The following is a 56,928-nucleotide window of genomic DNA, read 5'->3' on the forward strand; positions in this document are numbered from 1 at the left end:
AAGGGCAACCGGCCGCGGACCAGCATCCGGCCCAAGCACGAGGACGCCTCCGAGGGCTTCGTCCTCACCGTGGACCGCGGCCGGCTGACCTGCCTGGTCGAGGACCGCACGGTCCACGCCATGAAGTCCCGGGAACTGGGGCGCAAGGCGGCGGTGGTCGGCGACCGGGTCTGGATCGTCGGTGACCTGACCGGCAAGAAGGACACCCTGGCCCGGATCGTGCGGATCGAGGAGCGCAAGTCCGTCCTGCGGCGCACCGCCGACGACGACGACCCGTACGAGCGGGTGGTCGTCGCCAACGCCGACCAGCTGGCCATCGTCACGGCCCTGGCGGACCCGGAGCCGCGGCCCCGGATGATCGACCGCTGTCTGGTGGCGGCGTACGACGCGGGGCTCGAGCCGCTGCTGGTGCTCACCAAGTCCGACCTGACCTCGGCGGACAAGATCCTGGAGATCTACTCGACCCTCGGTGTGAACTACGTGGTGACCAACCGTGAGGAGCTCGCCACGGGGGACGCGGCCGACCGGGTGCGCGAGCGCCTCGACGGCCGGATCACCGCCTTCGTCGGCCACTCGGGCGTGGGCAAGACCACCCTGGTGAACTCGCTGGTCGCCGAGGGCCGCCAGCGCGCCACCGGGCGCGTCAACGCGGTCACCGGCCGCGGCCGGCACACCACCACCTCGGCGCTGGCGCTGCCGCTGCCGAGCGGCGACGGCTGGGTCATCGACACCCCGGGCGTGCGCTCCTTCGGCCTGCACCACGTGGATCCGTCCCGGGTGATCCTGGCCTTCCCGGACCTGGTGCCGGGGACCGAGGAGTGCCCGCGCGCGTGCAGCCACGACGAGCCGGACTGCGCGCTCGACAAGTGGGTGGAGGACGGTCACGCGGACCCGGCGCGGCTGTATTCGCTGCGGCGGCTGCTGGAGACGCGCGAACGCCGCGAGGGCGACTGACCGTCCGGCGGGGTTCGGCCGCGTTTGTCGGAGGCCCTGTCTGGATAAATGCATAATCGCAGCAAGTGACGCAATGTCACGTGACGCGGGGAGGCATTCGACATGGCGTGGCTGCTGGTCGTGGTCGCGGGATTCCTGGAGACCGGTTTCGCGGTCTGCCTCAAGCTCTCCCACGGATTCACCCGGCTGTGGCCGACCATCGCCTTCGCGTGCTTCGCGCTCGGCAGCTTCGGTCTGCTGACGCTGGCCCTCAAGAAGCTGGACGTGGGGCCGGCGTACGCGGTGTGGACGGGCATCGGCGCGGCCGGGACGGCGATCTACGGCATGGTCTTCCTCGGCGACCTGGTCTCCACCCTCAAACTCGTCTCGATCTCGCTGGTCATCCTGGGCGTCATCGGGCTCCAGCTGTCCGGATCGGCACACTGAGCAGCCTGCGCAGCTCGTCCGGCCCCGGCTCCTCCCCCGGCGCGATGACGTACGAGAGGGCGAGGCGCACGGCGAGTTCGCAGCGCTGCGGCCCCTCCCCCGGCGTCAGCGCGGCGGCCGCCCGGTCCCGGACGTCCCGGGCCAGTTCGCCGGGCCCGGGAGCCCGGCGGCCCGCCGCGGGCAGGCCCGCGTCCCAGGCGCCGGTGAGCAGGGCCCGTACGAGGGGCTGGGCGCGGGCCGCCCGTACGGTCCACTCCGCGACGGCGGCGAGCCGCTCGGCGGCCTGGGCCGGGGCGGACAGGGCCCGGTCCACCCCGTCGAGGTAGCGGTCGGCCTCGCGGCGGACCAGGGCTCGGCCCAGGCCCGCCTTGCCGCCGAACTCGTTGTAGAGGGTCTGCCGGGACACCCCGGCCGCGGCGGCCACGTCGACCATGCGCACGTCCGTCCAGGGGCGCGCCGAGAGCGCCGCTCCTGCCGCCTCCAGCAAGGACTCCCGGGCTGCCGGCATCCGCGCCTCCCCGTTCGGCTCTCTCCGGCCAGAGTTGACGGGTCGCCAGATCCTGTCAAGGGCGCGTCCCGGCCGCACTGTGGACCGCATTGGTCGGCGTCCGGGAGTCTCGATACTGTTCTGGCATGCCCGAGTATGACGATGACCTGCGCCTTGCCCTCGATCTCGCCGACGCGGCGGACGCCGCCACGATGGAGCGGTTCCGCGCCCTCGACCTGCAGGTCGAGACGAAGCCGGACATGACCCCGGTGAGCGAGGCGGACAAGGCGGCCGAGGAGGTCGTCCGGGCCGGCATCGCGGCCGCCCGGCCCGGCGACGCGATCCTGGGCGAGGAGTACGGGCTCGAGGGCAGCGGTCCGCGCCGCTGGGTGGTGGACCCGATCGACGGCACGAAGAACTACGTGCGCGGGGTCCCGGTCTGGGCGACCCTGATCTCCCTGATGGCCGAGGACGCCGACGGCGAGTTCCGCCCGGTGGTCGGCGTGGTCTCCGCGCCGGCGCTGGGCCGCCGCTGGTGGGCGTCGCAGGGCGGGGGCGCGTACGCGGGCGGCGCGCTCGGCGCGGCCACCGCCATCGGCGTCTCCAAGGTGGGCGGGCTGGGCGACGCCTCGTTCGCGTACTCCTCGCTGACCGGCTGGGAGGAGCAGGGCCGGCTCGCCGGGTTCCTGGACCTGACCCGCGCGTGCTGGCGTACCCGCGGCTACGGGGACTTCTGGCCGTACATGATGGTCGCGGAGGGCTCGCTGGACCTGTGCGCGGAGCCGGAGCTCAACCTGTGGGACATGGCGGCCATCGCGGTGGTGGTCCAGGAGGCGGGCGGCCGCTTCACCAGCCTCGACGGGGTGGACGGGGTGCACGGCGGGAACGCCGCGGCCTCGAACGGACTGCTCCACGACGAGATGCTGAACCTGCTGCGTCCGAGCGCCTGAACCTGCTGCGTCCGCGCGCCCGGCCCCGCAGCGCGCTGCCCGCGCTCCGTTGCGCGCCTTCTTGTCGGGCCTCCTCGGCCATGGGAATCTGATACTCCCCACGCTTGTGCGCTTGTGAAGCGTTTCACTGGAGGCGACTTCACCGGCGCACCCACCCAAGCGGGGGGAATCACCCAGGAGGTGGCTCTCTTCATGCTCGTCCGTGACGCAATGAGCACCGTGATCCTCACCCTCGGACCCGCTCACACCCTCCGGCAGGCGGCCTGCCTGATGTCCGGCCGGCGCGTCGGCGCGGCCGTCGTCCTCGACCCCGACCACAGCGGAATCGGCATCCTGACCGAGCGCGACATCCTCAACTCGATCGGCGCGGGCCACGATCCGGACCGGGAGTCCGTGGGCGCGCACACCACCAACAACGTCGTGTTCTGCACCCCGGACGCCACCGTGCAGGAGGCCGCCGAGGCCATGGCCCACGGCGGCTTCCGGCACCTGATCGTGCTGGAGCACGGCGGACCGGTCGGCATCGTGTCCGTGCGCGACGTCATCCGCTGCTGGGTACCGGCGCGGCGCACGGTCTCCGCGTGAAACGACGCCGGGCCGCAGTCCTCCGAAGAGGGCTGCGGCCCGGCGTCCTGCTACGGCAGGCGATCCGGATCAGCCGCGGAGGGCCTGGACCGCGGCTTCGAGCCGCTTGCCGAAGTCACCGTCCGCCTGGCGGAAGTTGTTGATCGCACGCTCGACGATGTCGTCACGGGAGACCTTGGCGATGAAACCGGAGAGGTTCTCGACCAGACGGGACTTCTCGTCCTCCGAGTACAGGCGGTAGAGGTTGCCCGCCTGGACGAAGTCGTTGTCCTCGCGGTGGACGGCAGCCGGGTGGTTGCCCGTGCCGCCGGTGAGCGGGACCGGCTGCCACAGCGGGCGGTCCGTCTGGTGCGGGCCGCCGAAGCTGTTCGGCTCGTAGTTCTTCGCACCCTTGTGGCGGCCGTCGTACAGGTGGCCGTCGCGGGAGTTGGTGCGTGCCTCGGTGGCATGCGGGCGGTTCACCGGCAGGTGGTCGGCGTTGATGCCGACGCGGTAGCGGTGGGCGTCGCCGTAGCCGAAGAGACGGCCCTGGAGCATCTTGTCGGGGGACGGACCGATGCCGGGGACGAAGTGCGCCGGGCTGAAGATGCTCTGCTCGACCTCGGCGAAGACGTTCTCCGGGTTGCGGTTGAGCTCCAGCTTGCCGATCTCGATCGGCGGGTAGTCCTCGTGCGGCCACACCTTGGTGAGGTCGAACGGGTTGAAGCGGTAATCGGCCGCCTCGGCCGCGGGCATGATCTGGACCTGCACGGTCCAGCTCGGGAAGTCGCCGCGCTCGATGGACTCGCGCAGGTCGCGCTGGTGCGAGTCGGGGTCCTCACCGGCGAGCTGGTTGGCCTCGGCCTGGGTGAGGTTCTTGATGCCCTGGTCGGTCTTGAAGTGGTACTTGACCCAGAAGACCTCGCCGGCCTCGTTGTTCCACTGGAACGTGTGCGAGCCGTAGCCGTTCATGTGGCGGTAGGACGCCGGGATGCCGCGGTCACCGAACAGCCAGGTCACCTGGTGGGTGGACTCGGGCGACAGGCCCCAGAAGTCCCAGACGTTGTCCGCCTCCTGCGAGCCCGTGTACGGGTCGCGCTTCTGGGTGTGGATGAAGTCGGGGAACTTGATGGCGTCCTTGATGAAGAACACCGGCGTGTTGTTGCCGACGAGGTCGTAGTTGCCCTCTTCGGTGTAGAACTTCAGCGCCCAGCCGCGGGGGTCGCGCACCGCGTCGGCGCTGCCGAGGTTGCCCGCGACGGTGGAGAAGCGCAGGAAGGTCTCGGTCTCCTTGCCGACCTCGGACAGGAACGTGGCCCGGGTCCACTGCGAGACGTCGCGGGTCAGCGTGAAGGTGCCGTACGCACCGGCGCCACGGGCGTGGACCACGCGCTCCGGGATGCGCTCGCGGTTGAAGTGCGCGAGCTTCTCCAGCAGCAGCTGGTCCTGGACCAGAACGGGGCCACCGACGCCGGCGGTCTCGCTGTTCTGGTTGTCGGCGACCGGAGCCCCGGCTTCCGTGGTGAGCGGTCCCTGCGTCACGTGCGCCTCCTGCGTCATTCCTGCATGTCCTGTCCTTGGCGTTTGCCGTAACCGATCCTACGATGGACTTTGTCTAAGTCAAGTAAGCATCCAATTCCGCACTGATTCGGGAGTTACACCGAATCACCTCACTGTTAGGCTGATGTCTATGAGTGACCTGCTGGATCGACTTCGCGGACGCGGCTGGCGCATGACGGCGCAGCGGCGCGTCGTGGCCGAGGTGCTCGACGGTGACCACGTACACCTGACGGCGGACGAGGTGCACGCGCGCGCGGTGGCCAAACTGCCCGAGATCTCCCGCGCGACCGTCTACAACACCCTGGGCGAGCTCGTCACCCTCGGCGAGGTGCTGGAGGTCTCCACGGACCGCCGCGCCAAGCGGTACGACCCGAACGCCCACCGGCCCCACCAGCACCTGGTCTGCGCCCAGTGCGGCGCCATCCGCGACGTGCACCCGGCGGGCAACCCGCTGGCCGACCTGCCCGACACGGAGCGCTTCGGCTTCACCGTGTCGGCGGTCGAGGTGACCTACCGCGGCGTCTGCCCGAACTGCGCGGGCGCCTGAGCGCACCCACGCGAAGGGCCCGGACCCCCAGGGGGGGCCGGGCCCTTCCGCGTTCGACTTCTGTTCGCGCTCTTGGCAGGCGGAAACGACTCAGGGCCCGGATCCATAGGATCCGGGCCCTGAGTCTTCAGTAGCGGGGACAGGATTTGAACCTGCGACCTCTGGGTTATGAGCCCAGCGAGCTACCGAGCTGCTCCACCCCGCGTCGGTAAACCCAACGTTACGTGAAGGCCCCCGGCAGATGCAAATCGGTTAACCGGCCAGCCCCCGGTGCAGGAGGGCAGTCAGTGTCTCCACCACCTCGTCGTCGTCGAGTCCGGCCCCGCCGGTCATGGCGGCGTACCCCAGCATCGAGATCATCGCCCCCATCGCCGCGGCGACCAGCTCGGGGTCCCCGGGGAGCTCACGGCCCTGTTCGCGCATGTACGCGAGGTGCTCGCGCAGCGGCGCGGTGTCCCCCGTGAGCCGCTCCCAGGCCTGCCCCGCGCCGGGCGGCTCGGCCATGGACTTCTGGAAGAGGGCGACCACGACGGGCAGATGATCCCGGAAGATCCGCCACGTGGCCGCTACATGGGTACGCAGCTGCGCACGGTCGGCGAGGTCGTGTTCGCGGGGGTGATCGTGGGCGCCGACCTCCACGTCCACCTGGGCCCCCATGTCCGCGAGCAGCGCGTCCAGCAGTTCGTCCTTGCCCGCGAAGTGCTCGTAGAACGACCCGGTGGACCGGCCGGCGGCCTTGGTGATGTCGGTGATCTTCGTCTGCGCGTAGCCGCGCTCCAGGAAGAGCGCCCGCGCCGCCTCCTTGAGCGCCGCCTCCGTGCCGGCCGCCCGCTCCTTGCGCACTCCCACCGCGATCCCCGTTCCCACTTGACGCCGTCTTGTCGCTCTCATCATACTGAACCGAGTTTCACCGAATCAAAGTTCAGTGAATGCAAATTCAGCGAAGGGTCTGACATGCGTGTCTCAGTCATCGGGGGCGGAGTCGCCGGAGCGGCGAGCGCGATCGCCCTGCGCCGCGCGACCGGCGCGGAGGTCACGGTCCACGAGGCGTACGAGGACCCGGCCGGGCAGGTGGGCTCGTTCCTCAGCCTCGCCGTCAACGGGCTGCGCGGGCTGGACTCGCTGGGCTGCCTCGCCGAGGTCCAGGCCGCCGGGTTCCCGGTCGCCCTGCAGCGGATGTGGTCGTCCTCGGGCAAGCTCCTCGGGGAGGTGCCCCGCGGTCGGCGCGCCTCGGACAGCCTGCACAGCACCACGCTGCTGCGCGGGCGGCTGGTGGAGGTCCTGCGCGCCGAGGCGGTCCGGGCGGGGGCCCGGATCGAGACGGGGCAGCGGGTGGACCCGGCGGACCTGGACGCGGACCTGGTGGTGGCGGCCGACGGCATCTGGTCGGCCACCCGCTCCGCGCTGGACCCGGCGGCGCCCCGGGTCCGGTACGCGGGCCTCTACAGCGTGTCGGGAGTTTCCGAGGGCGTTCACCTCACCCCCGGCACCTACCACTTCGTCTTCGGGCGCCGCGGGGCGTTCCTGTGCGTCCCGGCGGCCGACGGCACGGTCTGGTGGTCGGCCCAGGTGCCGGCGCCGGAGCCCCCGGACCCGGCGGAGGTCACCCGGGGCCTGCTGGCGGAGCTGTACGGCAAGGAGGAACTGCCGCTGTCCCTGATCCGGGCGGCGACCCGCGTCGACCGCCCGATGCCGATGCACCGGCTGCCGGACGTTCCCGTGTGGCACGACGGACGGACCGTGCTGATCGGCGACGCGGCCCACCCGGTGGGGGCCGGGCAGGGCGCGTCGATGGCGATCGAGGACGCGGTGGCCCTGGCGAGCTGCGTGTCCTCGGTACCGGGCGTGGGCCACGCCCTGGCCGAGTACACCCGCCTGCGCCGCCCCCGCGTCGCCCGTATGACCCGGGCCGCGGCGACGAACCGCGACTCGAAGACGCCGGGCACGGTCCAGCGCCGCGTCAACGACCTGCTGATGCCGCTGGCCTTCCGCCACGTCTACGCCCGCTCCACCTCCTGGCTCTACCGCTGAGAGCCGGAAGGGACGGCCTAGGCCGAGAGTTCCTCGGCCAGCGCCTCGCGGAGCCGGGCCGCGCGTTGCGAGACCTCGGCCGGGCCCAGTTCCATGGCGCGGACGCACCACTTCTGGCCCTCCGCGAGGTCTCCGTGCCGGGCCGCCAGCAGGCCGAGGCGCAGGGCGGCGCGGCCGTGGCCCGCCACCGCCGCGCGGGTCCACCACAGGGCGGCCTCCGGCTCGTTCCCCTCCCGGGCCAGCAGCAGCCCGAGGTTGAACGCCCCGTTGCGGGAGCCCGCCTCGGCCGCCTCCCGGTACCAGCGCGCGGCGACCGCCAGGTCACCGCGGGCGGCGGCCAGCATGCCGACGCGCACCTGGGCCCGGCGGTGCCCCAGCTCGGCGGCCCGCTCGTACCACTCCTCGCTCTCGGTGCGGGGGGCGCCGCCCACCGGCTCGCCCAGGGCCACCGGCTCCGGCGGCGGGGCCAGCGACTCCAGCAGCGCGGCCAGGCGGAACGCCGCCTCCGCGCTGCCGCCGCCGGCCGCGCAGCGCAGGTGCCGCTCGGCCGCCCGGTCCTCCCCGTCCCGCACCAGCGCGATGCCGACCTGCAGCGCCGCGTCGGTGTGACCGGCCGACGCGGCCCGCTCGTACCACTTCAGCGCCGTCCGGTCCTCGTCGCGGCTGGCGAACAGGATCCCGAGGTTGAAGGCGGCGTCCACGCTTCCCGCCTCCGCCGCCTTCGAGAACCACGGCTCCGCGCCCGCCGCGTCCCCGACCTGGAGCAGCATGATGGCCAGCGCGTTGGCCGCCTCGCGGTGCCCGGCGTAGGCCGCCCGCCGGTACCACTGCTCGGCCTGCGCGGTCCGGTCCTGTGCGACGCACAGCAGAGCAAGGTTGTACGCCCCGTTTTGATCGCCCGCGTCCATGGCGGTCCGGTACCAGCGCTCCGCGGTCTGGGTCTCGCCGCGTGCGGCGTGCAGCGCGCCCAGCGCGTTGGCGGCGTTGCCGTCGCCGTCCTGCGCCGCCCGGTGCCACCACACGGCCGCGCTCTCCTCGTCGCCCGCGTCGCGCAGCAGGAAGCCGAGCGCACACGCGGCCCGCGCCTCCCCCTGCTTGGCGGAGGTCAGGTACCAGCGCCCGGCCTCCTTGAGCTCGCCGCGCGCCTCCAGCAGGGCGCCCAGGTGCAGCGCGGCGCGCCGGTGCCCGCGCGCGGCGGCCTGCCGGTACCACTGCTCGGCCTCGGCGGGGTCGCCCTTGCGCAGGTGCCTCGCCAGCCGGTACGCGGCTTCGCGGTGCCCCTGTTCGGCGGCGGCGCGGAACCAGCGCTCGACACCGTTGTCCCCGCGGTGCTCCAGCAGGTCGGCCAGCCCGTACGCGCCCAGCGCGTGGCCGGACTCGGCCGCCTGCCGCATCCAGTACTCGGCGGCGGGCTCGTCCCCGCGTTCGCGGAAGTAGCGGCCGAGGGCGTGCGCGGCGGGGGCGGATCCGGCGACGGCGGCGACCCGCCACCAGTCGGCGGCCTCTTCGGGGTAGCCCCGCTGGTGCAGCAGCACGCCGAGGTTGTTCGCGGCGGCGCGGTCCCCTTCGCCGGTGGCACCCCGCAGGTAGGGCTCGGCGCCGTCGAGGTCGCCGCGGCGCAGCAGCAGCGCACCGAGCACGCTCATGGCGCCCGGGTCGCCCTTGTCGGCGGCCACCCGGTGCCGGGCTTCCAGCTCGGCGTCACTCGCCGCGTCGGTCTCGGCGAACATCTCCTCCGCGAAATCCGCATCGGTCAGTGCGGTCTGCGCGTCGACGACCGGAGCCGCCCCCTCGGCCTCTGTGCCCGTTCCGGACTCCGCCCTCACAAACCGCCCTGTCTCCAGCAGAGTTGACCTGTCCCCCATAAATCCCATCGTCGCATCACCTGCTACCCGCGTACACCTGGTATGTCGCAGCCAGTGAGGTCACTACAGCGTTTTGTCGACATGCCCACAGTGGGGTAAGTCAAACACGCTCCACCGACAACTCACCCTCCCCGGCTACCGCGTGTCCGCCCCGGGCATGACGAAGGCCCGGATCCATGGGATCCGGGCCTTCATCTTCAGTAGCGGGGACAGGATTTGAACCTGCGACCTCTGGGTTATGAGCCCAGCGAGCTACCGAGCTGCTCCACCCCGCGTCGGTGAAACCACAGTATCACGACGCGGGGTGGAGCCATTACCCATTGATCACGGGCTCGCCGGACTGGGCGTCGCCACCTTCGCTTCCGCGTCGATCGCCCGCTTCAGCGCCGCCTTGATCTCTTCCTGCGCCTTGCCGAAGGCCGCCCAGTCGCCGGCCTGCCGGGCCTTCTCCGCGTCCTCGACGGCCTTCTGCGCGTCGCCGAGGGCCGCCTTGACCGTGGGGTCCTGGATGGTCGGTGGCGTGACGCTGCCGTCGCCCGGCGGCTGGACCGGGGGCACCGGCGTGGTCGGGGCCTCGGCCCCGAAGACCACGTTCAGCGCCTTCTCCAGCGTGTCCTCGAAGGCGGTCTGGCCGCCGTAGGTCACGAGCACCTTGCGCAGCAGCGGGTACTTCAGGCCGGAGCTGCGGACGTAGACCGGCTCCACGTAGAGCATGCCGCCGTCGAGGGGCACCGCGAGCAGGTTGCCGTACTCGATCTCCGAGTCACCACCGCGCAGCAGGCGGATCGACTCGGCGATCTTCGGTTCGGACTGGAACTTGCTCTGCACCTGACCGGGGCCGTCCGGCGGCTTGCTCGTCGGCATCTTCAGAATGCGGATCTTGCCGTAGTCCGGGGTGCCCGGATCGGCGTTGACCGCCATGAAGGCGCTCAGGTTGGGACGCTCGTTCGGCGTGAACGTCGTGGTGAGCGAGAAGACCTGGTCCTTCTCCTTCTGGCCCGGCATCTTCATCGACAGGTAGTACGGCGGAACCGCCGTACCGGCCTTGGTCGTCGGGTCGTCCGGGACCGCCCACGCCTCACTGCCGCTGAGGAAGGTCTGCGGGTCCGTGACGTGGTACCGGGTCAGCAGCTCGCGCTGGACCTTGAAGAGGTCCTGCGGGTAGCGCAGGTGGTCCATGAGCGGCTTGCCGATGTCCGCCTTGGGCTTCACCGTGCCGGGGAACGCCTTCATCCAGGTCTTCAGGACCGGGTCCTCGGTGTCCCACTGGTACAGGTCGACCGAGCCGTCGTACGCGTCGACGGTGGCCTTCACCGAGTTGCGGATGTAGTTGACCTGGTTCTCCTGGGCCACCACCGCGCGCTGGCTGTTGGTCAGCGAGTCCGCGGTGCTCTGGCCCAGCGTGGTGCGCGAGGCGTACGGGTAGCCGTTGGTGGTGGTGTACGCGTCGACGATCCACTTGATCCGGCCCTGGATCACGGCCGGGTAGGGCGCGCCGTCGATGGTCAGCCACGGTGCGACGGCCTCGACGCGCTGCTTGGGCGTGCGGTTGTAGAGGATCCGCGAACCGTCGCCGATTGCGCCCGAGTACAGGATCTGCGGCTCGTTGAAGGTGAGCGCGTACGCCGCCCGGTTGACCGGGTTGTCGAGGTTGACGCCGGAGCCGCCCTTGTAACTCGTCTCCTTCTCGCCCTTGTCGTCCGAGTAGTCGAGCTCCTTCTGCGGCCCGCCGACGATCGAGTACTGCTTCGTCTGCTCGCCGTAGTAGATGCGCTGCTCGAAGTCCGTGCCGAACATGCCCTTGGAGGGGAGGTCGGACTGGGTGAAGTCGGGGGCGCCCTGGTCACCGACGGTGGTGCCCTTGGCCGCGACCACGCCGTAGCCGTGGGTGTACTTGAAGTGGTCGTTGATCCAGTTGTTCTTCGGGATGCCGCCGATGTTCAGCTCGCGCAGCCCGATGACCGTGTCCTGGCCGCTGTACCGGTCCACGGCGAGCGTGGACGGGAAGGCGTAGTAGCCCTTGACCTGCTGGAGCTGCTGGAAGGCCGGCGAGACGATGTTCGGGTCGAGGATGCGGATGCTGGCCGTGGTGTCGGCCTGCGGCCGCAGCTTGCCCCGGTCCTCCGTCTGCGGGGAGCCCGGATAGTCCGTGACCTCGGAGCCGGCGATGCCGTAGGCGTCGCGCGTGGCCTTGATGTTCTTCTGGACGTACGGGGATTCCTTGGCCTGCTCGTTCGGCTGGACCTGGAACTTCTGCACGATCGCCGGGTAGAGCCCGCCGATCAGGATCGCCGAGAGCACCATCAGGCCGAAGCCGATGACCGGCAGCTGCCAGGTGCGGCGCCACAGCGTCGCGAAGAACAGCACGGCGCAGATCGCGGCGATGGCGACGAGGATCGTCTTCGCCGGGAGGTAGGCGTTCGCGTCGACGTAGCGCAGGCCCGTCCAGTTGTCGGCCGCCTTGAAGTCGCTGGACTTCACGGCGAGGCCGTACCGGTCGAGCCAGTAGGCGACCGCCTTGAGCGTGACGAAGAGTCCCAGCAGCACCGACAGGTGCCCGGTCGCCGCCGCGGTGGCCCGGGCGCCCGGGCTGGTCACGCGCAGTCCGCCGTAGAGGTAGTGCACGACGGCCGCGGCGATCACCGAGAGCACGACCGCGGCGAAGCCGAAGCCGAGCAGGAAGCGGTACCAGGGCAGGTCGAAGGTGTAGAAGGACACGTCCATGTGGAACTGCGGGTCCTTCGTACCGAAGGTCACCCCGTTCACGTACATGAGCCAGGTCTTCCACTGACCGGCCGCCGAGGCGCCGGCGATGAGGCCGACGAGCACGGCGATGCCCAGGAGCAGCCACCTCTTGTACGGGGCGATGCTCATCCGGTAGCGGTCGAGGCTCTGCTGCTCCATCGACATCGCGCTGAGCGGCGGCCGCAGCCGGTGGGCCAGCCAGATGTTGAAACCGACGGCACCGGCCATCAGCAGACCGAACACGGCGAAGAGGCCGATCTTGGTCCACAGCGTGGTGGTGAAGACGGTGGAGTACTTCACGGAGCGGAACCAGAGCCAGTCAGTCCAGAAGCCCGCGAACATGATGAAGAGCATGGCCAGGACGGCCAGCACGCCCAAGGTCATCAGGAGAGTTCGGGCCCGCCGGGAGGGGCGTCCGACTCTCATCCGTGGCCCGGAAGGGCCTCCGCCGCGGTCCGGCATCTGGAAAGCCAAGGTGCGCACCTCGAAAGTCGCTGAGTCTGGTAATGAACGGGCCCCCGATCGTAGAGCCCACTCATGCAACTTACTGAGGCTTTGGTCAGTTCCCGGTATCCGGTGGAAAGGAGGCAGGATGTTGCCCATGTCCAACCTTTCGCCTTCCCCCGGCACCCCCATGGCGGCCAGTCCGCTGACCCGCGCCTGCCTCGAGATCGACGAGTACGCGGCCGGTCTCGGCTGGGACAAGCCCGCGCGGCTCTTCGCGCTCGTCGACACCGCCCGGCTCAAGAAGCAGGAGCCGCGGCTGGCGGGCCAGCTCGGTCTCGACCAGGACGACGCCGGCAAGTCCTCCCTCACCCCGATCGAGCAGGACGAGGTCCCGAAGGGGACCCCGCTCGACAAGTTCCTGGGCACGATCGCCTGGCCCGACGCCGTCGTCGGCTGCGCGCTGACGGTGGAGCGGCTGATGCTGCCGCCGTCCGCGGAGGCCTCCGTGCCGGAGGGCCTGAACGACAAGCAGCTGTCGAAGTGGGTCGCCGGTCACCCGGAGCGGCAGGAGGTCCGCCTCACCGTGGCGGTGCTGCGCGACGGCTCGCGCGAGTCGGCCGTACGGCTGCGCGAGAAGGACTCCTCGACGGAGGTCCTCACCGGCTCGGGCCTGGTGCCCGGCCTGGCGGAGGCCCTGGCGGCGACCTTCTCGTAGGTCCTGTCCTCAGGGGGGCGGAGCGGTCAGGGCTTGGTGCTGCACTGCGGCAGCCCTGCCGTGTCCCCCTTGCTGATCTTCTCCAGCGCCTTCGTGGCGTCGTCGATGGTGGCGACCTTGACCAGGGTCAGCCCGTCGGGCACGTGGGAGGCGGCGGAGGAGCAGTTCTCGGCGGGCGTCAGGAAGTACTCGGCGCCGGCCTGGCGGGCGCCGATGGTCTTCATCTGAATGCCGCCGATGGGGCCGACCTTGCCCTCGTCGGTGATGGTGCCGGTGCCCGCGACGAACTTCCCGCCGGTCAGGTCCTCCGGGGTGAGCTTGTCGACGATGCCGAGGGCGAACATCAGACCGGCGCTGGGGCCGCCGACGTCGGCGAGCTTGATGTCGATCGTGAACGGGAAGGTGTGGTCGGTGCCGGCGCGGATGCCGACGATGGCGTGCCCGTCGTCCTCCGCCTTGCCCGCGGTGATCGTCACCTTCGAGGAGCCGGTGGCCTCGTGGTTCGCCTTCGCCGCCTCGGCCGCCTCCTTGGCGGGCACGATGGTGAACTCCACCGGCTCGTCCGGCTTGTGCTTGGTGACCAGCTTGGCCACGTCCCCGGGGGCGGTGACGGCGGTGCCGTCCACGGCCTTGATCACGTCACCGGCGTGCAGCCGGCCCTCGGCGGGGCTGTCCTTGACCACGGTGGAGACGATCACCCGGGCGGTGACCGGGATGCCGAGCTGCTTCAGGGCCGCCACCTTGGCGCTCTGCTGCGACTGGCTGAACTCCTCGGCGTTCTCCTGGGTCGACTGCTCCTCGGTCTTGCCGTCCGGGTAGAGGTTCTCGTGCGGGACGACGATGTTGTCGCCTGCCAGCCACCCGTACACCGCCTCCACCAGGCTCATGTCGTAGTCCGCGCCGGTGACGCGGACGGTCGTCATGTTGAGGTGACCGCTGGTCGGGTACGTCTTGCGCCCCGAGATGTTGAGGACGGGCTCGCCGTGCGAGTTCCCGAGCGTGTTCACGGTCGGGCCGGGGCTCATCTCGGAGTACGGGACCTTGATGAACAACCCTGCGCAGAGCAGCGCGAACAGCACCAGGGTGGAGGCGAGCATCGTCGCGGTGCGGCGTGGCATGGATCCGACAGTACGGGACGGCCTTGGAGGGCGGCCCTCGGGGCCGGTCCGTACGGGGTCCCGACGCGAAACTCTCAGCGGAATCTCACGGTCGGCGGGGAGGCGGCGGCGGAATCCGCGGCGGACCGGAGCGGGACGGCCGCGGAGCGTCAGACGGCGTCGGAGGCGGAATGGGCGGAGCGGGAGGCATGTGCGTCCGCCTTCACCCCGGCCTGATCGGCATTGGCCATGGCTTCACGGAAGCGCGCATAACCCGCGAGCTCGGATATGTCACCCTGTGTGCGGTCGCGTGCCGCCCAGCTGCCCCATATCGCCGCTCCGATCGCGGCGGACAGCGGAATCAGCAACCACGCCAAAGACGCCATGGGCGTGCCTCCCTACCCCGAAGTACGTTTCGTTGGTGGCTTCAACGCTCGTGCCCGTGGGGGGGTTACGCAAATCGAGGGCGTGTTGCGCGGCCGAACGGGTGCGAGGGTACCGCCTTCCGGGTGCCGCTCCTTGACCGGGGGTTCAGCAGGCGCCGACCCACTCCTCGGTGCCGTCGCCGAAGGTCTGGTGCTTCCAGATCGGGACCTCGTGCTTGAGGTCGTCGATCAGCATCCGGGCGGCCTCGAAGGCCTCGCCGCGGTGCGGGCAGGACACGGCCACGACGACCGCCAGGTCGCCCACGGCCAGGTCACCGATGCGGTGCACGGCCGCAAGGGCCCGGACCGGGAACTTGGCCACGACGCGCTCGGCCACACGGCGCATCTCGATCTCGGCGGTCGGGTGGCAGGAGTAGCCGAGGGATTCGACGTCCGCGCCGCTGTCGTGATTGCGCACCGTGCCGACGAAGAGGGTCGTACCGCCCGACGCGTCGTCGCCGACGGCCTGGAAGACCTCGTCGATCGAGAGGGCGGTCTCGCGGATCTGGAGCAGCCGGATCGGGTCCGAAGCGGCCTGCTCACCGGGGTGGTCGAAGTGCGGTGCCATGTCTTCATCGTGCCCTAGCCGCTGACAGGGCGAAATAGCAGATTCGCCCGGGGCGGGGCCGCGGTCTTGGGAGCCTCCTACAGGGCGGGCCCGCGGAAGCCCGCGGTCCGCCCGGCCGGACGGACCGCGGGTCCGGTCAGATCCCGCGCCGCTTGCGCGCCAGGCGGACCGCGGCGGCCGCACCCAGCAGGGCCACGGTGGCGCCCGCCGCACCGGCGGCCGTGGCGGCGTCCCTGCGGCCCAGCCGGCGGCCCGCGACCGTGTGGCGGCCCGAGACCTCCTGGAGGAGCTCGGCGAGCACCTCCTCGTTGGTCCAGCGCGGCCGCCAGCCCGCCGCGTGCAGCCCGCTGACGCTGACCACCCAGGGGTGCATCGTGTACGCCAGGTCCCCGGCCGGGGACGGGGTCAGGCCGATCCGGTGCAGCCGGGCCGCCGCACCCAGTGCGACCGCCGAGGGGAGCTCCATGCGGCGGATGCCGCTCAGCTCCTCGACCTCCTCCTGCTCCAGCCAGCCCTCGCAGCCCACGGCCAGCTCGCCCTCGACCTTCTCCAGGGCCGCGTACTCCAGGGCGCTGACCAGGTCGTCCACGTGGCAGAACTGCCAGGTGGGACGGGAGCCCGCCACCACGAGCAGCCGCGGGGACTCGAAGTACCGGGTCAGGGCGGTGTCCGTCCCGCCGACCAGGACGGCCGGGCGGATCACGGTGACGTTCAGTCCGGGGTGTGCGCGCGGGGCGCGGCGGCCGAGGCGTTCGATCTCCAGCAGGTCGCCGACGCCGGTCGCCTCGGCGGTGGCCCGCAGCTCGGAGTCCTCGGACAGCGGGATGTCGTTGTCCGGCAGGGCCCCGTAGACCATGGCCGAGGTGCAGAGCACGACCCGGTGCACGCCGGCCGCGGCGGCGGCCGTGAGGACGGTCTGGGTGCCGCGCACGTTGTACGCGGTCCGGGCGGCCGGGTCCGTCTCCAGGTCGAGGTCCAGCGCGAGGTGGACGACGACGTCCGCGCCGCGCAGCTTCTCGGCGATCGCGGGGTCCCGTACGTCGAGGATGTGCCACTGGGCGGCCGGGCAGTCCCCGCGCCGCTCGTCGATGGCGACGACCTGCTTGACCTCGTCGGAGGCGGCCAGGCGGCTCACCAGCGCGGCGCCGACACCGGACGCGGCGCCGGTCACGGCGACCACGGGGCTGCGCCGGCGGATGCCCGCCGGGTTTCGCGGCTGGCGAACGCCCGCGGCGCTGTCACCGTGCTCGGAGCTGTTTTCGTCGTCGGGCATCGCGCGAAACTGCGGATCTGGGGAACTCACCGGGCGTCTCCAGCGGTTGTCTTCAGTAGGGACGCGCCGTGACGCGTACCCACCAGGTGATGTCCATCCTGCCGCAGCCCAGGAGTCGGCGGAGCACCGAGCCCGGATGCGGCCGCGGTGTCTACGCTGGGTGGTGTTGTCGGACCATTGCCCGTCGGCTCCCGCCGGCGGCCCTACGAGCCGAGGAAACCCGTGAGCGACACCCCATTCGGATTCGGCCTTCCGCCGGAGGAGCCGGAAAACGGCGACGAAGGCAAGAAGAAGGGCAACCAGGGCGGTCAGGGCGGCCCGGCGAATCCCTTCGGGTTCCCCGGCATGGGCCTGCCGGGCGCCGCGGGCACCCCCGGCGCGGATAACCCGTTCGCCGCGATGTTCGGTTCGATGAACCCGAACGACCTCGGCGCCGCCTTCCAGCAGCTCGGCCAGATGCTGAGCTACGAGGGCGGTCCCGTGAACTGGGACATGGCCAAGGACATCGCGCGCCAGACCGTCGCGCAGGGCACCTCGGACGGTGTGAAGGACACGAGCGTCGGCATCGCCGAGAAGGCCGCCGTCGAGGAGGCCGTGCGCCTCGCCGACCACTGGCTGGACGGTGTGACCTCGCTGCCCTCGGGCGCCACGACGGCCGTGGCATGGAGCCGCGCCGAGTGGGTCGAGGCGACCCTCCCGGTGTGGAAGGAGCTCGTGGACCCGGTCGCGGAGCGGGTCGGCGCGGCCATGGGCGGGGTCCTGCCCGAGGAGATGCAGGCCGTGGCGGGCCCGCTGCTCGGCATGATGCGTTCCATGGGCGGTGCCATGTTCGGCCAGCAGATCGGCCAGGCCGTCGGCACCCTCGCGGGCGAGGTCGTCGGTTCGACGGACATCGGCCTGCCGCTGGGTCCGGCCGGGAAGGCCGCGCTGCTTCCGCTGAACATCGAGGCCTTCGGCAAGGACCTGGGCGTGCCTTCGGACGAGGTGCGGCTCTACCTGGCCCTGCGCGAGGCGGCCCACGCCCGGCTCTTCGCCCACGTGCCGTGGCTGCGCTCGCACCTGTTCGGCGCGGTCGAGGGCTACGCCCGCGGCATCAAGGTCGACACCTCGAAGCTGGAGGACGTCGTCGGCCAGCTGGACCCGTCCAATCCGGAGCAGCTGCAGGAAGCGCTCCAGGGCGGCATGTTCCAGCCGCAGGACACCCCCGAGCAGAAGGCCGCCCTGGCCCGCCTGGAGACGGCGCTCGCGCTGGTCGAGGGCTGGGTCGACGCGGTGGTGCACGAGGCGGCCAAGCCCCGGCTGACCTCGGCGGACGCGATGCGCGAGACCATGCGGCGGCGGCGCGCCTCGGGCGGCCCGGCCGAGCAGACCTTCGCGACGCTGATCGGCCTGGAGCTGCGCCCGCGCCGGCTGCGGGACGCTTCGCGGCTGTGGGCCTCGCTCACCGACGCCCGCGGGGTGGACGGCCGGGACGGCCTGTGGGAGCACCCGGACATGCTGCCGACGGCCTCCGACCTGGACGACCCGGACGGCTTCGTGCACCGCGAGCAGCTGGACTTCTCCGAGATCGACAAGATGCTCGGCGAGGCCGCCGAGAAGCGCGAGCAGGACGGCGACGAGAAGAAGTGAGCCTGCACGAAGACGCCGTCCTCGTACTGAAGGCGTACGAGGACCAGCCGGAGCTGCGCGAGCTCTACCTGGAGCACCTGGCGGCCCACCCGGACGGGGTCTACAAGCCCTGCGGGGCCGGGCACGTCACGGGCAGTGCGCTGGTGATCGACCCGGCGCGGGGGCGCGTACTGCTGACCCTGCACAAGAAGCTCGGCATGTGGCTGCAGATGGGCGGGCACTGCGAGCCCGGTGACCGGAGCCTCGCCGACGTGGCGCTGCGCGAGGCCCGCGAGGAATCGGGCATCGCGTCGGGGCTGACCCTGCTCGACGGCGGACCGGTGCGCCTGGACCGGCACGCGATCCCGGCTCCGTGCCACTGGCACCTGGACGTGCAGTACGCCGCGCTGGCTCCGGCCGATGCGGTGGCGGAGATCAGCGAGGAGTCCCTGGACCTGCGCTGGTTCCCGTACGGGCAGGTGGCGGCGGTGGCCGACACGTCCGTCGTACGGCTGCTGGAGGCGACCCTGGCCCGGCTCGGGGGCTGAGCGGCGCGCGGCCGCTGACGCGGACGCGGACGCGGCGAAGGGGCGGTCCCTGGTGGGGCCGCCCCTTCGCCGTCGCCTGGAACGTCAGTTCCAGGCGTTGTTCTGGTTCTGCGCGTGGGAGCCGTGCTGGCCCATCCCGAACTGCGCGGCGACGCCCTGGCCGAGCTGGGCGTTCTGCGGCGGCAGCACCTCACTGGGCTGCACCAGCGCGAAGCCGGTGCCGAGGAAGCTCAGCTCCCAGCCCTCGCCGGTGTTGCCGCGCCGCCGCCACACCCCGCTGGAGTGCGTCTGGGCCTGCATCTGCACCCGCAGCGAGGTGGACCAGGCGACGATCGCGTCCGCGTCGACGTTGACGTACTTGTCGGGCGTCACGTGCATCATCAGCGGCTGCCCGGAGGTCATCAGCGCGACCTTGCCGCGGCCGGTGATGTTGAGCTGGTACTTGCCCGAGCCGGAGATCCCGTACTGGCTGTCCACCGCGATGACCTCGGTGTGCAGGGTGGAGTCCAGGGCCAGCACGTAGCTGCTGTCGACCGTGAGGCCTTCCTGGTCCACGTCCACGTCCACGACGTGGACGTACTGGGCCAGGTTGGCCAGGTAGACCGTGCCCTGCCCGGAGCAGCGCATGAGGTCCAGGCCCTCGCCGGTGCGGCGGCGGGCATTGCGCTGGCCGGTGCTCTGGTACTCCCCGTCGAAGTCGATGAGTCCCTGGTAGGCGACCATCGCGCCCTTACGGGCGAGCACGTCGTCGGAGCCGGTCAGCGAGACCCGCAGCAACTGCGGGTTCTGGATGGCGTACCGCTCCTGCGACTGGGCCTCGGCGTGGGCGAAAAGTGTGCTCTGCATGATGTGTCCGCTCCCCCTCAGCCCCGGGCCCGGAGCCGGTCGGTGCTGTCCTCGCTGGGCTGTACGACGACGATGCCCTGGCCTGAGAAGGCCATCTGGTAGGCCTCCCCGCTGCCCCGGCCGATCATCGACGAGGCCTTGAAGCTGCGCTTGCCCTTGACCTTGAGATTCGGCGACCAGGCGACGAGCGCGTCGGGGTCGACGTACGTCTCGTCCTCGCCGCGGCCGCAGTCGACCACGATCGGGGTGCCGCGGGAGGTCAGGGCGACCCACCCGGTGCCCGCGATCTCCACGTTGAACAGGCCCTGGCCGGCGAACTTGGCGAGACCCTTGACCCGCTCGACGCCCCACTGGAGGTGGGCGTCGAAGGCGAGCAGGTTGGTGCCGTTGACCGAGAGCGAGTCGTTGTTGAGGTTGATGACGACGACGTCGGCGCCGTAGTCGGCGAGGTACAGCAGGCCGTCGCCGGTGCACTTCATCAGGGGGGCGCCTTCGCCGGTGACCCACTGCGAGGCCATCTGGCGGACGGCCGGCGGGTTGGGCTCGTACTGGACGAAGCCCTCGTAGGCGACCATCGAGCCGGTGCGGGCGAAGAGGTCCTGGCCGCTCTGCATGGCGACCCTGAGCATGGCCCGGCCGTGGTTCTCCATGCGGGCCGTGACGGGGGTGGGGGCGTAGCCCGCGAGTTGCTGGTTCGTTGCGTTCATGTCGGGCTCCCTCAGACCTCGTACGGCTGGACGACGATGAAGTTGCCGGGAGCTCCGCGGAACTGGAGGTTCACGGTCTCCCCGCTGTGGCCGGGGTAGGCGTTGCGCCGCAGCCGGACCTGGCTGGAAAGGATCACCTGCGAGGCGGAGGACCACGCGACGATGGCGTTGCTGTCCGCGAAGGTGGTCGGGGTGACGGGCAGGACCACCGGGACGCCGTGCGTCTTGACGATCACCGTGCCGGTGCCCTGGAACTGCATGGTGAACAGGGCGCCACCCGGGATGCCGTGGCCCTCGATCCGGCGGATCTCGTGCTGCAGCGACTCGTCGAAGGCGAGGACGGCCTCGGCGGAGACGCAGATCCCGTCGCCCTGGAGCTCGATGGCGTGCAGGTGGGCGCCGTCCTCGGCGAGGAAGACCTGGCCGCGGCCGGTGCAGCGCATGAGCTGCATCTCCTGGCCGGTGGCGTTGCCGACGACGCGGCCGGCGAAGCCCGCGCCCTTGTAGCTGAAGTCGACCTTGCCCTGGTACAGCACCATGCTGCCCTGGCGGGCGAGGACGGCCTGGCCGCCCATCGAGAGGTCGACGCGCATGAGCTGCTGGTTCTGCGGGGTCCAGCGGCTGCCCGTGGGGGCTTCCTTGTACGGCTGGAGCGCGGCGGCGAGTCCGCCACCGGGGGCGGCGGCCTGGGGGGCGTAGCCCTGCTGCTGGCCGGGGAACTGGCCCGGGGGCTGGCCGGGGACCTGACCGTAGCCCGGCTGCTGCCCGTAGGGGGCGGGGACCGGGCCGGGCGGCGGTACCTGTCCGGGCACCTGGCCGTACGAGGGCTGCTGCGGCTGGCCGTACGGCGCGGGGGCCTGCGGGGCGAGCGGCGCGGCCATGGTGGGCGCGGCGTGCACCGGGGCCGGGGCCGCGGGCTGCTGGTACTGCGGCTGCGGGACGGCGCCGGGGGCGGGCACGGGCGCGCCGAAGGACGGCGCGGGGGCCGGGGCCTGCGGGGCCTGCTGTGCCGGGGCCGGGGCGCCGAACGACGGGGCCGGGGCGGCGGACTGGGGCGGGGGGGCGAATCCGGGCGAGGCGGCGGCCGGGGCCTGCTGCTGCGGCGCCTCCTCGGCGACTTCGCCGCCGAAGTTGCGCAGGAGCGCGTCGAGCCCGCCGTCGAAGCCCTGGCCGACTGCGGCGAAGCGCCACACGTCCTTCAGGTAGAAGTCGCCGAGCATCACGGCCCGCTCGGTGGTGAACTCCGCACCGGTGAACGCGTACCGCACGACCTCTTCGCCGCCGGCCACGATCCGGATGTAGCCGGGGCCGATCTGCGACATCTGTCCGGCGCCGTCGATGGTGGCGGTGAAGGACAGTTTGTGGATGGACGCCGGAATGCGGTCCAGCGTCACCCGGAAGGATTCGGTGTCGCCCGACTGCGCACCGAGTTGCTGAATGGACTCTTCCGGCGACTTCGGCTGATTGAAGAAGACGAAGTAACGGTCGTCCGACAGCTGCTCATTGGCGTCGAGGCCGAAACAGCTGATGTCGAAGGCGAGTCCGGACCCGGCGATCTGGACGCCTACGTACAGATCGGTCCCCGCCGTGAGATCACTGATCTTGGCCTTGTGGCCGCGTTGGAATTCCCTGGCCATACGTACGACCGTCCCCCATCCCGACTGTGAATGCGTGCCGCTCAGGCTAACGGCAACTGCCGACATCCGGCCAAGCCGGTACCGACCCGGTACAAAACACTCTGTGTGACGTGACGGACGGCCGTCGGCCGCCCGGTCTCCTTCGTCTCTTATTCGTCGCGGGCGGCCGGAACCTTCGCCAGCCGCTCGGCGGCGACCACGCCCTCGAGGTATCCGCGGGCCCGCTCGGTGCGCGGGTACGCCTCCAGCAGTTCCCAGAAGCGGGGTCCGTGACCGGGTACGAGCAGGTGGGCGAGCTCGTGCAGGAGCACGTAGTCGACGACGTACTCGGGCATCCCCTGGAGCCGGTGCGAGAGCCGGATGCTGCCCTCGGCGGGGGTGCAGGAGCCCCAGCGGGTGTTCTGGTTGGTGACCCAGCGGACCGTACGGGGGCGGGCGCGGCCGCCGAAGTACTGCTCGGACAGCTGTGCGGCGCGCTCGGTGAGCTCCGCGTCCCCGAAGGTGCGTTTGCTCTCCTGGGCGGCCAGCTTGTCGAGCATGACGCCCACCCAGCGCTGCTCCTCCGCCTCGGACATCCGGGCAGGGATGAGGACGACCGTACGGTCACCCTCGCGATAGGCGGATACGGTCCTGCGGCGGCGCGCGCTCCGGCGGACTTCGACGGCGCGCTGGGGGTCGGCGGACACGCCACGACGGTACCCGGTGGCGGTGGCGGAAGTCCCGCCCGTCCGGGGGTCGAACACGAGGGATTCGCAGCCGATTTCCGGAACACCATTTCCCTTCATCTCATATGCCTAATACCTCGCACCTGTGGACAAATTCCTGCACGGATTCCGGTGGGCGGGCACTGTGGCGGAAGAGCGGGAAACGAGCGGCGCGAGTGCGCACGGGAAATCGAGGGGGACCGGACATGTATCCGAAGGTGAAGCCGGCGTTGGCGCGGGCGTGGCGGGATCTGCAGACGGTCCAGTTCGGGGTGACACCCGCCCACGCGGTGGTGCTCGGCCCCGTGGACACGGCGACGGGCGCGCTCATCGACCGGATCGACGGGACCCGGGGGATGGACCTGCTGCGGGCCGAGGCCTCGGGGATGGGGCTGCCGGACGGCCGGGCCGACGATGTGGTCAGGACGCTGGCGGGGGCCGGTCTGCTCGACGACGCCACCGCGGGCGGACCACGGGCCCAGGCCCTGCGGGGGCATCCGGAGACCTTGGAGCGACTGGCTCCCGATCTGGGTTCGCTGTCCCTGGTCCACCGGGAGCCGGGCGGGGACTTACGGGGGATGGCGGCGCGCCGCGCCATACGGGTCCGGGTGCGCGGGAGCGGCCGGGTGGGCGCCGTCATCGCCGCGGTCCTGGCGGGAGCCGGCGTGGGCCGGGTCGAGGTGCTCGACGGGGGCCGCGCGGAGGCGGCGGACGTGGCGCCGGGCGGGCTGGACGGCGCGAGCGTGGGCCGGCTGCGGGCCGAGTCCGCGGGCAGCCTGGTGCGCGGGTCGGCCCCGGGGCGCGTCCCGCGGGCCGGGGAGGACGAGGGGGCGGAGCCGGGGCTGGCGCTGGTGGTGGTCGCGCCCCGGGACGGGCTGCAGGCCTGGGCCCCGGATCCGGACGACGCGGCCGACTGGGTCGCCGCGGGCATCCCGCACCTGTACGCGGGGGTGCTGGAGGGGACGGGGCTGGTCGGGCCGCTGGTGCTGCCGGGTGCGACGGCCTGCGCGGGGTGCATGGAGCGCGACCGGGTGGAGGGGGACGCGGCCTGGCCGAGGATGCTGGTGCAGTGGCGTTCGGCCCACCGGCGCCGCGCGGGCGCCGCGTGCGACCTGGGCCTGTCCACGGCGGTCGCCGGGCTGGCCTCGGCCCACGCGCTGGCCTTCCTCGACGGGCAACTGCCCGCGTCCACCGGTGCCCGCTGGGAGGCGGCCCTACCCGCCCTCCACTGGGAGTCCACCCCGATCCCACCGCACCCCGACTGCCCCTGTGGTGCGGGCGGGCCGCCGGAGGCGGATCGGGGGGAACCGGCCGGGAGGGCCATGACAGGATGCGTTGAGGCTGTCGGCCGGCGGAGCCCATCCTGAATCCGCCGTTCGCGGCGCAGCTGTCTGGGACATGGAGGGGCATATGTCTGATCTTCCCCGGAAGGCGGTCACCCGTACCGTCAAGCTGGCCGCGCTGCCACTGGGCATCGCCGGCCGGGCCACGTGGGGACTGGGCAAGCGGATCGGGGGCAAGTCCGCGGAGATCGTGGCGCGCGAGCTCCAACAGCGCACCGCCGAGCAGTTGTTCCGCACGCTCGGGGAGCTGAAGGGCGGTGCCATGAAGTTCGGGCAGGCCCTGTCGGTCTTCGAGTCCGCCCTGCCCGAGGAAGTCGCGGGGCCCTACCGGGCGGCGCTGACCAAGCTCCAGGAGGCGGCCCCGCCGCTGCCCGCGGCGACGGTGCACCAGGTGCTGACGGACCGTCTCGGCGCCGACTGGCGGGACCTGTTCGAGGAGTTCGAGGACAAGCCGGCCGCGGCGGCCTCGATCGGGCAGGTACACCGGGCGGTGTGGCACGACGGCCGGCAGGTGGCCGTGAAGGTCCAGTACCCGGGGGCCGGTGAGGCGCTGCTGTCGGACCTGAAGCAGCTGGGCCGGTTCGCGGGGCTGCTGGGGCCGCTGATCCCCGGCATGGAGATCAAGCCGCTGATCAAGGAATTGCGCGACCGGGTCGCCGAGGAGCTCGACTACGAGCTGGAGGCCGAGGCCCAGCGGACGCACTCGGACGCCTTCGTGGACGACCCGGACGTGGTCGTGCCGGACGTCGTGCACCAGGGCGACCAGGTGCTGGTGACCGAGTGGATGGAGGGGACCCCGCTGTCGGAGGTGATAGCCGACGGCACCCAGGAGGAGCGGGACCGCGCCGGACAGCTGCTGGCCCGGTTCCTGTTCTCCGGTCCGGCGCGCACCGGCCTGCTCCACGCGGACCCGCACCCGGGCAACTTCCGGCTGATACCGGGGGCGGACGGCCGGATGCGGCTGGGCGTCCTGGACTTCGGCACGGTCGACCGGCTGCCCGGGGGCTGGCCCAAGCCCATCGGCAGGTCGCTGCGGATGACCCTGGACGGTGACGCCGAGGGGGTCTACGGGCACCTGTGCGCCGAGGGGTTCGTGAAGGAGTCCATCGAGCTCGACCCCGACGCGGTGCTCGACTACCTGAAGCCGATCATCGAGCCCGCCGAGGCCGAGGAGTTCACCTTCACCCGGCCGTGGCTGCGCGGCCAGGCGGCGCGGATCGCCGATCCTCGCTCCCCCGCGCACCAGTTGGGCCGGCAGATCAATCTGCCGCCCTCGTACCTGCTGATCCACCGTGTGGCGCTGAGCACCATCGGGGTGCTGTGTCAGCTGGGCGCGACGGTGCGGCTGCGGGACGAACTGGACACCTGGCTGCCGGGGTTCGCCTCCGCCGAGTAGGGGCGCGGGGCGTCCGGTATCACCACCAGGACGAGTCGAGTCTGCCCTCGATCGCCCGGAGGTTGGCGCGCGCGCAGTCGACGCAGAAGTACTGTCTGGTCCCGTTCTCCACCGAGCAGGTCCAGGTGGGCGGGGTCTCGCCCGGGGCCTTGGTGCCACAGCCCGTGCAGACGACGGGCTGGGCCTCGGATCCCGACGGGCCGGGGTGGGGAGTCGGCTGGTCCACCTCCAGACGATATCCCCGTACGGGGCGGGCAGCCCTGCGCAACGCACCGGGGGGACCGGTCCGTGCGGACCGGTCCCCCCGGGGATGCTGTTTTCAGCTCTCAGTGCATGACGGCCATGGCCAGTGCGCGGCGGGCGCGCATGGAGACGCGCTCGGCTCGCCGCTGCATGCGGCGGGCGGTGACCAGGCGCACGGCGTGACGCTCGGCGTCCACCTCACGCATGAGCTCGTCCATATGGGCACGAGCCAGGGCTTCTGGGATGAGTTGCATTTCGCGGGTCCTGTTCTGACGCGAGGTCATCGCGCCGGCGGTGATGAAGTCTGCGTGGGCGGCGCCGTGCGGCTGCTCGCTCGTGGTGTGGGCGGTCATGAGGGCCTGCTTCAAGGGGTCGTGCGTCAGGGGGCGGTCGATGGTGCCGATGGCGGTCATGCCGAGACAACCGGGTTCTTGCGCGGACGGCCTCGGGGACGCTTGCGGGCGACGACGACACCCTGGACGAAGAGCTCGCCACCCCAGACACCCCAGGGCTCGCGGCGCTCGGTCGCCCCGGCGAGGCAGGCCTCGACCAGCGGGCAGGTGCGGCAGAGGGACTTGGCGTACTCGACGTCGGCCGGGGACTCGGCGAAGAAGACCTCGGGGTCGAAGGTGCGGCACGGGACGGGCACACCGAGGTTCTCGATGGCGTCGTCGAGCGCGGTCAGCGCGGTGAGCGGGGTCAAGGCGTGGTCCTCCGGGACTGCGGGCGGGGAGATCAGCTGGGTCTGCGGTACGGACGGGGCGTGCGCTTCGAGTTGCACGGTGGTTTCTTCCTCGTCTTGTTCGGCTAGTCGTTCCGGCCGGTCGGCCGGGTCGGGCTGCGCTCTCACACCGACTGGTTCTGCCAGTCCCGAGGCCCCTTCGCTCCGTCGTCCCCGGTCGGGGACAAACAGAAGGGCCGCGGATCCCGGGTGGGGTTCCGCGGCCCTGAAGGCGCCGGCCTGATCATGCGATCAGACTGGATCACTCCAGGGTTCGAGCCCGCGGAAGGCCCACATCAGGTGGTGCTGCTGCTTCGTCTGCTTCTTCTGGGATCCGGCACCGGCTGCGGCAGCGAATCCATAGGCGCCATGCGTCTGCGCTTCTGCTGCCAGTACTGCCACCGGTGCCTGGATCGGTCGCTCATTGCGCTCACTGACCGGAAGGGTCGCCAGCAGGGTGGGGCGGTCGGCGGAAATCGCGGACACACCGGTACCCAGGAGGGAGACGGAACCGAGCAGGCAGGAAGCGTCGACCGAGCGATCGGTCATTTTGGTGAAGGTCATGAAGCTGGTCACTGGTCTCGCCTCCTCTCGGCGTCTCGGGGACCGGCCCGGGGGCCTGTCCCATACGTATTCGGATAAGTACAGCACGGATCCAGGGCTTCGGAGAAGCCACCGTTTCCGTTGCTAAGAACCTATGGGTCTTCGCTGGGCATGTGCAAACTATTTTTCCGACGAGTTTCTACGCGTCGTCAGGATGCCCGGCCTCAAGCTCTTGACCTGCGCAGATGGCAAGGACATCGGCGCCGTACCGGTCAAGCTTACGGCCGCCCACTCCGGAGATCATCGAGAGCTCCCCCTCCTCGGAGGGCGCGGCCTCCGCGATCGCCATCAGCGTCTTGTCCGTGAAGACGCAGTAGGGGGGCAGACCCTGCTCCTTCGACTGGGCCGAGCGCCACTCCCGCAGCCGCTCGTAGAGACCTTCGTCCATGTCGGACGGGCAGTCCTCACAGCGCATCAGCTTCAGCTCGCCGGCCTCGGTCAGGGTCTTGCCGCAGACCCGGCACAGCACCGGTCCGCGGCGGCCGCGCTTGCGTGCGCCTCGCTCGGCCGCGGAGCCCGGTCCGGCCCCCGGGGCCGCGGAGCCCGGCCGCAGGCCGTTCAGGAAGCGGCTGGGGCGCCTGGAGGCCCGGCCGCCGGGGGCGCGGGAGAGCGCCCAGGAGAGGGTCAGGTGCAGCCGCGCCCGGGTGACGCCGACGTAGAGCAGCCGCCGTTCCTCCTCGACCTGCTCGTCGGTCTTCGCATAGGTGATCGGCATCATGCCGTCGGTGAGGCCGGCGAGGAACACGGCGTCCCACTCCAGGCCCTTCGCCGCGTGCAGCGAGGCGAGGGTGACGCCCTGGACGGTCGGGGCGTGCTGGGCGGCCTTGCGCTCCTCCAGCTCGATCGTGAGGTCCGCCAGGGTGGCCCCGGGCCGGCTCCGGGCGAAGTCCTCGGCGAGGCGGACCAGCGCGGCCAGCGATTCCCACTGGTCGCGCACGGCGCCCGAGCCGGCGGGCGGCTCGTTGCTCCAGCCGGTGGAGCTCAGCACCGCCCGGACCTGGGAGCCCAGTTCGACGACGTCCTCCAGGAGCGGGTCGTTCCCACCGGATCGGGCGGCTCCGCGCAGGGCGAGGATCGCCTTCTGGACCTCCTGCCGCTCGAAGAACCGCTCGGCTCCGCGCAGCTGGTAGGGGACTCCGGCGTCGGCGAGGGCCTGCTCGTAGACCTCGGACTGGGCATTGATGCGGTAGAGCACGGCGATCTCGCCGGCCGGGACGCCCGCGGCGATCAGGTCCCGGATCCGGTGGGCGACGCCCTCGGCCTCGGCCGGCTCGTCCGCGTACTCCGCGTAGACGGGGTCGGGGCCGGTCTCGCGCTGCGAGATCAGCTCCAGCCGGTGCTCGGCGGCCCGGCCCTTGGCCTGGTTCAGCAGCCCGTTGGCGAGGTGGACCACCTGGGGGGTGGAGCGGTAGTCGCGGACCAGCTTGACCACGGTGGCCTGCGGGTAGCGGGTGCGGAAGTTCAGCAGGTGGTCGGGGGTGGCGCCGGTGAAGGAGTAGATGGTCTGGCTGGCGTCACCGACGACGCAGAGGCTGTCGCGCTCGCCGAGCCACAGGTCCAGCAGCCGCTGCTGGAGCGGGCTGACGTCCTGGTACTCGTCGACGACGAAGTGCTGGTACTGGGCGCGGATCTGCTCGGCGATGTCGTGGCGGTCCTGGAGGATGCCGACGGTCAGCAGCAGCACGTCCTCGAAGTCGATCATGCCTCGGTCGCGCTTGAGCTGTTCGTACGTGCCGTAGATCTGGGCGATCTCGGCCAGGTCCCGGGGGGCCTCGCGGCCCGACTTGAGGGCGGCCACCGGATAGTCGGCGGGCACGGTCTGGGTGACCTTCGCCCACTCGATCTCGCCCGTGACGTCGCGCAGCTCGTTGCGGTCGAGGCGGATGCGGCAGCGCGCGCCGGCCTCGGCGACGAACTGGATCTTGCGCTCCAGCAGCCGGGGCACGTCCCCGCCGACCGCCTTGGGCCAGAAGTACTGGAGCTGGCGCAGGGCGGCGGAGTGGAAGGTGCGGGCCTGGACCCCGCCCGCGCCCAGGGTGCGCAGGCGTCCGCGCATCTCGCCCGCGGCGCGGTTGGTGAAGGTGACGGCCAGCACGCTGGCCGGCATGAGCTGCCCAGACCGGACGCCGTAGGCGATGCGGTGGGTGATCGCGCGGGTCTTGCCGGTACCGGCGCCCGCCAGCACGCACACCGGCCCGCGCAGGGTCGTCGCGACCTCGCGCTGCTCCGGGTCGAGGCCCAGGAGCACCGCGTCGGCCGAGTCGGCGGCGGCGGGGAAGGATGAGGAGTGCGTTGCTGCTGTCACCCCGCCATGCTGCCAGGTCTCGTGAGTCGGACGGGAAAGTTGTCCACAGGCAGCACGTATCAGTCGTATCGGTCACACCGGGTGTGCGCGGGCGACCGTACGGGAATGGCCGCCGGGTCCCGTACGTTCGAGTACTCGGACCACCGAGCCCTCACGAAGGAGAGCGCAGCATGCAGGACACGGGCACCGTCACGATGTACAGCACGACCTGGTGCGGCTACTGCCGTCGGCTGAAGACCCAGCTGGACCGGGAAGGCATCGCGTTCAACGAGATCAACATCGAGCTCGACCCGGAGTCCGCCGCGTTCGTGGAGAAGGCCAACGGAGGCAACCAGACGGTTCCCACCGTGCTGGTGAAGTCCGCCGGGGGCAGCGAGTCCGTCATGACGAACCCGAGCCTGGCCCAGGTCAAGCAGGCCCTCGCCGTCTGACCGGCCGCCAGGACGGAACACAGCGGGAACAGGGACACAGCGGAGGGGCCCCCCCCCGGGGGGGGGCCCCCCCCCGGGGGGGGGGCGCCCGCCCCCCCCCCCCGCCGCCCGCCCCCCCCCCCCCGCCCCCCCCCCCCCGCGCCCCCCCCCCCCCGGGGGGGCCCCCCCCCGCGGGGGGGGGCCCCCTCCGCTGTGTGACGAAGGTTACGCGGCAGCCTTCGGCAGCGGCTCGCCGTACCAGAGCTCGACCAGCCGGGCGGCGATGGAGATGCCCGACGGGGGCAGCACCTCGCCCGACGCGAACGCCGCACGCAGCTCCTCGCGGGAGAACCAGCGGGCCTCCTGGATCTCCTCGCCGTCCACCGTGATCTCCGAGGTGGTGGCGCGGGCCGTGAAGCCCAGCATCAGGCTGTACGGGAAGGGCCACGGCTGGCTGGCCACGTACTCGACCTCGCCGACCTTGACGCCCGCCTCCTCCCACACCTCGCGGATGACGGACTGCTCTATGGACTCGCCCGGCTCCACGAAGCCGGCCAGGGTGGAGAAGCGGCCCTCCGGCCAGTGCACCTGGCGGCCCAGCAGCGCGCGGTCCTGGTCGTCCGTGACCAGCATGATCACGGCCGGGTCGGTGCGCGGGTAGTGCTCGGCGCCGCAGCCCGGGCAGCGCCGGATGTGCCCGGCGGCCGCGACCACCGTGCGCTCGCCGCAGCGCGAGCAGAAGCGGTGCATCCGCTGCCAGTTCTCCAGCGCCACCGCGTGCACCATCAGGCCGGCGTCACGGGGCGGCAGCAGCAGTCCGGCCTCGCGCAGACCGGCCGGGCGGGCCGACTGGTCCATGCGGCCGGGCAGCGCGTCCTTCTGCAGCGCGAAGTACCGTACGCCGTCCTCGTCGGTGCCCAGGAAGTAGCGGTGGGTCTCGGTGACCGGGGCCTCGAAGGCCGGGGTCATCACGATGCCGGTACCGCCGTCGGGGGTGTCGTCGATCAGGACCTGGCCCCCGGAGACGACGAACACGCGGGTCGTCGGGTGGCTCCAGGCCGCGGCGAGCCACGCCTCGTCGAGGCGGTGGTGCGCGGCGCGGTCGATCCCGCTGGGCGCGGCGAGCGAGAGGGGCCGCTCGGCGAGAGGGCGCTCGGTTTGGGTGCTCACAGGTACTTCCAACTCCCCCGGTGGTGGGACAGGCAGGCTTGGTACGGCGGGTGTGTGCGTCGGTGTCAGGCGGTGGTGCGGTGGTGGGCGGCCAGATCTCCCCACAGGTAGGCGGTCGTCTCGACGCCCTTGAGCAGGAGGTCCAGCTCGACCTTCTCGTTCGGCGCGTGCCAGCCGTCGGACGGTACGGAGATGCCGAGGAAGAGGACGGGGGCGTCCAGGACGTCCTGGAGGTCGGCGGCGGGGCCGGAGCCGCCCTCCCGCGTGAAGCGGATCTTCTCGCCGAAGGCGCGGCCCATGGACCGCACGACGGACTGCAGGGCCGGGTGGTCCAGCGGGGTCAGGCACGGGCGGGTCGGGGCGCCGAAGGTGATGGAGTGACGGATCCCGTCCGGGACCGCGGCCGCGACCCAGTCCCTGACGGCCGCCTCGACCTCGTACGGGTCCTGCCCGGAGACCAGGCGGAACGACAGCTTCAGGTGGGCGGAGGCGGGCACGATGGTCTTGCCGCCGGGGCCCTGGTAGCCGCCGCCGATGCCGTTGACCTCGGCCGTGGGGCGGGCCCAGACGCGCTCCAGGGTGGAGTAACCGGCCTCGCCGGCGGCCGCGTGGGACTTGGCCGTGCGCAGCCACTCGGACTCGTCGAAGGGCAGCTCGGCGATGAGCGCCCGCTCCGCGTCGGTGAGCTCGGCGATGTTGTCGTAGAAGCCGGGGATCGTGACCCGCCCGTCGGCGTCGTGCAGGGCCGCGACGAGGCGGGCGGCGGCGGTGGCCGGATTGGGCACGGCCCCGCCGAAGGCGCCGGAGTGGATGTCCTGGTCCGGACCGTGCAGGTCGATCTCGCAGTCGGCGAGACCGCGCATGCCGGTGCAGACGGTGGGCGTGGTCTCGGACCACATGCCGGTGTCGGAGACGATCACGACGTCGGCGGCGAGCTCGGCGGCGCGGGTCTCGACGAGGTCGCGGAAGTGGACGGAGCCGGACTCCTCCTCGCCCTCGACGATCAGCTTGAGGTGCACGGCGGGGGCGGCGGCGCCGGTGGCCGCCAGGTGCGCGCGTACCCCGAGGGTGTGGAAGAAGACCTGCCCCTTGTCGTCGGCGGCCCCGCGCCCGTACATGCGGCCGTCGCGGACGACCGGCTCGAACGGGTCGGTGTGCCAGCCGTCGGCGAGGGCGGCGGGCTGCACGTCGTGGTGGCCGTAGACGAGGACGGTCGGGGCGTCCGGGTCCTCGCTCGGCCAGTGCGCGAAGACGGCGGGTGCGCCGGGGGTCTCCCACACTTCGGAGACCGGGAAACCGGTCTCCTTGAGCTTGGCCGCGAGCCATTCGGCGCTGCGGCGTACGTCGCCCGCGTGCTCGGGCTGGGCCGAGACGGAGGGAATGCGGAGCCACTCGGCGAGGTCGTCGAGGAAGGCGCCGCGGTGGGCGTCGATGTACGTGCGGACGACGTTGTCCGGCGGGGTGTCGCTCATGCCCACGAGCCTAGCTGTCCGCCTGATGGGCACCGTCCGGGTCCGATTTGCCTTGGAGGATCCGCTCAAGGCGGGCGCGGTCGGGGAGGTTGCGGGGGCGGATCACGCGGCCGCTGCGGACGTGCAGGAAGGCGGCGGAGACCCGGTCGAGCGAGGTGTTCGTGGCTTCGGCCCAGGCGACGCGGTAGACGGCGAGCTGGAGGGGGTCGGCCTCGGTGGTCCGGCCGGTCTTCCAGTCGACGATCTCGTACGAGCCGTCCGGGTTCCGGTAGACGGCGTCGATCCGGCCGCGGACGACCCGGCCGGCGAGGGTGATCTGGACCGGGGCCTCCATGCGGTGGGGCGGCCGGTCCGCGTACGGGCTGCGCTCGAAGGCCGCCTTGAGGGAGTCGAGGTCGGCCTCGTCGGCGATCTCCTGGTCGGAGCCGGCGCCGGGGAGGTCGGTGACGGGGTCGAGTACGTCGAGGAACGGCAGCGGCAGTTCGTCGAAGCGGGACTCCACCCAGGCGTGGAACCGGGTGCCCTGGCGGGCGGCGGGCTGCGGGGGGCGGGGCATGGGGCGGGCGAGGTCGCGTACGAAGCCCTGCTCGTCGGCGGCGAGCCGGAGCAGCTGGCTGGCGGAGAGGGCGGCCGGGAGCTCCACGTCGCGGACGGCTGCGCGCGCGCGGCGGAGCTCGCCCTCGAGGGCGTCGAGATCGCGGTCCCAGGAGGCGACGGCGCGGGCCTCCTCGGGCGGCAGGTCCGGTCCGGCTGCGCCGCCGCCGTTGCGGGCCGCACTGGTGCCCGGCCGCGGGGCTGCGCCGCCGCCGCGAGCGGGCGGCCGGGCGCCGGCCTCCGGCCAGAGGTCGTCGTCCGGCGGGGCGGGGGCCCAGAGGGCTGCCTCCGGCCAGAGGTCGTCGTCGAGCGGCGCGGCGGGGTCGGCCGGGCCGGATTCTTCTCCCACCCCGCGCCTTCCCGAAACCGGGGCGCTGCCCCGGACCCCCAGGGGGGCCGGGAGGCCATCGCCCTGCGGGGCGGGGGCTTCGCCCCACGGACCGTCGGTCCAGGGGGCGTCGGCCGCCCAGGGTTCCTCCTCGTACGAGGGGTCCTCGCAGTCCGGGGGCCAGAGGTAGGAGTCGTCCTCCTCCGGGGGCGGGGCCGCGAGGTAGGACTCCACCAGGGCCGCCGCCGCGCGGCGCAGGGTGAGGGAGTGCGGGTCGAGCGGGAGGGGCCAGGAGTGGTCCGGGGTGGATTCGCCGGACAGCGCCGGGTTCTCGGCGGTGGGGTCGGGCTCCTGCGCCCAGGCCTCGATCTCGCCGAAACCGGCCGCGCAGTGCTCGTACAGGGCCTCGAGGAACGGCGAGGGGCCGCGGCGCTTCTTCTGGCTCGGCCCCCACCAGTGGCCCGAGGCCAGCAGGAGCGAGCGCGGCCGGGTGAAGGTCACGTAGCCGAGGCGGAGCTCCTCCACCGACTTGTGGTGCTTGAGCGCGGCCTTGAACGACTTCAGGCCCGCGGAGGTCCAGGCCGGATCCCCGGGCAGGGTGGGCGCGTCGCCGCGCAGCGCGTACGGGAGCACCTTCGCGTACGAGGTCCAGGCCTCCGGCGGCTTCTCCTTCGGGAAGGCCCCCGCGCACAGGTCCGGGACCACCACCACGTCCCACTCCAGGCCCTTGGACTTGTGGGCGGTGAGCACCTTGACCGTGTTCTCCCCGCCGGGCAGCGCGTGGTCCAGGCCCTTCTCGTACTGGGCGGCCGTGCGCAGGAAGGCCAGGAAGGCCAGCAGCGTGGCCTCGCCGTCCAGGGCGGCGAAACCGGCCGCCACGTCCATGAAGTTCGACAGCGTCTCGCGGCGGCGGGCGGCCAGCGCGTGCGGGGACGCGGACAGCTCCACCTCCAGGCCGGTGGCGGTCAGCACCCGGTGCAGGACGTCCATCAGCGGGTCCGCGAGGGAGCGCCGCAGGTCGCGCAGTTCCTGGGCGAGGTGCGCGAAGCGGATGCGGGCCTCCGCCGAGAAGGGGAGGTCGTCCGGGGCCTGTCCGGCGCCGTCGAGGAAGGTCTCCAGGGCGTCGGCCAGCGACACGATCTCGGCCGGGTCCACGCCCTCCACGGCCGCCGCGAGCCGCTCGTCCGGGTCGGCCCCGGCCGGCGCCCGGCCCACCAGGAGCCGTGCCCGGCGGCCCAGCAGGGCCAGGTCGCGCGCGCCGATCCGCCAGCGCGGGCCGATGAGGAGCCGGACCAGGGAGGCGTTGGCGCCCGGGTCCTGGAGAACCTCGCAGACGGCGACGAGGTCGGCCACCTCGGGCAGGTGCAGCAGCCCGGAGAGGCCGACGACCTCCACCGGGACGTCCCGGTCCACCAGCACGGCCTGGATCTGCGCGAAGTCCCCGGCGGAGCGGCACAGTACGGCGATCTCGCGCGGCTCCGTACCGGTGCGGACCAGGTGGGCCACGGAGTCGGCGAGCCAGTCGAGCTCCTGCGCGTGGGTCTCCAGCAGGGCGCAGCGGACCTGCCCGGCGCCCTCCGCCCCCGGCGCCGCCCGCAGCGCCTCGACGCCCTCGTGCATGGCGCGCAGCGGGGCGGCGAGGCCGTTGGCCAGGTCCAGCAGGCGTCCGCCGCTGCGCCGGTTCTCGCTGAGGGAGAGCCGGGTGGCGGGGCTCCCGTCGGCGTGCGGGAAGTGCTCCGGGAAGTCGTCGAGGTTGGCGACGGAGGCCCCGCGCCAGCCGTAGATCGCCTGGCAGGGGTCGCCGACGGCGGTCACGGCGTGGCCGGAGCCCGCGCCGAAGAGGCCGGAGAGCAGCAGCCGCTGCGCGACGGAGGTGTCCTGGTACTCGTCGAGCAGGACCACCCGGAACTCCTCGCGCAGCAGCGCCCCCACCTCGGGCCGGGTGGTGGCGAGCTGCGCGGAGAGGGCTATCTGGTCGCTGAAGTCGAAGAGGTCTCGGGAGCGTTTGGCGGCGCGGTAGCGGGCGACCAGTTCCAGGAGCTCCAGGCGGCCGCGCACGGCCTCCGGGACCTTGCGGAGGTCTTCGTTGGTGAGCTTGGTGTCGGCGAGCACGCCCAGCAGCCCGGTGTCGTGGAGGCGCAGCCGCTCGGGCTCGACCAGGTGCTCGGAGAGCTCCCCGTCGAGCGCGAGGAGGTCGCCGACCAGGTCGGGGAGCGACTTGGTGAGCGAGGGGTACGGGCCGGGGGCCTCGCGCAGCACCTTCGCGGCGAGCTGGAAGCGGGTCGCGTCGGCGAGCAGCCGGGAACTGGGCTCCAGGCCGATGCGCAGGCCGTGGTCCTTCAGGAGCTGTCCGGCGAAGGCGTGGTAGGTGGAGATGCGGGGCTCTCCGCCGACCGCGTCGGCATCGGCCGGGGAGGGGTCCGGGTCGGTGATCCCGGCCCGCGCCAGGGCTGTGCGTACGCGCTCGGACAGTTCACCGGCGGCCTTGTTGGTGAAGGTCAGGCCGAGCACCTGCTCGGGGGCGACGGCGCCGGTGCCGACGAGCCAGACCACGCGGGCGGCCATGACGGTGGTCTTGCCGGAGCCGGCGCCCGCGACGACGACCTGCGGGGCGGGCGGGGCGGTGACGCAGGCCATCTGCTCGGGCGTGAAAGGGATCCCGAGGAGCTCCTTGAGCTGCTCGGGGTCGGTGAGGACGGGCGGACGCGCGGGCACGTAAAAAGGCTAGCCGCCCCCACCGACAGCCCCGACCGCCGCGGACGCCGCGACCCTCGCGAACCCGCGAAGCCCGCGCGCTCACTCGACCGTCTGGCGGCCTTCCGGGCGGGCACTGCACGAGCTGCGGAAGGAGCAGTGGTCGCAGTGGCGGCCCGCGGCGGGCGCGAACCGTTCGTCCAGGACCCGGCCCGCGGCGGTGGCCAGCAGGTCGCCGACCCACTCCCCGTCGAGCGGCTGCTGGGCCTGGACCTTGGGCACCGTGTCGCCGCCCTCGCGGATCGCGGCGCCCTGGCGGAGCTGGACGAGCTCGGCGCCGCCGGATGCGGGGCGCGTGCCGTCGAAGACGTCGTCGACGGCGCCCTCGCGCACGGCGAGCTGGTAGACGGCGAGCTGGGGGTGGCGGGCGACCTCGTCCTTGGTGGGCGCGGACTTGCCGGTCTTGAAGTCGACGACGTACGCACGCCCCTGCGGGTCCGTTTCGACCCGGTCCATGGAGCCCCGGATGCGAACGGCGACGTCACCTGCTTCGAGTGTGACGTCGAACTCGTGCTCCGTGGCCACGGCCGCCCGGCCCCCGCGGTCGGTGTTGTGCCAGCGCAGGAAGCGCTCCAGGGCGGCGCGGGCGTTGTCCTTCTCCTGGCGGGACTTCCAGGGGGCGTCGAAGGCGAGGGCGTCCCAGACGGAGTCGAGGCGTTCCATGAGGACGGCCAGGTCGGCGGGGGTACGGCCGGAGGCGACCTCGTCGGCGAGGACGTGGACGACGTTGCCGAAGCCCTGGGCGGCGGTGGAGGGGGTGTCGGCCTTGACCTCGCGGCCCAGGAACCACTGCAGGGAGCAGGTGTTCGCGAGCTGCTCCAGGGCGCTGCCGGACAGGGCGACGGGCCGGTCCCGGTCGCGCAGCGGGACGCTGCTGCGGGTGGGCTCGTACAGGCCCCACCAGCGCTGCGGGTGCGCGGCGGGGACCAGGGGGCGGTCCTCGTCGTCGGTGAGCGCGGCGAGCCGGGCGAGGCGGCGGGCGGCCGCGTCGCGCAGGGCGGGCGAGGCCCCGGGGTCGACGGTGGTGGCGCGCAGCTCGGCGACGAGCGCGGCGACGGCGAGGGGGCGGCGGGGGCGGCCGGTGACGTCGCGCGGGGGGACGCCGAGCTCGGCGAGGAAGCGGGAGGGCTGGTCGCCGTCGTCGGCGGGGGCCTTGACGGCGGTGACGACGAGGCGGTCGCGGGCGCGGGTGGCGGCGACGTAGAAGAGCCGGCGCTCCTCGGCGAGCAGGGCGCCGGGAGTGAGGGGCTCGGCGAGGCCGTCACGGCCGATGCGGTCGGCCTCCAGGAGGGAGCCGCGGCGGCGGAGGTCGGGCCACAGGCCCTCCTGGACGCCGGCGACGACGACGAGGGACCACTCCAGTCCCTTGGAGCGGTGGGCGGTCATCAGCCGGACGGCGTCGGAGCGGACGGCGCGGCCCGTGAGGGTGTCGGCGGCGATGTCCTCGGCTTCGAGCTGTTCGAGGAAGTTGAGGGCGCCGCGGCCGCCGGTGCGTTCCTCGGCGCGGGCGGCGGTGTCGAAGAGGGCGCAGACGGCGTCGAGGTCGCGGTCGGCGTTACGGCCGGCCGCGCCGCCGCGGCGGGCGCTGCGCTCCAGGCGCTGCGGCCAGGGGGTGCCGTCCCAGAGGACCCACAGGGCCTCCTCGGCGGTGCCGCCGCCCTGGAGCAGCTCGCGGGCCTTGCGCAGGAGCAGGCCGAGGCGCTGCGCTCCGCGGGCGTAGGCGGGGTCGTGCGCGGTGAGCCGCTCGGGCTCGGCGAGGGCGCGGGCGAGCAGCACGTCGGAGGGCGCGGGCACCTTGACGCCCGCGGCGCGCTCCTCGTCCCGCAGCGCCCGGCCGAGCCGCCGCAGATCGGCGGCGTCCATCCCGCCGAGGGGCGAGGCGAGCAGGGTGAGAGCGGCCTCTACGGTGACCCCTGCGACAGGATCGGCCGCCTCCCCGGCGGCCGCTCCGACCGCGTCGGGGGCCGCGTCGCCCTCCGGCCCCGGCTCGCCTGCGGCGGGCTCGTCAGGGCCGGCGGCCGCGCCGGGCGGCACCGGCCCTGCGGCCCGGGCCCCTTCGGCGGACCCGGCGGGCACCTCGGCCGCGTCGGCGGCGGGCAGCACCAGGACCGTGGCCTCGGCCGCGTCGGCGGCGGGCGGCGCCTGGTCCGTGGCCTCAGCCGCGGCGGCGGGCGGCGCCTGGTCCGTCGCCTCGGCCGCGTCGGCGGGCGGCGCCTGGTCCGTCGCCTCGGCCGCATCGGCGGGCGGCGCCTGGCCCGTCGCCTCGGCCGCATCGGCGGCGGGGGGCGCGGGGCTGTGCCCCGGGCTCGGCTCGGGCTCGGTGGCCGGTGGCTGGGCCGGGGCCGCTTCGGCGGAGTCGGCAGGGGTTTCCGGTCCCGGGGTGGTGGCGGAGGTCGCCGAGACGCGGAGGGCCGTCAGGAGGGGGGAGACCGCCGGTTCGTGGCGCAGGGGGGTGTCCGAGGCGTCCGTTTCGGTCGGGACTCCGGCCGAGATCAGGGCGCGGCGCATCGCCGGGAGGGTGCGTCCGCCCGCGCGGACCAGGACCGCCATGTCCTGCCACGGCACGCCGTCCTCCAGGTGGGCCCGGCGCAGAATGTCCGCGATGTTGTCCAGCTCGGCGCCCGCCGTCGGGTACGTGAAGACCTCCACCCGGCCCCCCTCGCGCACCGGCGCGAGGTTCCGGTGGGCGCGGACCGCCTCGGCCGGCAGGCGCGGGAGCGGCATCCGGGTGGTGAGGAGCCGGGTCGCCGCCAGGAGGGCCGCGCCGGAGCGGCGGCCGACCGCCAGGGCCTCGATCCGTGCGCCCGGGAAGGCCGACTCGAAGTCCAGGGTGTTGTTGATGTCGGCGCCGCGGAAGGCGTAGATCGACTGGTCGGGGTCGCCGAAGGCGACCAGGGTGCCGCCCGGGCCGGTCAGCGCCCGCAGCAGCCGCAGCTGCGAGGCGTCCGTGTCCTGGTACTCGTCCACGAAGATCGCGTCGTAGGCCGAGGCGAGGGACGGCGTGCGTTCCGCGAGGAGCACCGCGCGGTGCAGAAGTTCCGCGTAGTCCAGCGTGCCCTGCATGTCGAGGACGTCGAGGTACTCGGAGAGGAAGGCCGCGGCCGCCTTCCAGTCCGGTCGGCCGATGCGCTCGGCGAACGAGGAGAGGGCCTGCGGGCCGAGGCCCAGTTCGCGCGCGCGGGCCAGCACCGCACGGACCTCGTCGGCGAAGCCGCGCGTGGTCAGCGCCGCCCGCAGGTCGTCCGGCCAGCGGATGGAGCGGATCCGGCGCTGGCCCTCCAGCAGGGTGCGGACCATCACGTCCTGCTCGGGCCCGGACAGCAGCCGCAGCGGGTCGGCGAAGAGGTCGGTGTCCTGGTGGGCGCGGACCAGTCCGTAGCAGAAGGAGTGGAAGGTGGTGGCCTGCGGTGCCCGCGCACCGCCGAGGCGCAGGGCGGCCCGGTCGCGCAGTTCCACCGCCGCCTTGCGGCTGAAGGTGAGGATGAGGATCCGGGCCGGGTCGGTGCCCGCTTCCACCCGGGCGGTCACGGCCTCGACCAGCGTCGTCGTCTTCCCGGTGCCCGGTCCGGCGAGGACCAGGAGTGGTCCGCCGGTGTGGTCAACCACGGCCCGCTGCGCTGCGTCCAGGACAGGGGGATCCACCCGTTCCGGCCCGGTGCGCACCAGGCGGTACGCGTCAGGGGTCCGCGTACGCCGCCGTTCGGTGCGGTCGGAGGAAGAGGTGATCACGTGAGGTGCCGGTCCTGGTGGGTCTGCGGGGTGTGGCGGTGCTGCCGAGACGGCTCGTGCGGAGGCCGAAGAGGCAACGCTACGGCAACCGGCACGCGCCGCGCAGTCCCCCCGGGTACCCCGGACGGGCGTTCGGGCCGTCGCCCGATCGCCCGTGCGGGCCGCGCATGGCGGAAGCTGTCAGGTGTGAGCCTCGTCGCGTCCGCCGTCCCCTCCCGGGTCTCCGTCCCAGCGTGCCCGGCGCATGTCCAGCCGCGGCTCGCCGCCCGCCGTCAGGCGCAGCGGGGTGGCCTCGGTCCGGTAGTGCTCCAGGGCGCGCGGCTCGTGGCCGGGCAGCGGCAGGCCGTCCGCCCGCACCACGCGCCACCAGGGCACGGCTCCCCCGTACAGGGCCATGACACGCCCGACTTGACGCGGTCCGCCCTCGCCGAGCCACTCGGCGACGTCCCCGTACGTCATCACCCGGCCGGGCGGAATACGCTCGGCCACCTCCAGCACGCGCTCCGCGTAGGCGGGCAGCTCCTCACTCATTCGGCACATGGTGCAGCACGCCGGCCGCGCTCCGGCGGAAGTCTCGCTTCCGTACCGGCGCGCACCCTGATGCCCCGGTGGCACGTCGGTCCGTGCCACCATCTTCCGGGCGGTGACTGGTGATACGTGATCAAGAAGAGACGGATGTGACGACGAAGGAGCAGGGTGTGAGCCCTCCGGACGGCGCGGCGACGGACGACGGCGCACGCCCTGACGACGGCCCCGCCTCCCGTCCCGAACCCGTCCCGGAGCCCCGTCCGGAGCCCCCGGGCCAGGACGAAGAGCGCGGCGGCCGGGCCGGTCCGGCCGACGACGGGGACCGGGACGCCGAGGGCGCCGCGGACTCCGCGCACGCCGCGGACGCCGCAGACGTCGAGGGGCGGCACGGCCACGCCTCCACGGCCGCCGACCGGGTCGAGGTCGACGAACCGCTGCTCGCCGCCCGCGTGCACCGGCCCTCCGACCTCGTCCGGCTGCTCGTCGGCATCCTCGGCATCGCCGTCCTCCTCGCCATCGCCGCCTTCGCCCACGGCACCACCGTCGGGCTGGAGGAGGACATCAGCAAGGGCACCGGCCAGGCGCCCGCCCTGTTGATCAAGGTCGCCGCGCTGGTGTCGAGCATCGCGGTACTGCTGCTGCCCGTCGCCTTCGCCATCGAGCGCCTGATCAAACGCGACGGGCTGCGCATCGCCGACGGCGTGCTCGCCGCCGTCCTCGCGCACGGCGTCACCCTCGCCACCGACCTGTGGGTCTCGCAGGCCGCCCCCGGCACCATCCAGGACGCCCTCACCCGCCCCGCGGGCGGCGGGACCCTCACCGACCCGGTCCACGGCTACCTCGCGCCCGTCATCGCGTACATGACCGCGGTCGGGATGACCCGCAGGCCCCACTGGCGCGTCGCGCTGTGGATGGTCCTGCTGCTCAACGCCCTGGCCATGCTGGTCAACGGGTACACCACCCCCTTCTCGATCATCCTCACCGTGCTGATCGGCTGGAGCGTCGCCTACGGCACCCTGTACGCCGTCGGCTCGCCCAACGTCCGCCCCACCGGGCAGCACCTCCTCGCCGGACTGCGCCGCGTCGGCTTCCAGCCGGTCAGCGCGATGCGCGCCGAGGCGCCCGACGGCCCCGAGGCGACCGAGGTCAGCGACCGGGGGCGGCGCTACCACGTGACCCTGGAGGACGGGCCACCGCTCGACGTCACGATCGTCGACCGCGAGCAGCAGGCCCACGGCTTCTTCTACCGGGTCTGGCGCCGGCTCACCCTGCGCGGCATCACCACCGGGCGCAGCCTCCAGTCGCTGCGCCAGGCGCTGGAGCAGGAGGCGCTCCTCGCCTACGCGGCCATCGCCGCCGGGGCCAACGCGCCGAAGCTGATCGCCACCTCCGAGCTCGGTCCGGACGCGGTGATGCTCGTCTACGAGCACCTGGACGGCCGGACCCTCGACGCGCTCTCCGACGAGGAGATCACCGACGACCTGACCCGCAACACGTGGAAGCAGGTACGGGCCCTGCAGTCGCGGCGCATCGCCCATCGGCGGCTGACCGGGGACGCCCTGGTGGTGGATCGTTCCGGCAACGTCGTCCTGACCGACCTTCGCGGCGGCGAGATCGCCACGGGCGACCTGGTCCTGCGGATGGACATCGCCCAGCTGCTGACCACGCTCGGCCTGCGGGTCGGCGCGGAGCGGGCGGTGGCCTCGGCGGTGTCGGTGCTCGGCCCGGACGCGGTGGCGAACTGCCTGCCGCTGCTCCAGCCGATCGCGCTCAGCCGCTCCACCCGGGCGACGCTGCGCAAGCTGGCCCGGGAGCGGGCCGAGCGGCAGCGGGAGGCCGTACTGGAGTCCTCGCGGGCGGCGAAGGCGGCGCGCGAGGCGGAGTCCGCCCAGTCCGCCACCCCGGTCTCCGCCTCGGCCGCGGCCGACCGGAAGGCCGAGAAGAAGGCCCTGGACGACGCGCTGGACGGAGCCCGCGAGGAGGATCTGCTGAGCCAGATCCGCCAGCAGGTGCTGCTGATCCGCCCGCAGGCGCCGGTGGAGCCGGCCCGGCTGGAGCGGATCCGGCCGCGCACGCTGGTCTCGTTCATCGCGGGCGCGTTCGGTGCGTACTTCCTGCTCACGCAGCTGGCCCACGTGGACTTCGCGACGATCATCGGCGAGGCGCAGTGGGGCTGGGTCGGGGCGGCGCTCGCCTTCTCGGCGCTGACGTACTTCGCGGCGGCGATGAGCCTGCTGGGCTTCGTGCCGGAGCGGGTGCCGTTCCTGCGGACCGTGATCGCTCAGGTGGCCGGGTCGTTCGTGAAGCTGGTGGCTCCGGCGGCCGTCGGCGGTGTCGCGCTGAACACGCGGTTCCTGCAGCGGGCGGGGGTCCGGCCGGGGCTGGCGGTCGCGAGCGTGGGCGCCTCGCAGCTGTTCGGGCTGGCCAGCCACATCCTGCTGCTGCTGTCCTTCGGCTATCTGACCGGGACCGAGAAGACCCCGGAGATGACCCCGTCCCGGGCGGTGATCGCCGGCCTGCTGACGGTGGCGGTGCTGGTGCTGGTGGTGACGGCCGTCCCGTTCATGCGGAAGTTCGTGGTGACGCGGGTACGGGCGCTGTTCGCGGGCGTCGTGCCGCGCATGCTGGACGTGCTCCAGCGGCCGAAGAAGCTGATGACCGGCATCGGCGGGATGCTGCTGCTGACGGGCTGTTTCGTGATGTGCCTGGACGCGTCGATCCGCGCGTTCGGGGGCGGCGAGGCCATCAGCTACGCGAGCATCGCGGTGGTGTTCCTGGCGGGCAACGCGCTGGGCTCGGCGGCGCCGACGCCGGGCGGCATGGGCGCGGTGGAGACCACGCTGACGCTCGGGCTGATCGCCGCCGGGCTGGAGAAGGAGGTCGCGATCTCGGCGGTGCTGCTGTTCCGCCTGATGACCTTCTGGCTGCCGGTGCTGCCGGGGTGGATCTCGTTCAACTTCCTGACCCGCAAGGAAGCCATCTAGGCCGTCTCTTTCGGATCGTGTCGGCCGAGCCCGCGGCGTCCGGTGCCGTGCCCGGCAAGGCGGAGGGGCGCCTGTGTACTGGACGTACTCGGGCGCCCCGACAACGCGGCCGGGTGCGGTGCCGGGCGTCGTGGGCCCGGCAAGATCCGAAAGAGACGGCCTGGCCTCCGGCCCGGTCTGCGGGGGTGCGGGCCCGCGCCCGCAAGCCGCGCCGGCGCGTTCCACCCGGCGCACGCCGGCCCGGGCCGCGGCGGCCTTCGCCCGCTGGTCCCCGTACCCGTTCGGGACCCCCGTTCGGGTCAGCGCACGGGCGGGGTCGGCGAAGGGCGCACAGGATGGGGACATGCCGACACACGCCTGGCGGGTCACCGCCGCCGCCGCGCTCACCGCCGCGCTGCTCGCCACGGCCGCCTGTTCCGACGACGGCGACGGGACGAAATCGGCGCCCGACGGCACCCCCGAGGCCAAGCCGCTCAAGTGGGGCGACTGCGAGGCCCCGACCGCCGCCCAGGGCGGTGGTCAGGCCCCGCCCCGGGACTGGCAGTGCGCCACCCTCGACGTCCCGCTCGACTACGCGAAGCCCGAGGGCGAGACGATCCCGATCGCCCTGATCCGGGCCAAGGCGCGCGACCAGAAGCACCGGCTGGGCTCGCTGGTCTTCAACTTCGGCGGCCCCGGCGGGTCCGGGATCAGCACGCTGCCCGGCGCCGCCAAGGAGTACGAGGCCCTGCGCGCCCGGTACGACCTGGTCAGCTTCGACCCCCGCGGGGTCGGCGGCAGCGACCCGGTCCTGTGCGAGAACGACAAGCAGCTGGACCAGTACGTCTCCGAGAACTCCTCCCCCGAGACCCCGCAGGAGGAGCAGGCCTTCGTCGACAACATCCGGCAGTACCAGGAGGCTTGCGAGAAGAACTCCGCCAAGCTCCTCCCCCACGTCGGCACCGAGAACGCCGCCCGCGACCTGGACCGCATCCGCCAGGCCCTCGGCGACGAGAAGCTGAACTACTTCGGCATCTCCTACGGCACCGAACTCGGCGGGGTCTACGCCCACCTCTTCCCCAAGAACGTCGGCCGGGCCGTCTTCGACGCCGTCGTGGACCCGACCAAGAGCGCCGAGGAGAGCGCGCTGGGCCAGGCCAAGGGCTTCCAGCTCGCGCTCGGCAACTTCGCCCAGGACTGTGTGGACCGCGGCGACGAGTGCCGGCTCCAGGGCAGCACGCCCAAGGAGATCGAGGCCAACATCATCAAGCTCCAGAAGGAGCTGGCCGCCAAGCCCATCCCCGGCATCGGGGACCGGATGCTCACCGAGACCCAGGCGACCAACGGCATCGCGCAGGCGCTGTACTCCAAGGAGCTGTGGCCGCTGCTGGAACAGGGCCTCGACGAGGCGGAGGGCGGCCAGGGGCAGCTGCTGATGGCCCTGTCCGACGCGCTCAACGGCCGCGACCAGCAAGGGCATTACAGCAACATCGGCGCGGCGAACACCGCCATCAACTGCGTGGACGACAAGGAGCGCTACACCCTGGAGCAGACGAAGGCCAAGCTGGCGACCTTCCGCGCCGCTTCGCCGGTCTTCGGGGACCTCCTCGGCTGGGCCATGATGTCCTGCACCGGCTGGCCGGTCGCCGGCACCTGGGAGACCCCCGACGTCTCCGCGCCCGGCTCCGACCCGATCCTGGTGATCGGCAACACCGGCGACCCGGCCACCCCGTACGAGGGCGCGCGCAACATGGTGGAGCGGCTCGGCCCGGGCGTGGGCGTGGAGCTGACCTACAAGGGTGAGGGGCACGGGGCGTACAACAGCGGCGACCCGTGCGTGCAGAAGGCGGTGAACACCTACCTGCTGGACGGGAAGACGCCGGCGGAGGGCACCGTCTGCACCGCGACCGCGGACCCGACCCCGCCCGTGGCGCCGGAGCCGCCGCCGGCCGTCTGATCCGCAGCACGCGCACACCGAAGGGGCCGTACCCCGCGAACGGGGTACGGCCCCTTCGGACGACCGGCCTAGTAGACCGGCTTCTCGGGCTCGATCTGGTGGACCCAGCCGATGACGCCGCCGCCGACGTGCACCGCGTCCGAGAAGCCCGCGGACTTCAGGACCGCGAGGACTTCCGCACTGCGGACACCCGTCTTGCAATGCAGGACGATGCGCTTGTCCTGCGGCAGGTCCTGCAGGGCGGTACCCATCAGGAACTCGCCCTTGGGGATCAGCTTCGCGCCGGGGATCGAGACGATCTCGTACTCGTTGATCTCACGGACGTCGATGATCTCGATGGGCTCGTCGGTGTCGATCCACTCCTTGAGCTGCTTGGGAGTGATCGTCGAACCGGCGGCGGCCTCCTGGGCCTCCTCCGACACGACACCGCAGAAGGCCTCGTAGTCGATGAGCTCGGTGACGGTCGCGTTCGGACCGCAGACCGCGCAGTCGGGGTCCTTGCGGACCTTGACCTGGCGGTACTGCATCTCCAGGGCGTCGTAGATCATCAGACGGCCGACCAGCGGCTCGCCGACACCCGTGAGGACCTTGATGGCCTCGGTGACCTGGATGGACCCGATGGACGCACAGAGCACGCCCAGCACGCCGCCTTCGGCGCAGCTCGGGACCATGCCCGGCGGCGGGGGCTCCGGGTAGAGGCAGCGGTAGCACGGGCCGTGCTCGGACCAGAAGACCGAGGCCTGGCCGTCGAAGCGGTAGATCGAGCCCCACACGTACGGCTTGTTCAGCAGTACGCAGGCGTCGTTCACCAGGTAGCGCGTGGCGAAGTTGTCCGTGCCGTCGACGATGAGGTCGTACTGGCTGAAGATCTCCATCACGTTCTCGGCTTCGAGCCGCTCTTCGTGAAGGACCACGTTCACGTAGGGGTTGATGCCCAGCACGCTGTCGCGGGCCGACTCGGCCTTGGAACGGCCGATGTCCGCCTGGCTGTGGATGATCTGGCGCTGCAGGTTCGACTCGTCGACCTCGTCGAACTCCACGATCCCCAGCGTGCCGACACCGGCCGCGGCGAGGTACATGAGGGCGGGGGAGCCGAGGCCGCCCGCGCCCACGGCCAGCACCTTGGCGTTCTTCAGGCGCTTCTGGCCGTCCATCCCGACATCCGGGATGATCAGGTGGCGGGAGTACCGACGGACCTCGTCAACGGTGAGCTCAGCAGCTGGCTCGACCAGGGGTGGCAGCGACACGGGGACTCCGTAGATGGTTACGTCGTAACGGTGGTTCTCTCCGTAACACTGCCACGCCCGTCTTCATTCCAAGACACCTGTCCCGATCCTTGAGACGATTTCGTCCCAGTACGCGGGCATCGAGGCCCACGGGTCGCCGCCCCGCGCCCCGACCCGGTCGGTGAACCAGATCGTGCCCGCCCCCTGCCAGCGGGCGATCCTCATCGCCTCCTCCAGATGCGTGCGCGGCACCCCGTGGACCAGGTGGCAGAACCGCTCCGCCGGGTGGTCCGCGGTCCACTCCGCCACCTGCGACCAGCGGTAGTCGGCCCACGCTCCGGAGAAGGTGACCAGCTGGTCGGCGGCCTCCGCATAGCCCTCGTACGGGTGCGTGCCGTGCCCGAGCACGATCCACAGGTCCTCGCCCAGGCTGCGCAGGGTGTCGACGACCCGGCACACCGAGGCCAGCTCCGCCTTGTCGGCCGGGGCTCCGGCAAGGTAGAAACCGCCGACCCCGTACCAGTCGCGGAAGCGGTGGGCATCGGAGACCAACTCCCCGAAGGACCGCGATCCGTCTCGCATCGCGAGATGGCCGAGGACCGTGCCGCCGGCGCCGCGGAGCTTCGCGGCCGCCTCCGTGCAGTGCGGATCGGGCCGCCCGCCCGGGCCGTCCGCGACGTTGAGCACGGCCCAGTGCAGCGGGGTGCCGGGGCGGGTCAGCTCGGCCCACTCGACGGGGGCCAGCAGGGGGTGCGCGTAGCCGGGGATGCCGAGACCGAGGCGGCCGGCCTCGGTCGCGGCGGCGGTCATGGCCCCCGGAGGCGTCGTCAGATGCGGCACGCCGCCTCCATCCAGATGTCCGCGAGGGATTCCTCCAGGTTGATCCGGGGCCGCCAGCCGAGCCGGTCCCGGGCGGTACGGACATCCGCCTGCTGCCAGACCCCGCAGCCGTCCGGATAGGGGTACGGCTGGGGCGCCGCGGCGGCGATCTGCTCGGCGGTGGCCTCCGAGCGGGGGGAGCCGATGGTGGCGAGTCCGGCCGGCCGGCCGGGGTGCCCGTGCCCCTGCTGCGGTCCGCCGTGCGGGACGTCCAGCTCGTGCAGGGCGCCCGCGTACCCGGCGACCCGGGCCAGGACGGCGGCCGCGTCGCGGAGCCGGACCGCGCGGCCGGTGCCGATGTTGACCACGCCCTGGGCGGCGGACAGGGAGGCGGCGTGCACGGCCCGCGCCACGTCCCGTACGTCGACGAAGTCGCGCTGCACGCCGAGCCCGCTGAGCTTCAGCTCGCCGTCGCCCGCCTGCATCGCCCGCCGCATGGCCTCGGCGAGCCGGCCGAGCGGGGATCCGGCGGGGGTGCCGGGGCCGACGGGCGAGAAGATCCGCAGGACGACGGCGTCGAGGCCGGAGCCCAGGACCAGCTCGGTGGCGGCCAGTTTGCTCACCCCGTACGGACCACCCGGTCTCGGCACGGCGTCCTCGGCCGTGGACGATCCGGGCTGGCTGGGCCCGTATTCGGCGGCGCAGCCGAGCTGCACCAGCCGGGCCCCGCAGCCGCTGCGGCGCAGCGACTCGCAGATCGTCGCGACGGCGACGGTGTTGTGCCGGGTGAGTTCCCGGGCCCCGCCCCGGGTGGCTCCGGCGCAGTTGATGACGACGCCCGGGTGGACGGCGTCGAGGAAGCGGGTGAGCGCGCCGGGGCTGCCGGTCGCGAGGTCGAAGCGGACGTCGGCGTCGTCGCCGCGGCCGAGCGCGGTGAGCTGGACTGCGGGGTCGGCGAGCAGGCGGTCGGCGACGTAGCGGCCGAGGTATCCGTTGGCTCCGATCAGCAGCACCCTCATCGCGTGACCCCTTGGTTGGTTGGCTGGCCGGTCATGTCTTTTTCTCCTTGCGGACGGGTGGACGGGCGGGTGGGGCGGGGTACGGGCAAAGCGCCTCGGCGTCGGCTCCGAAGGTCTGGGGACGTCCCGGGGACGTCAGGGCCGCGCATGCGCGGACGCGCGGGACAGGGCGAGGACGGCGTGGACGAGGAGTCCGGCCGCGGCGGCGGGGGCCGCCACGGGGACGGGGACCAGGGCGAGGGCGAGGGCGGCGCCGACGGGTGCGCGGTGGGCTCCGTGCCGGAGCAGGAGCCGGGTCAGGAACAGCAGCAGGGCCAGGGGGACGGCCACCGGAAGCGGTGTTCCGGCGAGCGCGGCGGCCCCGGCGGCGGCCCCGGTGAACACGGCGACGGCGGCCAGCAGCAGCGGCCGGGCCCGGTCCGCGAAGTCCTCCAGGGCGCGGCTCCCGTCGAGCCGGCCCCGGGCACCGGCGGCGAAGGCGACGGCGGCCAGGTGCCCGGGGGCGACGGCCAGCGCGAGGCCGACCGCGAGGGCGGCGCCGTGCCGGTACACCGCCCAGCCGGCGACGGCCGCGGCCAGCAGGTGCGCCACGTGGGGGAACCGGCCCCCGACGGCCCGCCCGGGCCACACCAGGGCGGCGACGACGGCGGCCACGGCGGCGGGCCCCGCCCAGGCCTGCCCGGCGGCGGCCGCGGAGCAGGCGAGGGCCGCGGGCAGCAGCGCGTAGCCGAAGCCGCGGAACCCGGCCGGGCCCGCCGGGACCAGGGTGGGCGCGGCGGCCGGGGCCTCCTCGCGGGGGCTGCGCGCGTACAGCTCCTCGGCGAGCGAGAAGACGTCCCGGTGCCGGAACCGCGCGGCGGTGCGGTCGGTGATGCCGTGTGCCTCCAGGCCCGCGGCGATCTCCAGCGGGTCCACGGCGCGCTCGCACAGGTCCCGGTGGCGGTGCAGCAGAGCCTTGACCGGGTCCCCGGCGGCCTTGCGCCGGGATACCCGCGGCGATGCCTCCGGGGCCGGGCCCGGCGGGGCCGAGATCTCGGGGGTGGTCATACGGCGGCCTCCGAGGTCGGCTCCGGGGTGGACGCCCACGTCGGGCTGGTCCAGTGGCCGGGCACCCGGGCCTCCGGCGGCCGGGCGAAGGGGATGTCGCCGTCGGGCCGCTCGGAGCCCTTGGCCAGCAGCCGCAGGTAGATCTCCTGGAAGGCGGCCACGTTCTGCTCGACGGTGAAGAGCTCCAGGGCCCGCGCCCGGGCGGCGGCGCCGAGCCGCTGTGCCCGCTCGGGGTCCTGCAGCAGGGACAGGCAGGCCTCGGCGAGTGCGCGGGGATTGCGCGGCGGGACGACGAGCCCGGTGCCGCCGATGACCTCGCAGACGGCGCCCACGTCGGTGGAGACGGTGGCGCGCCCGCAGAGCATCGCCTCGGCGAGGGTGACCGGGAAGCCCTCGATCACGGAGGACAGCACGACGACGCGGCCGGCGCCGTACGCCTCGGCCGAGGTGGGGGCTTCGGGTCCGCCGATCTCCTCGAAGGTGACCGGGTTCTCCCCGACCGTGACCGAGTCGGCGGCCTCGTCGGGGAAGAGCTGGGCGGCCAGCGACCGGCAGTCGGCGAGGTAGCCGGGGGCGACGGCCGTGCCGAAGATCCGCAGCCGGGCGCCGGGTGCGGCCCGGCGGACCTCGGCGAAGGCGTGCAGCAGGGCGATGAGGTCCTTGGCGGGCTCTATCCGGCCGACCCACACCAGCGTGTCCGGGTCCCCGCAGTCCGCGGCCTCCCCGACGGTGGCGAATCGGTCCGCCTCCATCCCGGGGTAGACGGTCCGCAGCCGTTCGCGGGTGGCCCCGCACCGCTCCTGCCAGCGCCGGGCGTGCGCGTTCCCGGGGGTCAGGAAGTCGGCCCGGGCGTAGATCTCGGTGGCCAGCCGCAGGTGGAAGGCGGCGAGCAGGGCCCGTACGGCGGGGCGGGTCTCCGGCTCCTCGCCGCGGGTGTCGAGCTGGGCCAGGTAGTGGGCCCGGAGCTGGACCCCGTATTCGGTGACCAGCAGCGGGACCCCGAAGAAGCGTTTGGCCAGGAGTCCGGGGAGCGCCGCCACGCCGCCCGCGGCCGCGTGGCAGACGTCGGCCTCGCCGAGACCGCCGGGCTCCTCGTACCAGTCGAGGGACAACGGCCGCAGCATGACCTCCAGTTCGTCCACGAACTCCAGCAGGTCGGTCACCTGGGCCGTGGCGACGGTGCGGGCGGCGCCCGGCGCGCGGCAGGCGGACTCCAGGGCCCGCACGGCGGATTCGGAGCGCAGGGCCGCGTACATCCCGCCCTGTTCGCGGGCAAGTGCGGCGAGCCCGTACAGCCCGGTGGCGAAGGGCTGCGGCTGACCGGCGCAGATCCCGTGGACCAGCTCCTTGAAGCAGTCCACGAACCGCCGGCGCTCACGCCGGGAGTAGGTCCGCCCGTCATCGGCGGGGGCCCACAGGGGGGCCGTCCGGACCCGGGTGACGTGCTCGGGCAGTGGCACCCGGGCGCGCTCCTGCTCGGCGCTGCGGCTCAGTGCGTAGATCTCGAACTCGTGCTGTGGGAGCCCGCGCACGAGCCGGTCGCACCACAGCCTCGCCTCTCCCGTCGCATACGGATAACCACCTTCCGTGAGCAGTCCGATCCGCACGAGTGGCACCCCCGATCTCCCGTTCAGGCGGTCGCCGTTCGGTCAGGCGACCCGCCGCGGGAGAACTCAAGCGGATATGCCGAAGGCGCGACGGACGGTTGTCCGTCGCGCCACCGGAAGGGGTGAAGAGTCGTAACTTTCCCGTACGGTTCGCGTTCGAGCACGCTAGAAGTACAGCCCCGGAACCGGCCCGGATCGGATCGGTCACCCGGACACCCTCTGGGCGAAGACCTCCTGCCGGGACGTGCGGCGGCCGGCGGCCAGCCCCGGATCGAGGGCCGGTACGGCAGCCAGCAGCTGCCGGGTGTAGGCGTGGGCCGGGCGGTCGTAGACCTCGTCCACCGGACCCTCCTCGACGATCTCGCCGGCCCGCATGACGGCCACCCGGTCACTGACCTGCCGGACCACCGCCAGGTCGTGTGCGATGAAGACCAGCGCGATCCCGAGCTCCCGCTGGAGCTCCGCCAGCAGGGCGGTGACCTGCGCCTGTGTGGTCACGTCGAGGGCGGAGACCGGCTCGTCGCAGACGATCAGCCGGGGCCGGGGCGCCAGGGCCCGGGCGATGCCGACCCGCTGGCGCTGGCCGCCGCTGAACTCGTGCGGGTAGCGGTCGTAGTGCTCGGCCTCCAGCCCGACGCGCAGCAGCAGTTCCCCCACCCGGGCCCGGACGGCGGCCTCGTCCCGTTCCCCGGCCGTGCGCAGCGGGTCGGCGATCGACTCGCCGACGGAGCGCCGCGGGTTGAGGGAGGACACCGGGTCCTGGAACACCATCTGGACGCCGCTCGTGATGCCGCTGACCGGGGCGCCGTCCCGGTGCACCCGCCCGGAGTCGGGCTCCAGCAGTCCGACGAGCATCCGGCCGAGCGTGCTCTTGCCGGAGCCGCTCTCGCCGACGATCCCGAGCGTCTGCCCGGCGTGCACGGCGAGGGACACCCCGGCGACGGCCGCGACCCTGCGCCGTCCCCGCCCGAACTCCCGCCGCAGCCCGAAGGCTTCGACGACCGGTGGCACCTCCGGCCCCGCCGGCGTGTGAGGCGCGGCGGCCGGGGCGGAGGCCCGGGAACGGCGCGGCCCGTCCAGCCTCGGCACCGCCGCCAGCAGGGCCTGGGTGTACGGGTCGGCGGGCGCCGAGAGGACCGTCCCCGCCTCCCCCCGCTCAACGGCGTGGCCACCCCTCATGACCAGCACCTCGTCCACGCTCTCCGCCGCCACGCCCACGTCGTGGGTGACCAGCAGCAGCCCGAGCCCGCGCTCCTCGCGCAGGCCGTGCAGCAGGTCGAGGATCTGGGCCTGGACGGTGACGTCCAGCGCGGTGGTCGGCTCGTCGGCGATGAGCAGCTGCGGCTCGCAGGCCAGCGCCATGGCGATGAGGGCCCGTTGCCGCATGCCGCCGCTGAACTCGTGCGGCCGCGCCCGGGAGCGGCGGGCCGCGTCCGGGATGCCCACCCGGTCGAGCACCTCGACGGCCCGCGCCCGGGCGGCCCGCCGGGAGACGTCCGCGTGGATCCGGTGGACCTCGGCGATCTGGTCGCCGATGGCGTAGTACGGGTCCAGGGAGCTCAGCGGGTCCTGGAACACCATGGCGGCGGTCCCGCCGCGCAGCCGGCGCAGCTCGGCGGCCGACGCCGAGGCCACGTCGAGGCCGCCCACCCGGACGGTGCCGCCGAGGGGGGCGCCCGTACCGCGGTGCAGGCCCAGCAGGGCCGTGGCCACGGTGGACTTTCCGCTGCCGGACTCGCCGACGACGCCCAGCGCGCGGCCCGCCTCCAGGGTGAAGGAGACCCCGTCCACGGCCCGTACGTACTCCCCCGCCCCGCCGACCGGGAAGTCGACGACGAGGTCGGCGACCTCCACCAGCGTGTGCGTCATGCGAGGGTCACCCTTCGGTCCGCTGCGGCGTACAACAGGTCGGCGATCGCGCCCGCGAGGACCACGGCCGCGCCGATCGCGAGGACGACGCCCACCACGACGGGCAGGTCCACGACCCGTACCCCGTCGATGAGGGTCTTGCCGAGGCCGGGGATCCCGAACAGGGACTCCGTCAGCACCGCACCGCCGATCATCGTGCCGAAGTCCACGGCGCTGAGCGCGATCACGGGGGCCACGGCGCCGCGCACCGCGTGCCGGGTGACGACGGCCCGCTCCCCCACCCCGTAGGCGCGGAAGGTCCGAATGTGGTCCTCGGCGAGCGTCTCCAGGGTGGAACTGCGCGTGAGGCGGGCGTACTTGGCGCTCTCGAAGAGGCCGAGGGTCACCCACGGCAGGAGCAGGTTCCAGGCCCACTGCTCGGGGTCCTCGCTCAGCGGTACGTACGTCGGGAACGGCAGCCACTGGAGGTAGGCGCAGACGGTCATGAGCAGCAGCAGCCCCAGGATGAAGACGGGGGTGCCGGTCCCGGCGAGCGTGAGGACGGTCAGGGCCCGCTCGGTGATTCCGCCGCGGCGCAGCGCGGACAGCAGTCCGGTGCCGACGCCGACCACGAGCCAGATCACCAGCGCGCCCAGCGCGAGCGAGAGGGTGGCGGGCAGCCGGTCCAGGATCAGCTCGGTGACCTGCTGGTCGTTCTGGTACGAGAATCCCAGGCAGGGCGCGTCGCAGTGCAGGACCAGCCCGGCTCCGCCGGAGTAGTCCCGGCCGGCCAGCAGTCCCTGGAGGAAGTGCAGGTACTGGGTGAGCGCGGATTCGTCGAGGCCGAGCTGTTGGCGGACCTGGGCGATCTGCGCCGGGTTGCAGCGCTCTCCGCAGGCGAGGCGGGCGGGGTCGCCGGGGGCGAGGTAGAAGAGGGCGTAGACGATGACGGACAGGGTGAGCAGCACGAGCAGTGCGCCGCCGGTCCGTTTGAGCACGAAGCGGGTCACGCCGTGTGCTCCTTTCTGGTGCCGACCCGCAGGCGGGAGCCTTCGCGCGGGTCGAGGGCCGTACGGACGGCGTCGCCGAGGACGGTGAAGGCGAACACGGTGAGGAAGAGCAGCCCGGCGGGGAGCAGGACGTAGGCGGGGTCGGCGCGGAACCAGGTCTGTGCGCTGGAGAGCATCTGCCCCCAGGAGGGCGTGGGCGGCTTCACGCCGACGCCGAGGAAGGACAGCGAGGCCTCGGCGACGATGGCGGTGGGCACCTTGATCGCGGCGAAGGTGATGACGGGTGCGGCCAGCGAGGGCAGCAGCTCGCGGCGGGCGATCCGCAGGGTGCCGCTCCCCGAGAGCCGGGCGGCGTCGACGAAGTCGAGGCCGTGCAGGGCGAGGGCCTGGGCGCGCACCATCCGGGCGGTGCCGCCCCAGTCGAGCAGTCCGATGATCAGGATCAGCAGCAGCGGCCGCGGGAAGTCGGGCGGGACGACCGCGGTGAGGGCGATTCCGATCACCAGCATCGGCAGCGCGATCATCACGTCGGTGAACCGGCCGATGAGCTGGCCCGCGAACCGGCCGCCGAGCGCGGCGGCGAGTCCGACGCTCACGCCGACGAGTGTCTGGACGACGACGGCGCCCAGGGCGACGAGCAGGGAGATCCGCGCGCCGTACAGGAGCCGGGTCAGCAGGTCGCGGCCGGTGCCGGGCTCGACGCCGAGCCAGTGGTCGGCGGAGATCCCGCCGAAGGAGCCGAGCGGGACCCCGCCGCGCGCGGAGTCGACGAGGTCGTCGTGGTACGCGTTCGGGTCCTGCCCGGTGAGCTGGGCGAGCAGCGGGGCGGCGAGGGCGAGGAGGACGAGCAGGGCCAGCACCCCGCCGGCCGCGAGGGCCGCCGGGCGGCGGCGCAGGCGCCGCCAGACCTGGCGGGCGGTCCCCGCGCCCGGGGCGACGGCCCCGGGCGCGAGCGCGAGCGCGGGCACCGACTGCTCGGGTGCCGACTGCTTCAGGGTGACGCTCACTTGACGGAGACCTGCGAGATGTCGAGGACGCCGGTCCAGTCGCTGATCACGACGTTCTTGACGTCCTTGCCGACGAGCCGCTTGTAGACCGGGTGGAAGAGCGGCACGTCCAGGGCCTGCTCACCGATCTTCTTGTCGAGTGCGCCCCAGCGCTTGCCGGCCGCCGCGAGGTCGGTCAGCTTGGCGATCTCGTCGATCTCGGCGTTCACGGCCGGGTCGTTGAGCTGCGCGTGGTTGTAGTTGGAGCCGTCGGTCACGATCTGCCGGCCGTCGAAGATCGGTGCGAGGAAGGGGGCGCCGGAGGGCCAGTCGGCGCCCCAGCGGGAGAGGAAGAAGCCGGGGGTGTTCTTGGCGTCCCAGCGCTTCTCGTTGAAGGCGTTGTTCTCCAGGCCCTCCAGCTTGACGGTGATCCCGGCGGCGGCGAGCGCCTGCTGCACGGCGGTGGCGACCTCGGGGCTGGTCTGGCGGTTCTGCGCGGTGGAGTGGGTCAGCGTGACGGTGACTCCGTCGGGGAAGCCCGCCTCCTTGAGCAGCTCCTTGGCCTGGGCCGGGTCACCGGTTTTGCCCGCCGGGAAGTGGTCGTACGCGGCGAAGCCGAAGGCCTCGCGCTCGGGCAGGAAGGTGGTGGCCGGTTCGGCCAGCGCGGATCCGCCTGCGGCGTTGATCACGCTGGTGCGGTTGATCGCGTAGGAGATGGCCTGGCGCACCTTCGGGTTGTCGAAGGGGGCCACCTTCGGGTTGAAGGCCAGATAATTGATGTAGCCGAAGTGGCCGGTGCCGACGCGTGCCGCGAGCTCCTTGTTGTCGCCGATCTGGGCGAGCTCGGCCGGGCCCAGGTTGGTGTCGGTGGTGATGGCGGCGGCGTCGGGGCCGGAGCTGGTGGTCAGGCGCTGGTTGATGACGGCGGCGTCCAGCCCGGAGCGGACGTCGATCTTGTCCGGGTAGGCCTTGCGCTCCTCGTCGGTCTTCTCGTCCCAGTGCTCGTTGCGCTCCAGGGTGAGGTGCTCGCCGTCGTTGTCGTTCTTGACGACCTTGTACGGGCCGGAGGAGACGGGGTGCTCCTCGTACTTGACGCCGTTGTCCTTGGCCTTGGGGACCGGCGCGAACTGCGTCTGCGTGGCGACGAAGGGGAACTCGCCCTCGGGCTTGCGGAGTTTGAAGACGATCGTCTTCGGGTCGGGCACGACGATCGAGTCGAGCCCCTTGCCGCCGTCCTTGTAGGGGCCCTCGTACGTCTCCCCGCCGACGAGCCAGTCCCGCAGGTAGGGGGCGCCGCCCGACAGCTCGGCGGCGAAGGACCGCTCGATGCCGTACTTGATGTCGGCGGTGGTGATCGGGGAGCCGTCCTCGTACTTCAGCCCGTCCTTGAGCGTGTACGTCCACTCGGTGGCGTCGGCGTTGGGCTTTCCGGTGTCGGTGGCCAGGTCGGGCACGACCTTGGTGCCGGCCGGGCCGTCCTCGCGGTTGCGGGTGGTGAGCGTACGGAAGACCAGCGAGGGAACGTTTCCGCCGCCCGAGGTGTAGAGCCGGGCCGGGTCGAAGTCGCTCTGCGGCTCGGAGTTGAGGACGGTCAGGGTGCCGCCCTTCTGCGGCGCACCCCCTGCGGCGCCCGGCTTGTCGCCCGAACCGGCCTTGTCCGTACCCTCCTTGGGGCCGCAGGCGGCGGCGCCCCCGGCCAGGACGAGGCTGACGGTGACGGCGGCCACGCGGCGCGCTATGAGATGACGGGCGGGTCCGGCGGAAGACATGGGTGTGATGACCTCTCGGCGTGAAGGAAGGGCGGAAGGGCTACGCGAGGGGCAGCGGTCGACGGCGGTACCCGATCCGGTACCGAAGCATGAGGAAACCGCGCCTGCGGGCGTACGTGCACCCGGGCGCGGCGAAGGAACTCAAAAAAAGTCGCGGCGCTTGCGGGCAGGCGTCAGCGACAGAAGATGTCGGCCACGCTGTGCGCGGTCACACCAAGCAGCGCCAGCTCAATGGCGGCGCTCGCGGTCATGGTGTGGTGGTGCGACATGCGGAGAACGATGGCCGATGATCGGACGGATTGTCAACGCGGATCCCCGCCCGCCCGGCGGGCAGGGCCGCGGCCCGGGGATCAACTCCCGGGGAACACCCAGGGGTT

Annotated in this window: 48 protein-coding genes and 2 tRNA genes (2 of these 50 cut by a window edge); 14 read left to right on the forward strand and 36 right to left on the reverse strand. The window is 72.8% G+C overall.

Features of this window, described 5'->3' with window-relative positions; translation table 11 throughout:
- Both rsgA and ACGFZK_RS12315 read left to right on the forward strand, forming a co-directional pair.
- On the forward strand, positions 1-954 hold the 3' portion of the coding sequence (gene rsgA / locus ACGFZK_RS12310; RefSeq protein WP_393848784.1) for a ribosome small subunit-dependent GTPase A. The gene continues 57 nt to the left of window position 1, outside the view; the window shows 954 of its 1,011 coding nt (coding positions 58-1,011); its start codon lies off the left edge, out of view; its stop codon occupies positions 952-954.
- A 102-nt stretch (positions 955-1,056) separates the two neighbouring features.
- Positions 1,057-1,380: a multidrug efflux SMR transporter gene (locus ACGFZK_RS12315; protein WP_073911826.1), complete on the forward strand. Its 324-nt coding sequence runs from the start codon at positions 1,057-1,059 to the stop codon at positions 1,378-1,380.
- Here ACGFZK_RS12315 and ACGFZK_RS12320 read toward each other — a convergent pair.
- Positions 1,346-1,888: a TetR/AcrR family transcriptional regulator gene (locus ACGFZK_RS12320; protein WP_393848785.1), complete on the reverse strand. Its 543-nt coding sequence runs from the start codon at positions 1,886-1,888 to the stop codon at positions 1,346-1,348. The genes ACGFZK_RS12315 and ACGFZK_RS12320 overlap by 35 nt on opposite strands.
- Positions 1,889-2,013: 125 nt before the next feature.
- Between ACGFZK_RS12320 and hisN the strand changes: the two genes are divergently transcribed.
- Positions 2,014-2,817: a histidinol-phosphatase gene (hisN, locus tag ACGFZK_RS12325; RefSeq protein ID WP_393848786.1), complete on the forward strand. Its 804-nt coding sequence runs from the start codon at positions 2,014-2,016 to the stop codon at positions 2,815-2,817.
- 192 nt (positions 2,818-3,009) lie between these two features.
- Complete coding sequence (locus ACGFZK_RS12330; RefSeq protein ID WP_393848787.1) at positions 3,010-3,402, forward strand: cyclic nucleotide-binding/CBS domain-containing protein; 393 nt, start codon at positions 3,010-3,012, stop codon at positions 3,400-3,402.
- Positions 3,403-3,471: 69 nt separating this feature from the next.
- Here ACGFZK_RS12330 and ACGFZK_RS12335 read toward each other — a convergent pair whose 3' ends face one another.
- On the reverse strand, positions 3,472-4,941 hold the full coding sequence (locus ACGFZK_RS12335) for a catalase (RefSeq protein WP_393848788.1): 1,470 nt from the start codon (positions 4,939-4,941) through the stop codon (positions 3,472-3,474).
- Positions 4,942-5,071: 130 nt separating this feature from the next.
- Between ACGFZK_RS12335 and ACGFZK_RS12340 the strand changes: the two genes are divergently transcribed.
- A complete protein-coding gene (locus ACGFZK_RS12340) occupies positions 5,072-5,488 on the forward strand; it encodes a Fur family transcriptional regulator (protein ID WP_393848789.1) in 417 nt (138 codons plus the stop codon).
- Positions 5,489-5,619: 131 nt separating this feature from the next.
- Here ACGFZK_RS12340 and ACGFZK_RS12345 read toward each other — a convergent pair.
- Together ACGFZK_RS12345 and ACGFZK_RS12350 are read right to left on the reverse strand one after the other, a co-directional pair.
- Positions 5,620-5,693: transfer RNA gene (locus ACGFZK_RS12345), tRNA-Met, on the reverse strand.
- 47 nt (positions 5,694-5,740) lie between these two features.
- Entirely contained in the window at positions 5,741-6,337 is a 597-nt protein-coding gene (locus ACGFZK_RS12350) for a TetR/AcrR family transcriptional regulator (protein ID WP_393848790.1), read from the reverse strand.
- Positions 6,338-6,442: 105 nt separating this feature from the next.
- On the opposite strand from ACGFZK_RS12350, the gene ACGFZK_RS12355 reads away from it, so the two are divergent.
- Positions 6,443-7,519 (forward strand): FAD-dependent oxidoreductase, encoded by a 1,077-nt coding sequence (locus ACGFZK_RS12355; protein WP_393848791.1) that lies wholly within the window; start codon positions 6,443-6,445, stop codon positions 7,517-7,519.
- Positions 7,520-7,536: 17 nt separating this feature from the next.
- Here the strand turns inward: ACGFZK_RS12355 and ACGFZK_RS12360 are convergent, their stop codons facing one another.
- From ACGFZK_RS12360 to ACGFZK_RS12370, 3 genes are all read right to left on the reverse strand, one after another.
- Entirely contained in the window at positions 7,537-9,393 is a 1,857-nt protein-coding gene (locus ACGFZK_RS12360; protein WP_393848792.1) for a tetratricopeptide repeat protein, read from the reverse strand.
- 192 nt (positions 9,394-9,585) lie between these two features.
- A tRNA-Met gene (locus tag ACGFZK_RS12365) sits at positions 9,586-9,659 on the reverse strand.
- A gap of 49 nt (positions 9,660-9,708) precedes the next feature.
- Positions 9,709-12,591, reverse strand: a complete 2,883-nt coding sequence (locus ACGFZK_RS12370) for a UPF0182 family protein (protein ID WP_393848941.1) — start codon at positions 12,589-12,591, stop codon at positions 9,709-9,711.
- Positions 12,592-12,721: 130 nt separating this feature from the next.
- Here ACGFZK_RS12370 and ACGFZK_RS12375 point away from each other — a divergent pair, with 130 nt between their 5' ends.
- A complete protein-coding gene (locus ACGFZK_RS12375; protein ID WP_393848793.1) occupies positions 12,722-13,291 on the forward strand; it encodes a PPA1309 family protein in 570 nt (189 codons plus the stop codon).
- Between the two features lie 26 nt (positions 13,292-13,317).
- On the opposite strand, the gene ACGFZK_RS12380 is transcribed toward ACGFZK_RS12375, so the two are convergent.
- The 4 genes from ACGFZK_RS12380 to ACGFZK_RS12395 all read right to left on the reverse strand — a co-directional run bounded on the left by ACGFZK_RS12380 (position 13,318) and on the right by ACGFZK_RS12395 (position 16,684).
- Positions 13,318-14,409, reverse strand: a complete 1,092-nt coding sequence (locus ACGFZK_RS12380) for a PDZ domain-containing protein (RefSeq protein WP_393848794.1) — start codon at positions 14,407-14,409, stop codon at positions 13,318-13,320.
- Positions 14,410-14,558: 149 nt separating this feature from the next.
- A complete protein-coding gene (locus ACGFZK_RS12385) occupies positions 14,559-14,774 on the reverse strand; it encodes a hypothetical protein (RefSeq protein ID WP_393848795.1) in 216 nt (71 codons plus the stop codon).
- Between the two features lie 145 nt (positions 14,775-14,919).
- Positions 14,920-15,381, reverse strand: a complete 462-nt coding sequence (locus ACGFZK_RS12390; protein WP_393848796.1) for a molybdenum cofactor biosynthesis protein MoaE — start codon at positions 15,379-15,381, stop codon at positions 14,920-14,922.
- Between the two features lie 136 nt (positions 15,382-15,517).
- Positions 15,518-16,684: an SDR family oxidoreductase gene (locus ACGFZK_RS12395; RefSeq protein WP_393848797.1), complete on the reverse strand. Its 1,167-nt coding sequence runs from the start codon at positions 16,682-16,684 to the stop codon at positions 15,518-15,520.
- A 192-nt stretch (positions 16,685-16,876) separates the two neighbouring features.
- Here ACGFZK_RS12395 and ACGFZK_RS12400 point away from each other — a divergent pair, with 192 nt between their 5' ends.
- Positions 16,877-18,283, forward strand: coding sequence for a zinc-dependent metalloprotease (locus ACGFZK_RS12400; RefSeq protein ID WP_393848798.1), 1,407 nt, complete (start codon positions 16,877-16,879; stop codon positions 18,281-18,283).
- A complete protein-coding gene (locus ACGFZK_RS12405) occupies positions 18,280-18,810 on the forward strand; it encodes an NUDIX hydrolase (protein ID WP_393848799.1) in 531 nt (176 codons plus the stop codon). Before ACGFZK_RS12400 ends, ACGFZK_RS12405 begins: the two co-directional genes overlap by 4 nt.
- Positions 18,811-18,894: 84 nt before the next feature.
- Here the strand turns inward: ACGFZK_RS12405 and ACGFZK_RS12410 are convergent, their stop codons facing one another.
- The 4 genes from ACGFZK_RS12410 to ACGFZK_RS12425 form a co-directional block, all read right to left on the reverse strand.
- Complete coding sequence (locus ACGFZK_RS12410; protein WP_393848800.1) at positions 18,895-19,656, reverse strand: AIM24 family protein; 762 nt, start codon at positions 19,654-19,656, stop codon at positions 18,895-18,897.
- Between the two features lie 17 nt (positions 19,657-19,673).
- Positions 19,674-20,363 (reverse strand): AIM24 family protein, encoded by a 690-nt coding sequence (locus ACGFZK_RS12415; protein ID WP_393848801.1) that lies wholly within the window; start codon positions 20,361-20,363, stop codon positions 19,674-19,676.
- A gap of 11 nt (positions 20,364-20,374) precedes the next feature.
- The gene (locus ACGFZK_RS12420; RefSeq protein ID WP_393848802.1) at positions 20,375-22,000 is read right to left on the reverse strand and encodes a TerD family protein; all 1,626 of its coding nucleotides are present in this window, start codon (positions 21,998-22,000) and stop codon (positions 20,375-20,377) included.
- Between the two features lie 149 nt (positions 22,001-22,149).
- Positions 22,150-22,785: a M48 family metallopeptidase gene (locus tag ACGFZK_RS12425; protein ID WP_393848803.1), complete on the reverse strand. Its 636-nt coding sequence runs from the start codon at positions 22,783-22,785 to the stop codon at positions 22,150-22,152.
- Between the two features lie 125 nt (positions 22,786-22,910).
- Here ACGFZK_RS12425 and ACGFZK_RS12430 point away from each other — a divergent pair, with 125 nt between their 5' ends.
- Both ACGFZK_RS12430 and ACGFZK_RS12435 read left to right on the forward strand, forming a co-directional pair.
- Positions 22,911-24,071 (forward strand): ThiF family adenylyltransferase, encoded by a 1,161-nt coding sequence (locus tag ACGFZK_RS12430; protein ID WP_393848804.1) that lies wholly within the window; start codon positions 22,911-22,913, stop codon positions 24,069-24,071.
- Between the two features lie 43 nt (positions 24,072-24,114).
- On the forward strand, positions 24,115-25,443 hold the full coding sequence (locus ACGFZK_RS12435; RefSeq protein WP_393848805.1) for an ABC1 kinase family protein: 1,329 nt from the start codon (positions 24,115-24,117) through the stop codon (positions 25,441-25,443).
- Between the two features lie 19 nt (positions 25,444-25,462).
- Here the strand turns inward: ACGFZK_RS12435 and ACGFZK_RS12440 are convergent, their stop codons facing one another.
- The 5 genes from ACGFZK_RS12440 to ACGFZK_RS12460 form a co-directional block, all read right to left on the reverse strand.
- Entirely contained in the window at positions 25,463-25,669 is a 207-nt protein-coding gene (locus ACGFZK_RS12440; RefSeq protein WP_393848806.1) for a hypothetical protein, read from the reverse strand.
- 100 nt (positions 25,670-25,769) lie between these two features.
- Positions 25,770-26,099, reverse strand: a complete 330-nt coding sequence (locus ACGFZK_RS12445; RefSeq protein ID WP_393848807.1) for a hypothetical protein — start codon at positions 26,097-26,099, stop codon at positions 25,770-25,772.
- Positions 26,096-26,467, reverse strand: coding sequence for a WhiB family transcriptional regulator (locus ACGFZK_RS12450; RefSeq protein ID WP_393848808.1), 372 nt, complete (start codon positions 26,465-26,467; stop codon positions 26,096-26,098). Before ACGFZK_RS12450 ends, ACGFZK_RS12445 begins: the two co-directional genes overlap by 4 nt.
- A gap of 192 nt (positions 26,468-26,659) precedes the next feature.
- The gene (locus ACGFZK_RS12455) at positions 26,660-26,971 is read right to left on the reverse strand and encodes a hypothetical protein (RefSeq protein WP_393848942.1); all 312 of its coding nucleotides are present in this window, start codon (positions 26,969-26,971) and stop codon (positions 26,660-26,662) included.
- Positions 26,972-27,149: 178 nt separating this feature from the next.
- Complete coding sequence (locus tag ACGFZK_RS12460; protein WP_393848809.1) at positions 27,150-29,315, reverse strand: ATP-dependent DNA helicase UvrD2; 2,166 nt, start codon at positions 29,313-29,315, stop codon at positions 27,150-27,152.
- A gap of 170 nt (positions 29,316-29,485) precedes the next feature.
- On the opposite strand from ACGFZK_RS12460, the gene ACGFZK_RS12465 reads away from it, so the two are divergent.
- Positions 29,486-29,746, forward strand: coding sequence for a mycoredoxin (locus ACGFZK_RS12465; protein ID WP_393848810.1), 261 nt, complete (start codon positions 29,486-29,488; stop codon positions 29,744-29,746).
- A 204-nt stretch (positions 29,747-29,950) separates the two neighbouring features.
- Here the strand turns inward: ACGFZK_RS12465 and nudC are convergent, their stop codons facing one another.
- From nudC to ACGFZK_RS12490, 5 genes are all read right to left on the reverse strand, one after another.
- On the reverse strand, positions 29,951-30,907 hold the full coding sequence (gene nudC, locus ACGFZK_RS12470; RefSeq protein ID WP_393848811.1) for an NAD(+) diphosphatase: 957 nt from the start codon (positions 30,905-30,907) through the stop codon (positions 29,951-29,953).
- A 53-nt stretch (positions 30,908-30,960) separates the two neighbouring features.
- Positions 30,961-32,367, reverse strand: coding sequence for a dipeptidase (locus ACGFZK_RS12475; RefSeq protein WP_393848812.1), 1,407 nt, complete (start codon positions 32,365-32,367; stop codon positions 30,961-30,963).
- A gap of 10 nt (positions 32,368-32,377) precedes the next feature.
- Positions 32,378-36,004 (reverse strand): UvrD-helicase domain-containing protein, encoded by a 3,627-nt coding sequence (locus tag ACGFZK_RS12480; RefSeq protein ID WP_393848813.1) that lies wholly within the window; start codon positions 36,002-36,004, stop codon positions 32,378-32,380.
- A gap of 81 nt (positions 36,005-36,085) precedes the next feature.
- Positions 36,086-39,706, reverse strand: a complete 3,621-nt coding sequence (locus tag ACGFZK_RS12485) for an ATP-dependent helicase (protein WP_393848943.1) — start codon at positions 39,704-39,706, stop codon at positions 36,086-36,088.
- 246 nt (positions 39,707-39,952) lie between these two features.
- Entirely contained in the window at positions 39,953-40,303 is a 351-nt protein-coding gene (locus ACGFZK_RS12490; RefSeq protein ID WP_393848814.1) for an MGMT family protein, read from the reverse strand.
- A gap of 119 nt (positions 40,304-40,422) precedes the next feature.
- Between ACGFZK_RS12490 and ACGFZK_RS12495 the strand changes: the two genes are divergently transcribed.
- Complete coding sequence (locus ACGFZK_RS12495; protein WP_393848815.1) at positions 40,423-43,284, forward strand: YbhN family protein; 2,862 nt, start codon at positions 40,423-40,425, stop codon at positions 43,282-43,284.
- A gap of 343 nt (positions 43,285-43,627) precedes the next feature.
- Entirely contained in the window at positions 43,628-45,220 is a 1,593-nt protein-coding gene (locus ACGFZK_RS12500; protein WP_393848816.1) for an alpha/beta hydrolase, read from the forward strand.
- Positions 45,221-45,288: 68 nt separating this feature from the next.
- Here the strand turns inward: ACGFZK_RS12500 and moeZ are convergent, their stop codons facing one another.
- The 11 genes from moeZ to ACGFZK_RS12555 form a co-directional block, all read right to left on the reverse strand.
- Positions 45,289-46,467 (reverse strand): adenylyltransferase/sulfurtransferase MoeZ, encoded by a 1,179-nt coding sequence (moeZ, locus tag ACGFZK_RS12505; protein WP_393848817.1) that lies wholly within the window; start codon positions 46,465-46,467, stop codon positions 45,289-45,291.
- Between the two features lie 63 nt (positions 46,468-46,530).
- Positions 46,531-47,286, reverse strand: a complete 756-nt coding sequence (locus ACGFZK_RS12510) for a spherulation-specific family 4 protein (RefSeq protein ID WP_393848818.1) — start codon at positions 47,284-47,286, stop codon at positions 46,531-46,533.
- A complete protein-coding gene (locus ACGFZK_RS12515; RefSeq protein ID WP_393848819.1) occupies positions 47,274-48,284 on the reverse strand; it encodes an NAD-dependent epimerase/dehydratase in 1,011 nt (336 codons plus the stop codon). Before ACGFZK_RS12515 ends, ACGFZK_RS12510 begins: the two co-directional genes overlap by 13 nt.
- 135 nt (positions 48,285-48,419) lie before the next feature.
- A complete protein-coding gene (locus ACGFZK_RS12520) occupies positions 48,420-49,331 on the reverse strand; it encodes a hypothetical protein (RefSeq protein WP_393848820.1) in 912 nt (303 codons plus the stop codon).
- Positions 49,328-50,938 carry a GT4 family glycosyltransferase PelF gene (gene pelF, locus ACGFZK_RS12525; RefSeq protein WP_393848944.1) on the reverse strand — a complete coding sequence of 537 codons (1,611 nt, stop codon included), beginning with the start codon at positions 50,936-50,938 and terminating at the stop codon, positions 49,328-49,330. Before pelF ends, ACGFZK_RS12520 begins: the two co-directional genes overlap by 4 nt.
- A gap of 204 nt (positions 50,939-51,142) precedes the next feature.
- Positions 51,143-52,807, reverse strand: a complete 1,665-nt coding sequence (locus ACGFZK_RS12530) for a dipeptide ABC transporter ATP-binding protein (protein WP_393848821.1) — start codon at positions 52,805-52,807, stop codon at positions 51,143-51,145.
- Positions 52,804-53,796: an ABC transporter permease gene (locus ACGFZK_RS12535; protein WP_393848822.1), complete on the reverse strand. Its 993-nt coding sequence runs from the start codon at positions 53,794-53,796 to the stop codon at positions 52,804-52,806. The genes ACGFZK_RS12530 and ACGFZK_RS12535 overlap by 4 nt, the downstream gene beginning before the upstream one ends.
- On the reverse strand, positions 53,793-54,803 hold the full coding sequence (locus tag ACGFZK_RS12540) for an ABC transporter permease (protein WP_393848823.1): 1,011 nt from the start codon (positions 54,801-54,803) through the stop codon (positions 53,793-53,795). Before ACGFZK_RS12540 ends, ACGFZK_RS12535 begins: the two co-directional genes overlap by 4 nt.
- On the reverse strand, positions 54,800-56,551 hold the full coding sequence (locus ACGFZK_RS12545; RefSeq protein WP_393848824.1) for an ABC transporter substrate-binding protein: 1,752 nt from the start codon (positions 56,549-56,551) through the stop codon (positions 54,800-54,802). Before ACGFZK_RS12545 ends, ACGFZK_RS12540 begins: the two co-directional genes overlap by 4 nt.
- Before the next feature lie 173 nt (positions 56,552-56,724).
- Positions 56,725-56,820 carry an Ms4533A family Cys-rich leader peptide gene (locus ACGFZK_RS12550; protein ID WP_314243733.1) on the reverse strand — a complete coding sequence of 32 codons (96 nt, stop codon included), beginning with the start codon at positions 56,818-56,820 and terminating at the stop codon, positions 56,725-56,727.
- Between the two features lie 81 nt (positions 56,821-56,901).
- Positions 56,902-56,928: the 3' portion of a DUF3152 domain-containing protein gene (locus tag ACGFZK_RS12555; protein ID WP_393848825.1), read on the reverse strand. It continues 1,329 nt past the right edge of the window; 27 of the gene's 1,356 nt are visible here — the last part of the coding sequence; its start codon lies beyond the right edge, outside the window; it ends in the stop codon at positions 56,902-56,904.

Origin of the sequence: Streptomyces sp. NPDC048257 (assembly GCF_043201855.1) — a bacterium.
In the GTDB taxonomy this organism is placed as follows: domain Bacteria; phylum Actinomycetota; class Actinomycetes; order Streptomycetales; family Streptomycetaceae; genus Streptomyces.

Bases quoted from the DNA above. Each gene is read 5' to 3' on its own strand.
- ACGFZK_RS12360 (WP_393848792.1), bottom strand. From the start codon at position 9,393: ATGGGATTTATGGGGGACAGGTCAACTCTGCTGGAGACAGGGCGGTTT.
- hisN (WP_393848786.1), top strand. From the start codon at position 2,014: ATGCCCGAGTATGACGATGACCTGCGCCTTGCCCTCGATCTCGCCGAC.
- ACGFZK_RS12370 (WP_393848941.1), bottom strand. From the start codon at position 12,591: ATGCCGGACCGCGGCGGAGGCCCTTCCGGGCCACGGATGAGAGTCGGA.
- ACGFZK_RS12490 (WP_393848814.1), bottom strand. From the start codon at position 40,303: ATGAGTGAGGAGCTGCCCGCCTACGCGGAGCGCGTGCTGGAGGTGGCC.
- ACGFZK_RS12410 (WP_393848800.1), bottom strand. From the start codon at position 19,656: ATGCAGAGCACACTTTTCGCCCACGCCGAGGCCCAGTCGCAGGAGCGG.
- ACGFZK_RS12385 (WP_393848795.1), bottom strand. From the start codon at position 14,774: ATGGCGTCTTTGGCGTGGTTGCTGATTCCGCTGTCCGCCGCGATCGGA.
- ACGFZK_RS12455 (WP_393848942.1), bottom strand. From the start codon at position 26,971: ATGACCTTCACCAAAATGACCGATCGCTCGGTCGACGCTTCCTGCCTG.
- ACGFZK_RS12390 (WP_393848796.1), bottom strand. From the start codon at position 15,381: ATGGCACCGCACTTCGACCACCCCGGTGAGCAGGCCGCTTCGGACCCG.
- ACGFZK_RS12545 (WP_393848824.1), bottom strand. From the start codon at position 56,551: ATGTCTTCCGCCGGACCCGCCCGTCATCTCATAGCGCGCCGCGTGGCC.
- ACGFZK_RS12375 (WP_393848793.1), top strand. From the start codon at position 12,722: ATGTTGCCCATGTCCAACCTTTCGCCTTCCCCCGGCACCCCCATGGCG.
- ACGFZK_RS12550 (WP_314243733.1), bottom strand. From the start codon at position 56,820: ATGTCGCACCACCACACCATGACCGCGAGCGCCGCCATTGAGCTGGCG.
- ACGFZK_RS12340 (WP_393848789.1), top strand. From the start codon at position 5,072: ATGAGTGACCTGCTGGATCGACTTCGCGGACGCGGCTGGCGCATGACG.
- ACGFZK_RS12520 (WP_393848820.1), bottom strand. From the start codon at position 49,331: ATGACCACCCCCGAGATCTCGGCCCCGCCGGGCCCGGCCCCGGAGGCA.
- ACGFZK_RS12515 (WP_393848819.1), bottom strand. From the start codon at position 48,284: ATGAGGGTGCTGCTGATCGGAGCCAACGGATACCTCGGCCGCTACGTC.
- ACGFZK_RS12435 (WP_393848805.1), top strand. From the start codon at position 24,115: ATGTCTGATCTTCCCCGGAAGGCGGTCACCCGTACCGTCAAGCTGGCC.
- ACGFZK_RS12415 (WP_393848801.1), bottom strand. From the start codon at position 20,363: ATGAACGCAACGAACCAGCAACTCGCGGGCTACGCCCCCACCCCCGTC.
- ACGFZK_RS12335 (WP_393848788.1), bottom strand. From the start codon at position 4,941: ATGACGCAGGAGGCGCACGTGACGCAGGGACCGCTCACCACGGAAGCC.
- ACGFZK_RS12425 (WP_393848803.1), bottom strand. From the start codon at position 22,785: ATGAAGGGAAATGGTGTTCCGGAAATCGGCTGCGAATCCCTCGTGTTC.
- ACGFZK_RS12315 (WP_073911826.1), top strand. From the start codon at position 1,057: ATGGCGTGGCTGCTGGTCGTGGTCGCGGGATTCCTGGAGACCGGTTTC.
- ACGFZK_RS12475 (WP_393848812.1), bottom strand. From the start codon at position 32,367: ATGAGCGACACCCCGCCGGACAACGTCGTCCGCACGTACATCGACGCC.
- ACGFZK_RS12445 (WP_393848807.1), bottom strand. From the start codon at position 26,099: ATGACCGCCATCGGCACCATCGACCGCCCCCTGACGCACGACCCCTTG.
- ACGFZK_RS12330 (WP_393848787.1), top strand. From the start codon at position 3,010: ATGCTCGTCCGTGACGCAATGAGCACCGTGATCCTCACCCTCGGACCC.
- ACGFZK_RS12500 (WP_393848816.1), top strand. From the start codon at position 43,628: ATGCCGACACACGCCTGGCGGGTCACCGCCGCCGCCGCGCTCACCGCC.
- ACGFZK_RS12380 (WP_393848794.1), bottom strand. From the start codon at position 14,409: ATGCCACGCCGCACCGCGACGATGCTCGCCTCCACCCTGGTGCTGTTC.
- ACGFZK_RS12430 (WP_393848804.1), top strand. From the start codon at position 22,911: ATGTATCCGAAGGTGAAGCCGGCGTTGGCGCGGGCGTGGCGGGATCTG.
- ACGFZK_RS12355 (WP_393848791.1), top strand. From the start codon at position 6,443: ATGCGTGTCTCAGTCATCGGGGGCGGAGTCGCCGGAGCGGCGAGCGCG.
- ACGFZK_RS12465 (WP_393848810.1), top strand. From the start codon at position 29,486: ATGCAGGACACGGGCACCGTCACGATGTACAGCACGACCTGGTGCGGC.
- ACGFZK_RS12530 (WP_393848821.1), bottom strand. From the start codon at position 52,807: ATGACGCACACGCTGGTGGAGGTCGCCGACCTCGTCGTCGACTTCCCG.
- ACGFZK_RS12420 (WP_393848802.1), bottom strand. From the start codon at position 22,000: ATGGCCAGGGAATTCCAACGCGGCCACAAGGCCAAGATCAGTGATCTC.
- ACGFZK_RS12320 (WP_393848785.1), bottom strand. From the start codon at position 1,888: ATGCCGGCAGCCCGGGAGTCCTTGCTGGAGGCGGCAGGAGCGGCGCTC.